The 57,671-nt window shown below is 36.8% G+C and carries 51 protein-coding genes and 1 tRNA gene (1 of these 52 running past the window's edge); 30 read left to right on the top strand and 22 right to left on the bottom strand.

Translation table 11 applies throughout. From position 1 onward, the window contains the following. The 8 genes from AAC601_RS17205 to AAC601_RS17170 all read left to right on the top strand — a co-directional run. Positions 1-666, top strand: partial view of an ABC transporter ATP-binding protein gene (locus AAC601_RS17205; RefSeq protein ID WP_303270279.1) — the 3' portion only. 225 nt of this gene lie to the left of the window's left edge; the window shows 666 of its 891 coding nt (coding positions 226-891); its start codon lies off the left edge, out of view; the stop codon is at positions 664-666. Then, entirely contained in the window at positions 663-3,998 is a 3,336-nt protein-coding gene (locus tag AAC601_RS17200; protein WP_340153933.1) for a hypothetical protein, read from the top strand. The genes AAC601_RS17205 and AAC601_RS17200 overlap by 4 nt, the downstream gene beginning before the upstream one ends. A gap of 5 nt (positions 3,999-4,003) precedes the next feature. Then, complete coding sequence (locus AAC601_RS17195) at positions 4,004-5,506, top strand: TolC family protein (protein ID WP_340153932.1); 1,503 nt, start codon at positions 4,004-4,006, stop codon at positions 5,504-5,506. A gap of 118 nt (positions 5,507-5,624) precedes the next feature. Beyond that, complete coding sequence (locus AAC601_RS17190) at positions 5,625-6,683, top strand: efflux RND transporter periplasmic adaptor subunit (RefSeq protein WP_303270282.1); 1,059 nt, start codon at positions 5,625-5,627, stop codon at positions 6,681-6,683. Positions 6,684-6,735: 52 nt separating this feature from the next. Continuing rightward, positions 6,736-9,906: an efflux RND transporter permease subunit gene (locus AAC601_RS17185; RefSeq protein ID WP_340153931.1), complete on the top strand. Its 3,171-nt coding sequence runs from the start codon at positions 6,736-6,738 to the stop codon at positions 9,904-9,906. Beyond that, a complete protein-coding gene (locus AAC601_RS17180) occupies positions 9,899-14,632 on the top strand; it encodes an efflux RND transporter permease subunit (protein WP_340153930.1) in 4,734 nt (1,577 codons plus the stop codon). The genes AAC601_RS17185 and AAC601_RS17180 overlap by 8 nt, the downstream gene beginning before the upstream one ends. 261 nt (positions 14,633-14,893) lie before the next feature. Next, positions 14,894-15,301 (top strand): endonuclease domain-containing protein, encoded by a 408-nt coding sequence (locus AAC601_RS17175; protein ID WP_303270285.1) that lies wholly within the window; start codon positions 14,894-14,896, stop codon positions 15,299-15,301. Between the two features lie 167 nt (positions 15,302-15,468). After that, entirely contained in the window at positions 15,469-16,170 is a 702-nt protein-coding gene (locus AAC601_RS17170; RefSeq protein WP_303270286.1) for a hypothetical protein, read from the top strand. 10 nt (positions 16,171-16,180) lie between these two features. Here the strand turns inward: AAC601_RS17170 and AAC601_RS17165 are convergent, their stop codons facing one another. The 10 genes from AAC601_RS17165 to AAC601_RS17120 form a co-directional block, all read right to left on the bottom strand. Next, the gene (locus AAC601_RS17165) at positions 16,181-16,540 is read right to left on the bottom strand and encodes a cupin domain-containing protein (RefSeq protein ID WP_303270287.1); all 360 of its coding nucleotides are present in this window, start codon (positions 16,538-16,540) and stop codon (positions 16,181-16,183) included. Between the two features lie 13 nt (positions 16,541-16,553). Beyond that, complete coding sequence (locus AAC601_RS17160; protein ID WP_303270289.1) at positions 16,554-16,967, bottom strand: VOC family protein; 414 nt, start codon at positions 16,965-16,967, stop codon at positions 16,554-16,556. Positions 16,968-17,248: 281 nt separating this feature from the next. Then, a complete protein-coding gene (locus AAC601_RS17155) occupies positions 17,249-18,586 on the bottom strand; it encodes a hypothetical protein (protein WP_340153929.1) in 1,338 nt (445 codons plus the stop codon). Between the two features lie 208 nt (positions 18,587-18,794). Beyond that, on the bottom strand, positions 18,795-19,289 hold the full coding sequence (locus tag AAC601_RS17150) for a MepB family protein (RefSeq protein ID WP_303270291.1): 495 nt from the start codon (positions 19,287-19,289) through the stop codon (positions 18,795-18,797). 234 nt (positions 19,290-19,523) lie between these two features. Further along, the gene (locus AAC601_RS17145; RefSeq protein ID WP_340153928.1) at positions 19,524-20,168 is read right to left on the bottom strand and encodes a hypothetical protein; all 645 of its coding nucleotides are present in this window, start codon (positions 20,166-20,168) and stop codon (positions 19,524-19,526) included. Next, positions 20,152-20,646: a sigma-70 family RNA polymerase sigma factor gene (locus tag AAC601_RS17140; protein WP_303270293.1), complete on the bottom strand. Its 495-nt coding sequence runs from the start codon at positions 20,644-20,646 to the stop codon at positions 20,152-20,154. The genes AAC601_RS17145 and AAC601_RS17140 overlap by 17 nt, the downstream gene beginning before the upstream one ends. Continuing rightward, positions 20,646-22,031: an alpha/beta fold hydrolase gene (locus AAC601_RS17135; RefSeq protein ID WP_303270294.1), complete on the bottom strand. Its 1,386-nt coding sequence runs from the start codon at positions 22,029-22,031 to the stop codon at positions 20,646-20,648. The genes AAC601_RS17140 and AAC601_RS17135 overlap by 1 nt, the downstream gene beginning before the upstream one ends. A 198-nt stretch (positions 22,032-22,229) precedes the next feature. Then, positions 22,230-22,871, bottom strand: coding sequence for a response regulator transcription factor (locus AAC601_RS17130; RefSeq protein WP_303270295.1), 642 nt, complete (start codon positions 22,869-22,871; stop codon positions 22,230-22,232). Between the two features lie 141 nt (positions 22,872-23,012). Continuing rightward, a complete protein-coding gene (locus AAC601_RS17125) occupies positions 23,013-24,842 on the bottom strand; it encodes an ATP-binding protein (protein WP_303270296.1) in 1,830 nt (609 codons plus the stop codon). Positions 24,843-24,980: 138 nt separating this feature from the next. Further along, positions 24,981-26,021: a hypothetical protein gene (locus AAC601_RS17120; RefSeq protein WP_303270297.1), complete on the bottom strand. Its 1,041-nt coding sequence runs from the start codon at positions 26,019-26,021 to the stop codon at positions 24,981-24,983. Positions 26,022-26,329: 308 nt separating this feature from the next. Between AAC601_RS17120 and AAC601_RS17115 the strand changes: the two genes are divergently transcribed. The 4 genes from AAC601_RS17115 to AAC601_RS17100 all read left to right on the top strand — a co-directional run bounded on the left by AAC601_RS17115 (position 26,330) and on the right by AAC601_RS17100 (position 31,209). Continuing rightward, complete coding sequence (locus AAC601_RS17115) at positions 26,330-26,680, top strand: nuclear transport factor 2 family protein (RefSeq protein ID WP_303270298.1); 351 nt, start codon at positions 26,330-26,332, stop codon at positions 26,678-26,680. Between the two features lie 177 nt (positions 26,681-26,857). After that, positions 26,858-28,012 carry an SAM-dependent methyltransferase gene (locus tag AAC601_RS17110; protein ID WP_340153927.1) on the top strand — a complete coding sequence of 385 codons (1,155 nt, stop codon included), beginning with the start codon at positions 26,858-26,860 and terminating at the stop codon, positions 28,010-28,012. Between the two features lie 405 nt (positions 28,013-28,417). Then, a complete protein-coding gene (locus tag AAC601_RS17105) occupies positions 28,418-30,841 on the top strand; it encodes a penicillin acylase family protein (protein ID WP_303270300.1) in 2,424 nt (807 codons plus the stop codon). Further along, positions 30,838-31,209: a hypothetical protein gene (locus tag AAC601_RS17100; RefSeq protein WP_303270301.1), complete on the top strand. Its 372-nt coding sequence runs from the start codon at positions 30,838-30,840 to the stop codon at positions 31,207-31,209. Before AAC601_RS17105 ends, AAC601_RS17100 begins: the two co-directional genes overlap by 4 nt. A gap of 98 nt (positions 31,210-31,307) precedes the next feature. Here AAC601_RS17100 and AAC601_RS17095 read toward each other — a convergent pair whose 3' ends face one another. Beyond that, complete coding sequence (locus AAC601_RS17095; protein ID WP_303270302.1) at positions 31,308-31,820, bottom strand: DUF4920 domain-containing protein; 513 nt, start codon at positions 31,818-31,820, stop codon at positions 31,308-31,310. A gap of 121 nt (positions 31,821-31,941) precedes the next feature. Between AAC601_RS17095 and AAC601_RS17090 the strand changes: the two genes are divergently transcribed. The 3 genes from AAC601_RS17090 (at position 31,942) to AAC601_RS17080 (ending at position 35,388) form a co-directional block, all read left to right on the top strand. Beyond that, positions 31,942-32,121 (top strand): hypothetical protein, encoded by a 180-nt coding sequence (locus AAC601_RS17090; protein ID WP_303270303.1) that lies wholly within the window; start codon positions 31,942-31,944, stop codon positions 32,119-32,121. A 170-nt stretch (positions 32,122-32,291) separates the two neighbouring features. Continuing rightward, positions 32,292-35,024, top strand: coding sequence for a leucine--tRNA ligase (leuS, locus tag AAC601_RS17085; RefSeq protein ID WP_340153926.1), 2,733 nt, complete (start codon positions 32,292-32,294; stop codon positions 35,022-35,024). 127 nt (positions 35,025-35,151) lie between these two features. Continuing rightward, positions 35,152-35,388 (top strand): hypothetical protein, encoded by a 237-nt coding sequence (locus AAC601_RS17080; protein WP_303270305.1) that lies wholly within the window; start codon positions 35,152-35,154, stop codon positions 35,386-35,388. Positions 35,389-35,502: 114 nt separating this feature from the next. Here the strand turns inward: AAC601_RS17080 and AAC601_RS17075 are convergent, their stop codons facing one another. Both AAC601_RS17075 and AAC601_RS17070 read right to left on the bottom strand, forming a co-directional pair. Next, on the bottom strand, positions 35,503-36,096 hold the full coding sequence (locus AAC601_RS17075) for a hypothetical protein (RefSeq protein ID WP_340153925.1): 594 nt from the start codon (positions 36,094-36,096) through the stop codon (positions 35,503-35,505). 69 nt (positions 36,097-36,165) lie between these two features. Continuing rightward, positions 36,166-36,750 (bottom strand): acyl carrier protein phosphodiesterase, encoded by a 585-nt coding sequence (locus tag AAC601_RS17070; protein WP_340153924.1) that lies wholly within the window; start codon positions 36,748-36,750, stop codon positions 36,166-36,168. An 80-nt stretch (positions 36,751-36,830) separates the two neighbouring features. On the opposite strand from AAC601_RS17070, the gene AAC601_RS17065 reads away from it, so the two are divergent. The 6 genes from AAC601_RS17065 (at position 36,831) to AAC601_RS17040 (ending at position 42,513) form a co-directional block, all read left to right on the top strand. Further along, positions 36,831-37,271, top strand: a complete 441-nt coding sequence (locus AAC601_RS17065; protein ID WP_340153923.1) for a hypothetical protein — start codon at positions 36,831-36,833, stop codon at positions 37,269-37,271. Between the two features lie 37 nt (positions 37,272-37,308). Then, complete coding sequence (locus AAC601_RS17060) at positions 37,309-38,589, top strand: amidohydrolase family protein (protein ID WP_340153922.1); 1,281 nt, start codon at positions 37,309-37,311, stop codon at positions 38,587-38,589. A 615-nt stretch (positions 38,590-39,204) separates the two neighbouring features. After that, positions 39,205-40,281 (top strand): M42 family metallopeptidase, encoded by a 1,077-nt coding sequence (locus AAC601_RS17055; RefSeq protein ID WP_303270310.1) that lies wholly within the window; start codon positions 39,205-39,207, stop codon positions 40,279-40,281. 100 nt (positions 40,282-40,381) lie between these two features. After that, positions 40,382-40,900, top strand: a complete 519-nt coding sequence (locus AAC601_RS17050) for a YfiR family protein (protein WP_340153921.1) — start codon at positions 40,382-40,384, stop codon at positions 40,898-40,900. A gap of 214 nt (positions 40,901-41,114) precedes the next feature. Beyond that, on the top strand, positions 41,115-41,639 hold the full coding sequence (locus AAC601_RS17045; RefSeq protein WP_340153920.1) for a YfiR family protein: 525 nt from the start codon (positions 41,115-41,117) through the stop codon (positions 41,637-41,639). Positions 41,640-41,778: 139 nt separating this feature from the next. Further along, entirely contained in the window at positions 41,779-42,513 is a 735-nt protein-coding gene (locus AAC601_RS17040; protein WP_340153919.1) for a helical backbone metal receptor, read from the top strand. Here the strand turns inward: AAC601_RS17040 and AAC601_RS17035 are convergent. Beyond that, a complete protein-coding gene (locus tag AAC601_RS17035) occupies positions 42,484-43,674 on the bottom strand; it encodes a 3-phosphoshikimate 1-carboxyvinyltransferase (RefSeq protein ID WP_340153918.1) in 1,191 nt (396 codons plus the stop codon). The two genes, AAC601_RS17040 and AAC601_RS17035, sit on opposite strands and share 30 nt — an antisense overlap. Positions 43,675-43,808: 134 nt before the next feature. Here AAC601_RS17035 and AAC601_RS17030 point away from each other — a divergent pair, with 134 nt between their 5' ends. Next, a complete protein-coding gene (locus tag AAC601_RS17030) occupies positions 43,809-44,042 on the top strand; it encodes a hypothetical protein (RefSeq protein WP_340153917.1) in 234 nt (77 codons plus the stop codon). Here AAC601_RS17030 and aroB read toward each other — a convergent pair. Continuing rightward, positions 44,037-45,053 carry a 3-dehydroquinate synthase gene (gene aroB, locus AAC601_RS17025; RefSeq protein WP_340153916.1) on the bottom strand — a complete coding sequence of 339 codons (1,017 nt, stop codon included), beginning with the start codon at positions 45,051-45,053 and terminating at the stop codon, positions 44,037-44,039. The two genes, AAC601_RS17030 and aroB, sit on opposite strands and share 6 nt — an antisense overlap. Further along, on the bottom strand, positions 45,050-46,153 hold the full coding sequence (locus AAC601_RS17020; RefSeq protein WP_340153915.1) for a chorismate mutase: 1,104 nt from the start codon (positions 46,151-46,153) through the stop codon (positions 45,050-45,052). The genes aroB and AAC601_RS17020 overlap by 4 nt, the downstream gene beginning before the upstream one ends. A 494-nt stretch (positions 46,154-46,647) precedes the next feature. On the opposite strand from AAC601_RS17020, the gene AAC601_RS17015 reads away from it, so the two are divergent. The 3 genes from AAC601_RS17015 to AAC601_RS17005 all read left to right on the top strand — a co-directional run bounded on the left by AAC601_RS17015 (position 46,648) and on the right by AAC601_RS17005 (position 48,254). Beyond that, positions 46,648-47,187, top strand: coding sequence for an SRPBCC family protein (locus tag AAC601_RS17015; RefSeq protein ID WP_303270317.1), 540 nt, complete (start codon positions 46,648-46,650; stop codon positions 47,185-47,187). Between the two features lie 137 nt (positions 47,188-47,324). Continuing rightward, positions 47,325-47,819: an SRPBCC domain-containing protein gene (locus AAC601_RS17010; protein WP_340153914.1), complete on the top strand. Its 495-nt coding sequence runs from the start codon at positions 47,325-47,327 to the stop codon at positions 47,817-47,819. A gap of 42 nt (positions 47,820-47,861) precedes the next feature. Beyond that, positions 47,862-48,254: a VOC family protein gene (locus tag AAC601_RS17005; protein WP_303270319.1), complete on the top strand. Its 393-nt coding sequence runs from the start codon at positions 47,862-47,864 to the stop codon at positions 48,252-48,254. Positions 48,255-48,317: 63 nt separating this feature from the next. On the opposite strand, the gene AAC601_RS17000 is transcribed toward AAC601_RS17005, so the two are convergent. Continuing rightward, entirely contained in the window at positions 48,318-48,860 is a 543-nt protein-coding gene (locus tag AAC601_RS17000; protein WP_303270320.1) for a prephenate dehydratase domain-containing protein, read from the bottom strand. Continuing rightward, positions 48,850-49,920, bottom strand: a complete 1,071-nt coding sequence (locus AAC601_RS16995; RefSeq protein WP_340153913.1) for a bifunctional 3-deoxy-7-phosphoheptulonate synthase/chorismate mutase type II — start codon at positions 49,918-49,920, stop codon at positions 48,850-48,852. The genes AAC601_RS17000 and AAC601_RS16995 overlap by 11 nt, the downstream gene beginning before the upstream one ends. Before the next feature lie 90 nt (positions 49,921-50,010). Here AAC601_RS16995 and AAC601_RS16990 point away from each other — a divergent pair, with 90 nt between their 5' ends. From AAC601_RS16990 to AAC601_RS16975, 4 genes are all read left to right on the top strand, one after another. Further along, the gene (locus tag AAC601_RS16990) at positions 50,011-51,204 is read left to right on the top strand and encodes a proline dehydrogenase family protein (RefSeq protein ID WP_340153912.1); all 1,194 of its coding nucleotides are present in this window, start codon (positions 50,011-50,013) and stop codon (positions 51,202-51,204) included. A 69-nt stretch (positions 51,205-51,273) separates the two neighbouring features. Continuing rightward, complete coding sequence (locus AAC601_RS16985) at positions 51,274-51,651, top strand: DUF423 domain-containing protein (RefSeq protein WP_303270322.1); 378 nt, start codon at positions 51,274-51,276, stop codon at positions 51,649-51,651. A gap of 22 nt (positions 51,652-51,673) precedes the next feature. Continuing rightward, on the top strand, positions 51,674-51,961 hold the full coding sequence (locus tag AAC601_RS16980; protein ID WP_303270323.1) for a hypothetical protein: 288 nt from the start codon (positions 51,674-51,676) through the stop codon (positions 51,959-51,961). A gap of 2 nt (positions 51,962-51,963) precedes the next feature. Beyond that, on the top strand, positions 51,964-52,362 hold the full coding sequence (locus AAC601_RS16975; RefSeq protein ID WP_340153911.1) for a magnesium citrate secondary transporter: 399 nt from the start codon (positions 51,964-51,966) through the stop codon (positions 52,360-52,362). A 158-nt stretch (positions 52,363-52,520) separates the two neighbouring features. Here the strand turns inward: AAC601_RS16975 and AAC601_RS16970 are convergent, their stop codons facing one another. From AAC601_RS16970 to AAC601_RS16955, 4 genes are all read right to left on the bottom strand, one after another. Continuing rightward, the gene (locus AAC601_RS16970) at positions 52,521-53,861 is read right to left on the bottom strand and encodes a toxin-antitoxin system YwqK family antitoxin (protein WP_340153910.1); all 1,341 of its coding nucleotides are present in this window, start codon (positions 53,859-53,861) and stop codon (positions 52,521-52,523) included. 140 nt (positions 53,862-54,001) lie between these two features. Next, on the bottom strand, positions 54,002-55,180 hold the full coding sequence (locus AAC601_RS16965) for an acetyl-CoA C-acyltransferase (protein ID WP_340153909.1): 1,179 nt from the start codon (positions 55,178-55,180) through the stop codon (positions 54,002-54,004). A 70-nt stretch (positions 55,181-55,250) separates the two neighbouring features. Continuing rightward, the gene (locus tag AAC601_RS16960) at positions 55,251-56,159 is read right to left on the bottom strand and encodes a hypothetical protein (RefSeq protein ID WP_340153908.1); all 909 of its coding nucleotides are present in this window, start codon (positions 56,157-56,159) and stop codon (positions 55,251-55,253) included. Next, positions 56,156-57,124 (bottom strand): VWA domain-containing protein, encoded by a 969-nt coding sequence (locus tag AAC601_RS16955; RefSeq protein ID WP_303270328.1) that lies wholly within the window; start codon positions 57,122-57,124, stop codon positions 56,156-56,158. The genes AAC601_RS16960 and AAC601_RS16955 overlap by 4 nt, the downstream gene beginning before the upstream one ends. 363 nt (positions 57,125-57,487) lie before the next feature. Here AAC601_RS16955 and AAC601_RS16950 point away from each other — a divergent pair. After that, positions 57,488-57,576 (top strand) — tRNA-Ser (locus AAC601_RS16950). Positions 57,577-57,671: the final 95 nt, after the last annotated feature.

Here is a 57,671-nt window from a genome sequence, read left to right as displayed (position 1 = left end):
CTCATTGGCTACCTGCCTCAGGATTTTACTTTTTTCTCAAAATTGAAGACCTGGGAATTTCTGGATTACGCTGCTCAATTATCTACCTCACTCAAAAAAAAGGACCGATTGATTAAAGTGGATCAACTGCTAGATCAGGTGGGCCTATTGGATGTGCGCGAAAGATTGGCTAACAAACTTTCAGGAGGGATGAAACGCAGGCTAGGAATAGCCCAGGCACTAATTGGTGAACCCAAATTATTAGTCATTGATGAACCTACAACGGGACTAGATCCGGAAGAACGAATCCGATTTCGAAATATCCTGTCAGATTTAAGTCAAAAGGATGTCACCATTATTCTTTCCACACATATTGTGGGCGATATCAGTAGTACTTGTCACAATATGGCCATGCTCAATAAGGGTGAAGTCGCTTTCAAAGGATCTCCTGAAGGCATGATCGAACAAGTAAGAGGTCATGTATGGCAAGTCAGTCTGAATGATGAAGAATTCAACAAAATTAAAGCTGAATATTCTGTGGTTTCTACCATTCCAATTGATGGGAAATGGGAGGTGCAAGTAATTGCAATCGATCAACCGCATCCCCGAGCCACTCATGCCAATCCGAATCTGGAGCATGCATATGTATATTTTATGGAAAATGAATTAGGCGTTTCACTGGTATGATTTCAATCAAAAACATACTCACCATCTCCCGTTTTGAAGCAAAAGTGCTGTGGAGAAACTGGTTTTTTAGAATTTTAGCTATAGCTGGTATAGGCTTCTTAACTATTTTCAATATCGCAGTTTTTTCTGAAGCCGATGTACCCAGATGGGCTAATCTTGCCAATAGTTGGATGATGCCTTATGCCAGTTTAGCTTTAATAGCAATCCCACAAGCAGCAGCCGTGATATTTTTAGCTTCTGGCCTAATTAAGAAGGATAAAAAAATTGATACAAACGAGGTCTTTTTTGTTCGCCCGATCAGTAATCTTGATTATGTTTTCGGGAAGGCATTGGCACTTTTTAAGCTCTTCTTTCTACTGAATTTGGTATTTGTATTACTATCACTAGTGTTTAACATTACCAGTCCTTACACCACCTTCGAGCCGCTGGCCTACGTCATTTACCCTTTATTGACCAGTATGCCGACTATTGTTTTTACCACCGGCTTATCCTTTTTATTGGTGACGCTCCTTAAAAACCAGCCGATTACCATTGTGCTGCTATTAGGAATTGCTGGTGTACAGTTAATTTACTATTTTGATCAGTTTTCTAATATTTTGGATTTTACCGCCTTTAGGCTTTCCATGTTTACTTCGGATATATCTGGTTTTGAAGATATGGAATTTGCCATTATGCAAAGGTCTTTTTACTTCATTGCAGGGATTGCCTTATTATTTATTACCGCCTTCTTTTTAGATCGATTGTCCAGCCATAGGACTACTAAGCCACTAACTGGCACTATTGGAATCCTGATCTTGGGCATTTCCGCTTTTGTGATGCTGCAACTATGGAATATCCGTCAGGATCCAATCGACTTGAGAGAAGAAATGATCAGCTTGAACGGTGAATGGGCAGAAGTTCCCAATATCACAATTGTGTCCAATTCCATTGAGATCGAATTGAAGAATCAGCAACTCTATGGCAAATCAGCCATGAAAGTTCAAAACAATAGCGGTCAGCTGCTTGATTCAATCTATTTCACACTTAATCCCGGACTTGCAATCGATCAGGTATCTGTTAATGGCAAAATCGTGGAAGCCCGCAAAAATCTGCAAATAGTATCTATAAATCAAGCTGGCAAGATTGCTCGTGGGGAAGAAATTGAAGTGGAAATTGAATACCATGGAGATATTAAACAATCTGCCGCGCACTTAGAAGTTGATCAGGAACGTTACGAGGCTGCTTACGAGTACTTTGCTTTTTCTCTGCAAAAAAAATACGCCTTTCTAGATGATGATTACGCATTGCTCACCAAAGATGTGCTCTGGTACCCTGACACGCAAATTGGATATAATCAGGAATCCTCTACAAGTGAACGACTGTCATTTATCAACTTTCAATTGAAAGTGAAAACGCAGGATGGCCAAATGGCTATTTCGCAGGGCGAATCAACTATAACTGATAATATTTTTGAATTCCAATCAGACTATGCGCTGCCCCAAATATCACTAGTGATCGGTGATTACGTAAAGAAAGATATTACAGTAGATTCGGTAAATTATGTACTCTATCACTATCGTAACAATGATTTTTTAACAAAACAATTGGACCAACTCTCTGATACTGTCCAATTCCTAATCGCTGATCTTGCCAATGAATATCAAGATGCCCAGAAAATTCAGTATCCTTTTAAACGACTCCAATTTGTAGAGACACCGCTACAGTTTACAGCTTATAATAAAATCTACGAAAGTCATCAGGCGTACCTACAGCCCGAAACTGTCTATTGGCCTGAAAAAGGAGGTGATATCCGTCAATTTGATCTGCGAATGCAATTGCGTGATATGAATAATCAAGCAAAGCGAAACAATCAAACCTTATCGGACAAACAAAAACAAGCGAATGTTTTTAATGACCTCATTAAGCGAGTGTTTACCAAACAAATTGGGGCAAAATACACTTTTGACGGCAATAATATAGATGATGCCGACTATTCCATTTTCCCTAACTACTATACCTACAATGCTGGTTTCGGCAGTGAAGAATGGCCACTGCTCAACAGCAGCATTGCTACCTATTTAAAAAATGAAAAGAAAGCCCAAAGAGATTTCTCGAGAGATAGATATGGAATTTCATTTACCGAGGAATGTAACAAGCTCATGAGAGAGTCTTCTCTTGAAGAGATTTTATCTCAGGCAGAATTCAACAAAATTCAGAAGTCTATCTCCTTAAAAAGCCAATATCTATTTTCATACTTGGGTGAGTTGGTAGGAGAAAGCAATTTTAAAAGCTTTCTTTTCGACTGGGTCAATGCACACAGTCATCAGCTAACAAGCTATCAAGAGTTGCGAAAAGCATTGATAGCTGAATTTCAGCTCGACCTGGATCCCATTATAGAAAAAGTATATTCAGAAACAGCGCAAGCTGCCTTTGTAATACAAGATCTTCAGAAATATGAAGTATTGGATGGAGATAGAAAGCGATTTCAAATTTTAGTTGAAATAAAAAATATTGGGGATAATGATGGGGTCGTTGAAGTGAATTTCGTCACTGGAAATGATGAAGATGATGATGATTTCTGGAGAAATAAGGTAAATGAAGAAACGGAAACTGAAAAAGCCGGGCAACTGTCTGTCATCAGAAAAGGAGAAACGAAGTTACTCGGCTTTGTTCTAGATGAAAAACCTGACAATATCACCATCAACACCATTATATCCAGAAACATCCCTTCAAAAATTAATATGTCCATAGGTCCCTTGAGTAAACGAGAAGGAGCCACCTTATTCGAAGGAGAACGCATAATCAATCAAGAAACAACTACTCATCTGAATGAGCTGATTGTAGATAATGAAGATGCTGGATTTAGCAGTTTTAGTCCAATAAAACCAACTTACCTAAAAGCTTATCTCGATAGTCGAAAAACAACTGAACAGGAATATTATGGGAGCTGGGATCGCCCCTATTCAAAATGGCTGGCCACTACAGGTTCAGATTTTTACGGTGAAGTGATTCGATCTGCTCATTTTGCCCGCTCTGGTAGTGGTGAGAAGGTCGTAACATGGACGTCTGAATTTAAAGAAGAGGGCTTTTATGATATTTATACCTATATGAAGGGAAAGAATCAGAATGAATACAGTGGCAGTGATGGCAATAGTAAACAGTATTTCTATCACTATATCATCAAGCACGCAGATGGTGAGGATAACATCAATTACAATATTTCTAATGCAGAACCAGGTTGGAATTTCCTGGGATCATATTATTTCAATGAAGAAGGAGGAAGCGTTTCGCTAACAGATGAATGCGACCTTCGGACAGTTTATGCAGATGCGATAAAATGGGTTAAGCAATAACAATTATGAACAGAACTAAAGAAATTCAAAGGAAAACATCCGCTGCCGTCAGCAAACTGGCGGTGATGCTGATGATCATGGGCTGCTGTATAGTCTCCCAACAAGTGTTGGCACAAAATACGCTTACGCTGCAGGAAGCAATCGAAATTGCACAACAAAAGAGTCCTACAATAAAAAAATCGAAACTTAACCTATACGGAAATCAAAGAAGTCTGGACGCACAGCGTGCTGCTTTAAAATCCAGATTTTCCTTAGATGTGACGCCTTTTGATTATAATCGAAACCGAAACTTTAACGACTTATTTTCACAGTGGAATACGAATGAAGACTATAACTCTTTCGCTAATTTTTCAGTGTCACAGCCAATCGTAGCTACAGACGGCACAGTTTCTCTAATCAACCAGTTTGGCTACCGTGATAATTACTCTGAATTTCAAGATGTCAGAACAAAAACCTTTAGCAATAATCTGTACCTGCAGGTAGAACAACCCATTTTCACCTACAATAGAACAAAACTTCAGTTAAAAGAATTGGAGCTTAACTTGGAAAATGCCCAAATCAGCAATGGAATACAGCTCTTGAGCCTAGAACAAAATGTGACACAGTCCTTCTACAATTTCTATCAGCGTCAAAATAATTTAGAAATCGCCACTGATGAATACGAAAATCAGAAAGTTAGCTATGATATAACTTTAAATAAAGTAGAAGCCGATCTTTTGGCTAAGGAAGAATTGTATCAGGCTGAACTAAACTTAGCTTCCTCCAAATCAACAATGGAGAACAATGAAGTATTGCTCAACAATGCTTCGGATGATTTTAAACTCCTCTTGGGTATTGATTTAGATGAGGATATTGAAGTCTTGGTGGATATCGATTTCATCACCCGAAAAGTTGATCTCGCTAAAGCCATAACCCACGGACTTGAACACCGCATGGAATTAAGACAGCGCGGGATGGATATAGAGCGATCGAAATTTGAATTAATCCGCACCAGGGCATTAAATGAATTTAAAGGATCCGTTGCTCTCTCATTGGGTGTTTTTGGTGATAACGAACAAGCACCAGAAGTATATGAGCAACCCAATTTAAATCCTCGGGTCGCCATAACCTTCAATATCCCGATTTGGGATTGGGGCGAAAATAAAGCTAGAATGGATGCTGCCAATGCTAATCTTGAAATCAATAAAGTGGATTTACAAGTGGAAGAGAACAACATCATTATCAGCATCAGAAAGATCTACAGAAACCTTCAAAATCTGGAAAATCAGATTTCCATCGCTGAACAAAATGTGGAAAATGCCAAGCTTACTTATGATATCAATCTTGAAAGATACAAAAATGGAGATCTGACCAGTATAGATCTCAACAGATTTCAAAGCCAGCTTTCGGAGAAGAAAAGTGCGCTAGCTGATGCCTTGATTAATTACAAAATGGAATTACTAAATCTTAAGGTTCAGTCACTGTACGATTTCGAGAAGAATGAACCAGTGATGATAAGGAATTATTAGTTATAGGTTATAGGTGATAGGTTTTAAGCTATTCTACATATAGAATAGACACTCTACCTACTACCTAACACCTAATACTTACTACTTAAAACTTACAACACTACTTAAATCTAACAATATGAAAAAGCTATTAACTTGGAGTACTCCCCTTCTATTGATGACTATTTTATGGTCATGCGGTAATGAAGAGTCCAATATTCAAACAGAAATAAAGATTCCCGTTTCGGTGGTCAGTATCAAGCCAGCAAGCATCTCAAGATTTATTGAGACCACAGGAACGGTATATTCTTCCAAAGAAGGCACTATGAAATCGGAAATGAGCGGACTTTACCGTATTCAACGAAATCCAGCTACCGGAAAGCCTTTTGCACTAGGCGATGCTGTAAAAGCCAATCAGATTGTAATAAGGCTTGAAAATGAGGAGTTTGTCAATGGTCTGCAAGTAGAAGGTAAAAGACTTAATTTAGAGTTGGCCGAAAACAATCTTGAAAAACAAAAATCACTTTATGATAAAGGAGGCGTTACCCAAACGGAATTGAAAAATGCCTCTATACAGTACGTGAATGCCAAATATTCCTTTGAAAATGCGGAGATTCAGTTGGCAAAAATGGCTGTAAGAGCACCATTTGACGGGGTAATAGTGGAACTTCCATACCATACCGATGGTGTGAAAATTGATCAGGGAACTGCGCTTTTTAGAGTCATGGAATATGATAAACTCTTAATGGACGTAAAACTACCTGAAAAGCATTTGCCTGAAGTCACTTTAGATCAACTGGTGCAAATTACCAATTACAATATTGGCAATGACACCATTGAAGGAAGGATCAGCCAAATTTCTCCTATCGTCAATCCGGATACGCGAACATTCCAAAGTGTTCTACAAATCAACAATGAAAAACGCTCACTACGGCCGGGTATGTTTATTAAAGCGGCTATTCTTTCTGAGAAACGCGACAGCACCATCGTGATTCCTAAAGAAACGGTAATCTCACGACAAGATGCTAAAGTGGTTTTTATAGTAGAAAATGGTATAGCCACAGAAAAGCAAATCACCACCGGACTCGAAACCATGGATGAGATAGAAGTATTGAGTGGACTGAAAATCAACGACCGATTAGTAGTCACTGGATTTGAGACGCTAAGAAATAAATCTAAGGTAAGTGTATTACAATAAATGCTGATCGTCAGATCACATCTAATGTTTCCATTATTTAACCCCAACTAAATTGAAAAAGATAGTTTCACTGGCCGTATCATACCCTATTTCCATCCTCATGATGGTTTTAGCGGTAATTTTATTAGGTACCATCTCTTTTGGAAAACTACCAATTGAACTGTTTCCTGATTTAAAGAACCCTACGCTATTCGTAGAATTAAAAGCGGGCATTAAACCGCCTTCTGAAATTGAAAAGCAATTTATAGAGTCGATTGAGTCTGTTGCGATCCGACAAAATGGAGCTGTAGAAGTCAGTTCCATTAGTCAAACAGGCTACGGACGCGTTACCGTTCAATATGATTGGGGTAAAGATATGGACGAAGCATTTTTGGATCTTCAGAAATCGCTCTCCAATTTCTCTTTAGATGAGGAGATTGAAGAATTCGTGATCTCCCAATTTGATCCTAATGCCACTCCTATCATGGTATTGGGAATCTATAACCCCAATTCTGCTGATACTGAAGCACTAAGAAAAGTAGCTGAGAATAATTTCAGAAATGAGATCATCCGACTGCCCGGAATTGCTGAAGTTAGACTTTCGGGTGAGCAGGAAAAAGAAGTGGTTTTAGAGACAGACCCAAACTTATTGGCTTCTTATGGACTTACAGTCAATGATATAGTAGCAAAAATAGAGAACTATAACCGGAACGTTTCTGGTGGATTTATTGAAGAGTTGGGTCGTAAATATGTCATTAAGGGACTAGGTATAATTGAAAATCCGGAAGACTTACAAGAGCTGGTAGTGGGTTATACCAGTAGAGAAAACAGCGGTACTAATCCCGCTTCCGCTCAAGTAAGTCCTGAAGCAGCCCAACAAGCTTCTGTACCACAGGCCTCAACAGCTGGCCAAGTTCCTGTGCTCTTGCGAGAAGTAGCTACACTGAAAATATTAGATAAAGAAGCCAACAGCATCGTGCGAGTAAATCAGCAACGAAGCTTGGGGATGTCCATCTTTAAAGAAACGAAATACAATACTGTAAATGCGGTAAATGAATTGACTGCAGCCTTGGATGGTTTAAAAAAATCTGTTCCCGGCTATGAATTTGTCGTGATTCAAAATCAAGGAAGATTTATTCAGGGCGCTATTGATGAAGTGAAAGATTCAGGACTTTATGGTGCACTTTTCGCAGTCATTATCTTATTCGTTTTCCTACGAAGAATAGGCTCTACATTGATCATTAGCATCGCTATTCCGGTTTCGATTATAGCCACCTTCAATTTGATGTATTTCAATGGTCTTACCTTAAATGTAATGACTCTTGGAGGTTTGGCTCTAGGAGCAGGTATGTTAGTAGATAATGCCATTGTAGTGGTAGAAGCCATTTTTCGAAGACGTGAAGAAGGCATGAGCGTAATAGATGCTGCTATCAAAGGAACGAGTGATGTGAGTGGTGCAATTACAGCCTCTACGCTTACTACCATAGTGGTTTTTTTGCCGATTGTCTATTTACAAGGACCATCCGGAGAATTATTTAAAGATCAGGCATGGACGGTGGCTTTTTCACTCATTTCCTCTCTGGCCGTAGCCATTTTGGTTATCCCAATGCTCTTTTCTCAAATTTTCCGCAAGGATAAGACCAAGCAAATGGAGAAGCCGCTTAAGTATAAGGCTTATCGTAGTTTCTTAGATAAAGTATTGCGCTACCGAATTGCATTTATTGTGATTTCATTTCTACTGGTTTTAGGTTCTTACCAACTGATCGAGATTATTGGCAGCGAATATATGCCGCAAGCAGGCACCAAAGCCATATCCGTTGACCTCAAGCTAAGCAATGGCACTCCGCTATCGAGAACATCTTCCACAGTGGATCAAATCGAAGGTCAGTTGCTGGTCCTTTTTGAAGGACAGCTTAAGCACGTGTATTCGCATATTGGCCCTGAGAAAAGCCAGTCTGGCATCGATAACGAAAATGTATATGATGAAAATAAGGCCAACATTAAACTCATATTCAAAGAGGATTTAGAGTTGGATATTACCACAGTAACCTCCACCCTATCGACTTATTTTGAGGGAATTCCCGGCATTACCGCCAGCTTCTCGAATGACGAAAGTGCGTTGAATGCAGTCTTGGGCGAAGAGCAAATGCCTTTGGTAGTGGAAGTGAGTGGAGCGGAATTTAAAACCCTAAGTGTTCTATCAGATTCTGTGATGCTCATCATGAACCGCAATGATAATATTTACGAGGCGGTTTCTAATCTGGAAGAAGGAGTACCACAAATCAAGGTGGATGTAGATAAATATCGAGCGGGATTACTACAGCTGTCGATTGATGATGTTATTAACCAAATCAAAGATCAGCTGGAAGGTAAAAAAGCGGGTACTTTGGAGCGTGGTGGCGAACTACAGGACATCATGGTCAAAGTACCGAAAATCTCGCTTTCAGGACTGGAAAATATGAGAATTAAAAGTAGCGAACGAGAATTCCCTCTCAGTGAGATTGCCGATGTAAGTGTGCAATATGCTGCTAATTCTATTTACAGAAAAAACCAAAGTAGAATGGTAACACTGGGCGCCAGAGTAAATCAGAATAAGCCTTACGATCAGATTGTGAAGTCTATTGATGCTTCCTTTTCAGAAATGACTGTGCCTCCTCAATACAAAATTAATGTAGCCGGTCAGGAAGAAAAACGTAAGGAGTCCATGGCAAACCTCACCTTCTCTCTTATACTTTCTGTGCTACTGGTTTATATGGTTCTGGCTTCTCAGTTTGAATCACTTTTACATCCCTTCACGATTTTGCTCACCATTCCATTGGCTTGTGTGGGAGCGCTCGTTTCTTTCTGGATCTTGGGAATGTCCTTAAATATGATGGCCTTTATTGGGATTATCATGCTCGCAGGAATAGCCGTGAACAATTCCATTATACTGGTGGACAGTATTAATCGAAATAAACGGAGTGGAATGGCTTTGAGGGAATCAATCTTAGATGCAGCGCAGCGCAGATTCAGACCGATCATCATGACAAGTCTAACCACAATTTTAGCTCTTCTTCCATTAACATTTGGTTTCGGAGAGAGTGCAGCGCTTCGTGCCCCAATGGCTATAGCGGTAATTGGTGGTTTAGTATCCTCCACATTGCTAACCCTAATTGTGATCCCGTGCTTCTATGAAAGCATCGAAAATCTAATCAGCAAGATTAGAGGAAGTAAAGGCGTACAAAACGAAGCGGCTCATGAGTAAGAACGGACTTTTACATACGATTATTAAGAGGAAAGTACTAGTTTCCATGCTATTCATTGGCTTTTCGGTGATGGGCTATATTTCCTATAACAAATTGCCAGTTGAGCTTTTCCCAAATGTTGAACTACCGGTATTGATAGTGCAGGTTGGCACAACTTCTGAAGTAGATCCAAAATACATGGAACGGGAAGCCATTGTGCCGCTTGAAAGTGCTATCAGTACGTTGGAAGGAATTGAAGAGATCACCTCTAATGCCGATAGCCAGCAAGGCATGATCTTTATTTCCTTCCGAAAAGGAGTCAACATCAAATACGCCTATCTAAAGTTGGAACAAAAAGTAGGCGCCATCAAATCTGATCTGGGGTCTGAATTTCTGGTCAATATTATTAAAATTGATACGGATCAGTTCACCAATGCTTTTATGGATTTGCAAGTACTGGGCAGCAGTGGCGTAGATCGGGTCAGAAATGTTACGGATCAATACATTACCGACCGACTGAACGATATTGAGGGCATTGGGGGCGTGGAAGTATTTGGTGGTCGTCAGAAAACGGTCGAGATCATCATGAATGATGCGGTCTGTGAAGCAAATGGGATTACACCCAATACCATCAGTAGTGTACTCTCGCAGAACTCTAATAAAAGTGCTTTTGCCGGACAGATTGAAAGAAATGGTGAACAAATTTTTGTCAATGTTACAGCCGAATTAAAGGACATTAAGAACATCCAAAACCTTGTCGTTTCAGAAAAAGGCCCTTTGCTATTGAGCGATGTAGCCGATGTCTTCTTTGGAGTAAAAAAGCAGACCTCTCTAAGTCGGATTAACGGAAAAGATGCCGTTTCCATTCGCTTATCAAAAGCTCCGCAAGCAAATCTAATTGCACTTTCAGAAACAAGTTTAGAAGCAATTGATGCCATAAATGAAGACCTGGAAGCATTGGGCGTGGAGATTGTGGTACAAAGCAATCAGGCTGAGTTGATGAACTCCAATATAGATCAGATTAAAAACCTGGCAGTGACTGGGGGTCTATTGGCCATTTTTGTTCTATGGGTATTTCTACGAAGGTTAAAATTCATTTTGAGCATTGCGCTCGCCATTCCTATTTCGGTCTATACTGCTTTCAATTTTTTCTATGCAGCAGGTATTTCTATCAATAGCCTTACGCTTATTGGTATGGCACTGGCCATAGGGATGCTGTTGGATAATAGTGTCGTGGTATTGGAAAACATCTACCGACATGTAGTCAATAAAAAGAAAAAAGAAGATGCTGTTGTAGACGGTACCAAGGAAGTAATGCGATCAGTCATTGCTGCTACCTTAACTACGGTCACGGTATTCCTGCCCTTTATTTTCTCCTCCAATTTCCTGATCACCATGATCGGAACGCATATTGGAATTTCCATCATTTCAACCTTATTGGTTTCTTTGGTCGTGGCGCTAGTTTTAATTCCGATGCTTGCACATTCTGCCATTAACAAAGAAGATCAGGAAAAGGCACCGCTAATTAAAAATGCTTCCATTCGCCAAAGGATGATCCAGATGTATGTGGTGATTTTGAAGTCCTGTTTTAGGAGGCCACTTTTTACGGTTATCGGTGGACTGGTACTGTTTTTCGTCACCATTGGGCTTAGCTTTTTAGTGAGTATGACGGGACCGACTGAAGTAGAAGATACGCAAATGAATATGTTTGTGACCATGCCACAGGGCGCCACATTAGAGACTACAGATCTGAAGACGAGGAGTATTGAGGAGAAAGTGATGGAAATCCCAGTAGTGGACAAAGTGATCAGTCAGATTTCCGAAGGTGATGCGGTACTTACTGTGATGCTAATAGAAGGATTTAAAGATTTAGACAGCATTTCTATACCAGACGTTCAAAACAAATTAAAGAGTATCAGCTCTAGTTTTGAAGATATGGACATTTCATTGGATGAGCCACCGCCTAGCAGAAGTGGCCAAAGTGGGGTTGGAAGTTCAGCTTCTAGTGATTTTGAAAGAATGTTAGGAATTGGAACTCCTACAGAACGCATTATTATCAAAGGCCAGGACTTTGAATTGATGAAAATCATTGCGAATGATATCAATAACTATGTAAGTGGATTGCAATCCATTAAAAGAAGTACGGTGAATATTAGCCCAGAGCGTCCAGAAGCTCATATTCTCTTTGATCAAAAGCGCATGAGTGCTAATATGATCACGCAGCAAAATGTAGCAATTGGCCTTAATGATTTCCAGCCTTCTTTTTCTTCTGGTTCCAACTTTGTGAGTGGTGGTGAAGAATTTGAAATCACCATCCAAACACAAAATCAAGTGAATCAGGCCGCTAAGGAGATGAAAGACCTACGAGAGATGCCTATTACAAGTACAACGGGTGTATCGCATTCTCTTGCTGATATTGGTTCTGTGATTTATTCTTCTGGAGAAAGCACCATCACCAGATTGAATCAGGAAAAACGAATTGAGATTACCTACAGTTTTATTGATGAAGTTACCAAATCAGAATCTCTCTTGGAATCTTCCCGAGTGGAAATTGACCAGGTTGTGAGTAGCGTCAATATTCCAAAAGGAATGGTGGTAGATGTAATTCACGATGAAGGCATGTATGATGAACTCTACTTCTTTATTTTTGCTGCTATTATGATCATTTTCATGATTTTAGCGGCAGTTTTCGAATCCATCTACTTGCCAATTGTGATCATGTTCTCGATTCCTCTGGCTGGCATAGGCGCTTTCTTAGGACTGACTTTCACCGGAAATTCACTGTTGAATGCGAATACCTTGATAGGATTGATGATCCTGTTAGGTGTTGTGGTCAATAATGGAATTATCCTGATTGACTATTCTCGGATTTTGAGAAGAAGAGGTTATAACAAATACCGATCCTTGATGATGAGTGGGATTTCACGCATCAGGCCTATCCTGATTACTTCCATTACCACTTTTGTGGCCATGTTGCCTTTGGCACTGGGAGATGCAGAATATGTGACCAGCATAGGCCAACCTTTTGCTGTAACAGTTATGGGCGGACTCGCTTTTGCTACAATCCTAACCCTGATCTACATTCCGACTATGAGTGCCGGGTTGGAAAGCGTATTACAGTGGTTCCGAAATCTAAAAATGAGCACTAAGCTCATACAGATTGCCCTCATGATCTTTTTTGCTAGCTTAATTTATCTGCAAATTGAAGGAATGCTTTGGCAGGTAATCTGGTTTCTTTCCGCTATTATTCTGATTCCGGGTGGTACCTATTTCATCATGACCTCGCTACGTCAAGCCAATGCTAAAATGGTAGCGCCAGATGAGGCTATGCATATTGAGATTCAAAACCTGACCAAAGTTTATGGTCGAGACAAACGATGGATTAGAGAATGGAAAGGCAATAAGCGTCTGTTTGATGAGCGTAATGAAGAACCGGTTTCCCGAAAATCAATCCTGCAAAATTCAATATGGCAAGGGGCATTGATTGCATTTCTGGTGTATTTCATCTATTTCTTTTTGGATAAGGCCTTCTGGCAACTGCTTTTTATGATTTCTCTGCATGCTTTATTGCTATCCATCTTCAAGGAAGTAGCACAACTAGCAGGAAAAGGACGGAAACTTATTAGATTTATCTATTCCATATTGTACTGGGGCTTTCCGATCATCAGTGCGGTATATCTCTATAGCGATATACAAGTGAAAGGCGTAGGGGTATTCCTGATCATACTATGGTTCACTGGTCTATTTCTGGTACGCGTAGCTAGAAAGCTTTCAGAAAAACCAGTGGTAGTTGAGCAAATTAAAGGACGTTTTGCTAAAATCAAAAGGTTGTATTATAAGCTATTGTTGGCTATTCCTTATGTAAAACCTAAGAAATCACAATTTAAAGCACTTAAAGGGGTGAGCCTCAATATTGAGCAAGGTATGTTCGGACTTTTAGGACCAAATGGCGCAGGTAAAACAACACTGATGAGGATTCTCTGCGGTATTATGGATCAAAGTTATGGTAAGATCTGGATCAATGGACATGACACTACTCTAAAGCGAGAGGAACTTCAAGGGCTTATTGGATATCTGCCTCAAGCCTTTGGAACTTATGAAAATATGACGCCATATGAGTTTTTAGATTATCAGGCCATTCTGAGAAAAATCAGCCAAAAAGATGTGCGGGAAGAGCGAGTTCAATACGTACTCAAAGCAGTGCATATGGATGAGCACCAGCATAAGAAGATTGGCTCTTTCTCTGGTGGGATGAAACAGCGAATTGGAATCGCACAAATACTGCTTCACTTGCCGAAGATTTTGGTTGTAGATGAGCCTACTGCCGGACTTGATCCATTGGAAAGAATCCGTTTCAGGAATCTATTAGTAGAATTGAGTCGCGAGCGGATTGTAGTTTTCTCTACTCATATCATTGAAGATATTGCAAGTAGTTGTAACAACTTAGCAGTGTTGATTTCTGGAAATATAGAGTATATGGGCAGTCCGACTACTATGGCGGAGCTGGCTGATGATAAAGTATGGGAGTTTCACCTTTCACCAGAGCAATTTGAAGCGAAGAAGGAAAATTATTTGATTGTTCATCACATGCGAGAAGGTGACCAGATTCGGGTAAAATGCCTTGCGGGTGAGCAACCAAGGGAAGATGCGGTGCATGTGCGGGCTAACTTGGAGGATGCGTATTTGTGGTTGATGAAGAGTAAAAATAATAAGGAAAAGAAGTTGGGAGAGGGATCCCCCCCCTAACCCGCCTCAAGGGGGAGCCGCACTGAACATTCTTTTACTTTTTACTTTGATAGTTGGTGGTAGTGGAGAAAATAGTGACAAAATTTAGTATTTACTACCAACAAAAATCCGTGAGTCTATCCCCTTGAGGGGATTATAGGGGGTGTTTTTTGATGAATTACAGCAAAAAAATGGCATAAGCATCTTTATTTTCAAACAGAACACAATTAACAAGACCATTAAAAATTTAGATCTTGTACAACAAACAAAAGACCTAATGTTATGAGCAAAAATAAAATCCTACCATACAAACCCTATCTGAAAAAACTAGCTCGAGAGCTAAGAAAAAACAGTACAATAGCAGAAATAATGCTTTGGGAACAGATAAAAGGTAGGGAATTAGGTTTTCAGTTTCACAGGCAGGTGCCAATTGATCGCTATATCGTAGATTTCTATTGTCATGAATTAATGCTCGCGATTGAAGTAGATGGTTCATCACATGATAATGAAGAAGGGGTAATTCTTGATGAACACAGACAATCAAAGCTTGAAAAGTATGGGGTGAAATTCTTAAGGTTTGATGATACTGATGTTAAGCAAAGCACAGAAAATGTGGTTGAGACCATTAAAGAATTTATTAAGCAATTGGAACACCCCCCTTCACCCCCCTCAAGGGGGGAGCAGCCCTGATCAACTTTAAATAGTAAATAGATAATGTGTAGATTTTAAAACCTAATTGTAAAAAAATAAAAGATAAGAATAAAGCATAATGCATTCTGATGATTTCAATCTGTGAGGCTATCCCCTTGAGGGGATTATAGGGGTGTTATTATTTAAAAATACTAAACAGAGACAAAATGAAAAACTACCTACTACTATTATATAAACTAATCACCTACAATGTGAAGGTGATATTTGCGAACAAATTCGTCTACTTTGTGCTGGCGTCTTTTTTGTTCTTTGCTTTTATTATCACAATTGCAATCTTTGACGATCCTGATTTTAATGAAGCGGTGATCTACGGATTCTTAGTATTTCCTGGCTTGCTACTGATCTTCTATCCTATGGCCTATGGGATCCAGAATGATGATGATTCCAAGATGCTGGAAACCATTTTTGGGATTCCCAACTATCGCTATAAAGTATGGCTAGTACGCTTTATATTGGCTGTTGGTGTTGCATTTGTAATCCTTTTAGTACTGGGCAGCATTGCCAACTTTACGCTTTACCGTTTTAGTCTGTTGCCAATGGTGGGGCAAGTGCTCTTCCCAATAACGTTTCTCTCCTCATTGGCTTTTATGCTTTCTACCTTAATCAAAAATGGAAACGGTACTGCAATTGTGATTGTGATTGTCTCTTTTATCTTTTTTATATTTTCAGAACCGCTTAGCAACAGTGTGTACAACGTTTTTCTTAACCCATTTTCCGAGCCCAGAGAAATGAGCGAATTTATCTGGCACAGTATCATTTTCAAGAATCGCTTGTATCTGATTGTGGCCAGTGCCCTTTGCTTACTTTATGGAATGTTTAACTTGCAGTTTCGGGAGAAGTTTGTTTAGGAATACATACCTAAATTTCATCCAAATATTTTTTGGTTAAGGGACTTTGAGCACTTCCTGTATTGAGAGTTGAAGTGGGCTCAAAAAGCATCACCCAAACTTCTTCTTTCGCCACTGGTTTGTGTTCAACACCTCGGGGCACAATCAAGAATTCGTTTTCATTTACTTCTACTGTTCGATCTCGATATTTCATTTTAAAGCTGCCTTTCACCACAAAAAAGAGTTCGTCCTCCTCATCGTGTTTATGCCACACAAATTCACCTTTCAGTTTGGCAAGTTTTACATGCTGACCATTCAGTTCGCCCACAATTTTAGGTGACCAATGTTCTGAAAATAGAGAGAATTTCTGTTGAAGGTTTACTTTATCCATTTTGTACCATTTATTACGTTGCTCGGTATTCACTTATTTCAAACAAATGACCATCCGGATCTCTAAAAAAGCATCTGGTTTCAGCACCATTTACTACAGGAGGTGTTATAAACTCAGCACCTCTGCCCTTTAAAATTTCATAAGACTTATTGCAATCTTGAACTCTGATTGTAAATGAGTGACTAACTGAGTCTTTATCAACTGGAGAAACAAAATAAGTATTGGGTTTATCTGCTGTGGGTCCAGCGGGAGTGACTAGTAAAATCCAATCCCCTAAGAATTTTAGTACCATTGAGTCTCCTCCGTACTCTCGGAAGATTTCAGCTCCTAGTACATTTACATAAAATGCTTTGGATTTAGCCATATCAGAAACCACTAAAATTGTGGTAAATTCGGAATTTTCGAATGGATTATAATCGTGACTCATGATAACAAATCTTTAGGTCCAAAAATATCGAGCGAAAAGGAATTGACCTTTTTTTAAAGATAAGAAAAATAGTTTAAAAGTACTTTTCGGCTTTTAAAGCTTGAAAGTATTACTATTCGATTTAAGGATTGCTCTAAATTGGTAATCTTTTAAATCCACTGGAGTTTGATTTGATCGCTAACTTTCGGCAAGAGATCATCTCTGTTGCGCTCATAAATGCTATCTGCAAAGAAACAAAAAAGGAGCTACAAGATCATTGCTCCCACTTGAATTAAAAAATCTTATTTAACATCAGCCAAAATCCAGTTTAGAATAGGATCTTTTCCATTCAAGTAATCTTCAAAACTTAACTTTATTTCTTTGTCAAGATGTAAATCTTTTGCTGCCACTCCATAAAATGAGTTGACCCAGAAAGTTTTTCCAAATGTGAAACTATCATCTTGCCAGTCATGTTCTGCATTAGCATCTGCTATCGTAATTTCGGAGTTGGGCATTCTGTACATATCTCTTTCGGCCCAAAACTTTAATCTATCACCCACTTCCTCTCCTACTACTACAATCTTATCTCCTGCGTAATATTTAATTCGAGCAGCCGTTACCAATCCTGCTGAAAATGTCATGTTACTTGTAACGAGATATATGTTTTTATCACTATCAATGATTTTTGGTGGCTCCGTGGCAAGATCAACTGGGATGATATAATTTCCTCCAGTGAAGTATCTTAAATCACAAACCACATCATAATCCGTTTTGGTTTTTAGTTCGTTTATAAACTCTTTTATTTCTCCCTTAAAGTCATCGGCCGTATCCCAGTATCCATTTATGCCAAAATATGCTAGTTTTTCAGTATCATCGAACTCATAGAAAACGCCCTCTTGCATTCTCTCTAGATAAAGAGGTTTGGTACTATTTGCGTTTAAGAGATGTTTCCAATCTGTATCATCATCACTTGGATATAAATCCGCCCAATTCCCGTAATAAATATCTTCAATTTCTTTTGTGTCAAAACTGGCTTTCAATGTGTCAATCCCTTTCAATAAAGTAAGAGTCATTGAATTGGGATCTGACAGCCCAATTCCATTGAGAATTTCCGGACTGTTCAGATAGTCTGTCATTTTAAATTCCTTCCATCTTTCGATTCCAGGTAAATATGGCTTTAGTTTTTGCTCGACCTCCGAAATTTCGATTGAATTGATTTCTAATACTTTAGCACCTAAATATTCTTTTGAAGCACTGTCGCTTTTTATGATATGAAGTCCATTAGAAAACCGATAGAAACGTAAAGGTATCTTGCTCATAAAACCAAGCGGAATTACAGTATGTCCATTATCAGCCATTGCTACGCATTTCGACAATTGTAGGATGATTTGAGGGTCTGAGAGTGAATCAATCTGTGACTTTAGATTGGACAGTATTAATTTGCAACTAGCTAAGGAATCATCAGGGAATGTTTCCGAACCTGTTAAATATTCATTCTGAAAGTAGGTAATGTCTTCAAGCCATTTTTGATTTCGTGATTTTTCTAAGCTGCGGTCTGCAGCATGATTATCAACGCATCCCTGCAGTAAAAGCATAAGTGTAAATATTAATCCTATTTTATTTAATGTGGTTAACTTCATGAGCTTAGGTTTAGTGATGGTTTATTTATTTGATAGGCTAAAAGTCAAACTTTTTTCCGTCATGAAATATTTTTTGTTACTGAAATGTATGTTTATCAGGATGGGATGTCTTCTATTATTGATGGAGTGTCTGAACTTTCTACATTTGACTGGACCATGAGCTACGCAGGAAACTGTGCCTATCAGTTAACTTCCTTACTTTACACAATTAATTAGTTGCATATAATTCCTTCACCTTTTTAAAGTCGGTCGAATCATTTATTTCGTAAAAATAGTACTGTTGCCATTTTTGGGTTCTTTTAGCTTGTATGCTTTTTACAATTTCCCAATTAGGATAAACTCGGAAGGCTCTTTTCCCTTCTTTTTTAGAAGTTGATAATATACCTTTTTCAATAAGCACAGATTTGGGGAAAACAAATTGTCCCAACTGCTTTTCAGTTATTACACTCACCACATAAAAATCGAATCTGTCAGCTTCTTCAAGCGGTGCAATTATTCCCTGACTGTTTCTTTTCCAGTACACTACGAACTGTCCGGCTTTTTTAGGCGTAATTTTAGCTTTCCTGCTTATAATACTCCTTCCATTCAACTCAAATCGGCAAGCTTCATATTCTTTGCTTTCGTCTTCAATTTGAAAGTCTGACATTTTTAGCCCACATTTTTCATAAACTTGAGTATTGATCTGCTTTAAATTATTGTTCATTCTCTTTAGTGTACTAAAAAGAGTAAAACTAGGAAATTTTTAGAATTTTGGCTGCTAGGTGGGGCTAAAAAAGAACCACAGCATTCTAATTAATGCTTCCAGGCGGCTACACAGCATTTCTTTACTATTTGAGCCTGAATCCTTAAAAAATCTCCAGCGATACCAAAAAAAATAGCAATGAGATAATTCCCATCGCTATTAACCTTAAATTGTCGTGCTTAGGATTGGAAGCAGTTAAGCTCTAAGACTTTCCATCTCTTCTATAGTAGCATCTAATTTATCGAAGATGCGCCCATACATAAGCCTCACATCAAAATTGTAAATCTGCTTGGAAAACAGCAGCATCAATAGTGTCACCACAGTAGTGAAGACCCACGCCATAAGCGGAACATCTCCTATAAAGATGACATCCGGAAATTTCGATCCTACTTCATTAACTAAGTCTTCCTGACTAGACCATGATGAAAAAAGCATGCTCATCACGATCAGGAAATAAATAGGATACGTAAAACGGGTCACACTTCCATTTTTCAACAGAATAGTGTCCAACCAGCCCTTAAATGATTTTAAATAATCGTAACTATTTTGGCCAGTTTCTACCGGCTCTATTCGCTCAATTTGTCTTTTACTAAACCAGGCTGTTACCAACATTAGGACCGATATTGCCAACCCTTGCCATACTGCATCGACCAAGAAGTAAAAAAGAGGTATTACAATAGCCATCCCAATAATTAACTTTAGGTTGAACTTCAATCTGCTTTTTATTTTATCCACAATATGTTTTGACTTCTGCTCGTATAATCTATTGATCTTTGGCAAATCCAAGCTACCCTCTTCAAGGAAGCCTTCTTTCCAAATATTTTCAATTGAATTTTTCATCTATAATCTTTTTAAGTCGTTCTTTAATTCTTTTTACTCTTACTCCAATATTATTCGGATTTGTACCCAGAATATCAGCGATCTCTTGTTGTGGTTTCTCCTCCAAATAAAGAAGTATCACAGCTCTATCAACTTCTGATAAGTGTTTTATGGCGGTGTATAATTGATTTAACGCTTCATTTTCAAATGCCTTATTGCTTACCGTAACTGAATCTGGTAGCACATCAGAGGTAAAATGAATAGGCTCATTATTTTTCTTCTTCTTTAGGAGCGTCAAGCATACGTTCAGAGAGATTCTATAAATCCATGTAGTCCATGCGCATTGCTCATTAAAGCTTTCTCTGCTTCTCCAGATTTGTAGACAAACTTCCTGATAGTAATCTTCAAAATCCTCCTGAGAATTGGTATACGCCCTGCAGATCTTGATAATGATGGCTGCATAAGGTACAATTGAAGAGTGATAAAAATCGCTACTCATTAGTTTTGCTTATTGATCCAGCTTGAGACCGTCTCCAGCACTAGGGGTTCCATGGTAGTCTCTATTTGAGCATATTCCTCCATAGAACCTGTCTCACAGATTTGAAATAAGTGGTTCATATTCTCAAATTCTTTTACAGTCACTTTTTTGTTTCCTCCTTCGAGCAATGCTTTTTTGATGACCTCTAGGTTACTCGGACCTACCTGCACATCCTTCGCTCCATTGATTGCCAGAACTGGGCATTCTACTTTTACCAATGTGGCTCTTGGATCATGATTTAAAAAATAAAGCAACCAAGGCCTAGTCAACTGAGCTATTTGCTTCTCTATATATTCTTCGGTGCTCATTCCTTCTATAACTACCTTATTTTTCTCCATCTGATGGCCAATGTAAACTTCAAGCTTATTTTTTAAAGTTTCCATATTCTCCTCATTATTTTTTACTAGCTCAAATATACCTTGCATAACGGCTACTTCATTTTTAATGTCCTGCTCATCAGCACCTTTTAACTTCCCTAAAAGCTCGATTTGCTGTATTGATATTTGCTCTCCAGTGACACCAGGCCCGGCCAATAGAACTATGAAATTCATAGGAATGTCAGCTGCCACCAATGGCGCAATTAAGCCCCCTTCACTGTGGCCTATTAGTCCAATTTTTTCCGGATTAATATCGTTCCGGTTCTTCAAATAACGGACAGCAGCTTTCACATCATTTGCAAAATCGGCACTAGTAGCGGCATTATGGTCGCCAGTAGAGGCTCCAAAACCACGATCGTCATAACGTAAAACTGCGATTCCCTGGCGAGTCAAATAATCTGCCAGCACCAGAAAGGGCTTATGCGTCATAAATTCCTCATCCCTATTTTGTGGACCAGAACCAGAAATCAGAATAGCTGTAGGAAAATTCTCCTTATTCTTTGGCAAACTAAGTGTCCCGGCAAGCGTCACTTCTCCTTCTTCGCTGCTAAAGCTTACTTCTTCAGCATAATACGGATAGGGTTTAGTCGGCTCTTGCGGTCTAACAATCTTCCTTTCGGCTATGGGTTCAGTAGAGAGGTCAAGCTGGAAAGACTGGTTAGCCTGATAAAATTTTCCTTTGATCTTGCTATCCGAAAGTGCTCCTTTGTACTGTGCTCCAATATTGGCGATCTGCAAATCTAATTGACCGTCAATAAATGTTACGGAACTAACCGGCATACCAAAGGCTTTTTGTGCTGGGCTGTCCATTGTTGCAGAATAGTTGCCTTCTGTTTCCGTAATATGGAAAATAAGTGGAAGCTCCATACCCTGGACTTTTAAGAGGCCATACCAATCGCCAGTTACTTGTTGAGCAGACGCTAGAAGCGGAGCCAGGAATACCAGAAATAATAATTTAATCTTTCGCATAATTTTATCTTTTCTTTATTAGTGGCTGAAAAAAAATAATCTTACACGCTGTCAATATTTTTTTACCTCCCATATCATTCATAAGGCAAAGATATTTCTAAAAGGAAATAAAATGTAGTTTATTAAGCTATGGAAATCCATACCTGAAAAATCATACTTATCCTCATAAATAATCTTAAGGAAAGCCGCTATCAGCTTCTAAATCAAATTATTTCGCTGTGCTTTTTGAACTGCTTCTAGCTTTGAATGTACTTGCAACTTAGCGTAAATATTTTCAATATGTTTGCGTATAGTAGAAGGTGACAAAAATAAATTTTCCGCTATAACTGTGTAACTCAACCCTTGGGCCAACTGCTCTAGCACAATGACTTCCCTTGGAGAGAGATTGATTTGCTCTGCATTTTTCTCATCAAAATTAATCGGGTTTCGTAGTAATTTAAGAGTCTTCAAAGCAATGGAGGGATTCATAGCTGCACCCCCATGTAATGTTTCTATTATGCCATTGAACAATAAATGTGGATTAATGTCTTTCAACAAATAACCATCGGCTCCGGCTTTAATAGCATTAAATATGTGCTCGTCATTATCAAAAACCGTGAGCATAATAATTTTGATATGGGGATACTTTTGTTTAACAATCTTAGTTGCTTCTATGCCATTCATTTTAGGCATTTCGATATCCATTAAGATCAATTCCACGCGACTGCTATCGTCTAATTTCTCTAATAAATCCTTTCCGCTACTCGCTGTAAATTTTATTTGAATTTCTTCAAAAAAAGACAATTTCTCCTTTATGGATTGAATCAAAAAACTGTTATCATCTACTATAGCTATTTTCATTGGTAGGTTAGTGCGATTTTATATTCCATGATGATACAAATATTTACTCAGGAACAATTAAGATTTCTAAATTAGAATTATGATTGTGACAGTAATATAAAAATAGCGCGAATTACATAGATCCAAAATAGGGCAATTGCCTTATTCGTTCACTGGCACTACTAATTGTACTTTAGTGCCTGGTTTTTGGTTCAAGATTGACAACTGACCTTCTATTTCCTCTGCTCTTTTTCTCATGTAATTCAATCCGTTGCCGATTTCTCGATTTTCCTTTTCAAAAATATCAAAGCCTTTCCCATCGTCAATAATTTCTACCACAACTTCATGAGAGTTTTGAATGAAATTGACTGTAATTTTTTGAGGATGTGAATGCTTTATGGCATTATTTACTGCTTCCTGTATGATACGATATACGTTAATTCCTTGCAACGAATTAAATGCCACACCTTCCTGTTTATTCCTAAAATTAACCTCGATTTCAATTCCCATTAAAGAAGCTTTGGCCGCCTCCATGAAATTAGTAATACGCGATTTTAGATCTTCAAGGGTTATTTCATCTTTATTCATGGCCCAAATGGTATCACGTAGATCTGTGATGGTACTTCTGGTGAAGGCAGCTATGCTTTCAAATTTAGGATAAATGAAGTCTTTGCTGAACTCATAATACTTCAGGTTGTCCAGTGAAGAGATAATAAATGTTAATTGGGAACCGATATTATCATGTAAGTCCTTTGAAATAGTTAGACGTTGCTCTTGTAAATTATTCTGGTTTTCTATTCGTACCAATGCCTCTTTTAACTGGTTTTCTTTAACGATTTGCTTGTTCCGCTGTTTCTGTTGTTTATACACTGCAAATCCAAAAATTGAGACTAAGAAAGCTAGACCAAAGGCAGAAATAAGCCAGTTAGTTCTATTTTTAATTTCCACCTCCTTTGTAAGGATGTCTGTTTGTATTTCAGCCAAAAGTTTTTCTTTCTTTTCCGTTTCAAACTGGATTTGCAACTCTTCTATTCGGCTGTTCACCTTTAGGCTGTTACTGCTATCTTTCAGGCTTTGAAATCTCTCTTTCCAGCGATAAGCATTTTCGTAATCCGATAAACTGAGGTAGGTGTTAGCGATCTGTTCATAGCAATATTGTTCCAGATGTTGGTATTTAAATTGCTTTGCCAGACTGGCACAACGCTTAAAATTTTCAAGCGCTTCTTTATATTTCTGTTCCAGCACTAAAATTTCAGCCTTTTGCACATAATTTACAGTAATGCCATAATTATCCGCTATTTCATTTCGGATGACCAAAGAAGTATCCAAATAGACCTTTGCATATCTATAGTTTTTCATTTCAGCAAAAGTGTTTGCAATATTGGCGTAGCTGTACCCCAGACCTGTGCTATCCTTCAGGGCCTTTTTGATTCGTAAAGATTTTTTCTGGTAGAGTAAGGCGCTGTCATTTTTTCCAATCATGTTAAGCACCACTCCATAATTATCATAAACGGGGTTAATTCCCACTGAATCGTTGACCTCTTCCAACAACTTTATGCTCATTTGCATGTATTGCTGAGCTTTTCCCAAATTATTCGACTTTAAATTATATCCCAAGCCACCATAGGCAATTCCAGCTTTGCCTATATCACCGATCTCTTCAAAAATTTTTATAGCTCTCAAGGATAGGGCCAGGCTTTCATCGATCTTATTTTGATAGGCTTTTAGTTGGCCCTGCTTAAACACCACATCGCCCAAAGAAATACTATCATTAAGTTCTATAGCGATTTGCTCTGCTTTTTGAAACAGTTTTTCTGCCTTTTCTACCTCTGCTACAAACTGCCCATAAGGAACTTGAGTAATGAGTTCCAGTTGTTTTTCGACAGAAAGCTTTTTAGCTGATTGTGTAAGACTATCTAAATACGTTGCTTCCTTTTGAGAAAAAGCAGGAAATGAAGCTAAGATGAAAAATAATATCCAACAGAATCGCATAGGTTTTATTTAAAGGCTGCGACTAAGATAAAGAAAAAAGCTATTTGATTTTAAAAAAATTCCTGAACCGATAAAATCAATTCAGGAACTTATAAGTGATCATAGCAATATTTGAATTGCTAATATTGCCTAATTTATCTATTCAAAGACTTCATTTAGATGGTATTTAATAAATTCGCTTCCAGCGAGGTACATTCCTTCTGCATACTTTTTACCATCTGGTTCAAGCCATTTAGTAGTTTCGCTGTAATTGTCACCTCTGATCATCACTATAGGATTTTGTAAAGTAGCTGTTGCCTGAGTTTGCTTAGAGTACGCCACTACTTTATCCTTTTCCAAAACCCCTGAAATTTCCAAGTCAGATTTCATAAAACCACTGTATTGAGATTCTGCACTACCTCCTATTTTTAATTTTCCTCTGGTGAAAGAAACATAACTGTTTAAAGCCACAGCCTGCTTATTCTTATCTATCAGGCTCGTAAGTCCTGCAGAAGTGTTTTCATCAGTAACATTATAAAGGTTTGCTAATCTGTAATTAATATACAATTTCACTTTAGCTTGATTACCGACATTCCAATCGTTGCCCACAGCAGAAAACACATACACCAGCGAAACATCGGCTACTAAAGCATCTTGCAGCTCCTGCGAAAGACTTTGAGGAGTTTTGTCGAAACCAGCCAATGTAGAAGACAAAGCATTTCTGTCTTTATAGAAATAAGAATAACCTGTGGGCACGACAGACAAAATGCCTGTCATGTCGGTTTCATACACGCTAGGGCCTGTAGCTTTTTTCCAGCCTTGATAGGTATCAGTATTTCCTGCTTCTTCCGCTGAAATAATTTCATAGCCTCTGGATTTCATATCATCCACAAAATCCTTATAAAGCTGATCGGCTTTTGATTGTATGGCATCTTTTTCCAAAGTAGCCAAGCCTACAGCAGCTTTTGCCTTGGCAGCATTTTTTATACTTCTACCAAAGCCACCTGCTTCCTTTTTATCAACCGCTTCTTTGTAAATTTCAAAGTTGATGTTAAAACTTGAGATATATAATTTTTTAATGCCATCATTGAGTTTTTTACTCTTAAAGGCATCGTCTTTAGGTTGAAATTTACCCAAATCTTGAGCGCTAAGTGTGTAAAATGAAAATAAGGCTAAAACAAGTAAACTAATTTTTTTCATGATTTTTGTGTGAATGGTTATCATACAAAATTGCTTTTAAATAGTAGCTGATTCAATAAGGCATTTGCCCTATTTTCTTGGTTTTTAGAAGAATAATTTTACTTAGGGCCACCGTAGGCAGTTAAGTCATCTAAAAAATACGGAGTAATTTCTACCTTATAAATTAGAAGCGATAGCAGGACTATTTGATATAAAATATTCTAAGGCGGATATTTAGTAGCAATTTTTAATAAAAAATTTATCTTTTTAAAACCTTTTCTATATTTACATGTATATACATATATTGTATCGACATTAAATAAAATATTATGACTCTAAGAGAAAAAACACAAGACATTTACAACCTAATAGGTGAAGGAAAATTATTAGATGCATTCGATAAATACTATGGAGAAAGCGTAGTAATCACCGAACCAAGAGGAACATGGACAGGCAAAGCTGAATGCAGAAAGCACGAAGAGGAATTTTTAGGTATGATAAAAGAATTTCACGGAATGGAAGTAACCGCAATCACTTCTGATGAGGAAGCGGGTATAGTAATGCATGAAACTTCTATGGATGTTACTTTTCAGGATGGTAACCGCGTAAATATGGAGCAAGTTGGCGTGCAAAAATGGAAAGACGGGAAAATCGTTCACGAAAGATTTTATTACCAATAGTAGCAAGCAATTTGGAGAGACACGAAAAGCAGATCGATTGGTCTGCTTTTTTTTTGCTCTTATGAGCATATTAATGGAATTCAATCAGGGCAGCCCATCTGCTGAAAAGAGTAAATCTGTTCTTTAATTAATTTCGATTCGGTTAAGAATGTTAGCTTCCGTAGATTTGCAAATAAGATGAATGAAACGCAACAATTCTTTCAGGAAATTAAACAAGCTAGAACAGCGGATACTTTTGTAAAGCTAACTTTAAGTAAACCAATACGAAAGTCGGCAGATTTAGAAAATGTATACCTTCGTGAAGTAGAGATTCAAAAAGAAAAAATGATCTCTTTCACTTACCGATTCAAGACGAATGATCAGGTAAAAAACTATTCCTTAGATGGAGCCATAGACGAATTGGCAATTCTGTTGAACTCTTCCTTTCGTATTGCTACTTTGTTTACATTGGAGAAAGACGTTGCAATTCGAATTAATAAAAAGGGCAAAACATCGATTGCTACCATCCCACCAACCTTCAGTGACAAGCTTCCTGTACATCATGACAAGCATAAAGTAAAGCGGGTTTCTGACAGTGAGTTCTTGTTTCATTTGGGAATAAAGGATAAGCAAGGAAAACTTATCCCTAAAATGGCCGACAAGTATAAGCAGATTAATAAGTATTTAGAGATCATTGATGATTTGCTTAAATCTACCCCACTGCCCAAGAAAGTAAATATAGTGGATATGGGATCTGGCAAAGGCTATTTAACATTTGCTCTTTATGATTTCTTGCGAAACACCCGCCAGTTGGATATACAAGTAACTGGGATAGAGCTAAGAGAGGACCTAGTAACCTATTGCAATGAGGTCGCCAAAAAATGTGGATACAGTAGCCTATCCTTTATTTCAGAACGAATTGAAAATTACAATGCGGATAGAATAGACGTACTGATAGCCCTTCATGCGTGCGATACAGCCACTGATGATGCGATTTATAAAGGCTTAAGGTCTAAATCATCGCTAATTATTTGTGCCCCCTGTTGCCATAAGCAAGTACGACAAAGTGTTAAAGGGACAACTCAGGAAAACCCTATCCTTAAATACGGTATTTTTCAAGAACGCCAGTTTGAGATGGTAACCGATACCATACGGGCGCTCATTTTAGAGAAAAACCAATACAACACAAAAGTATTCGAATTCATCTCTAATGAACACACAAGAAAAAATGTAATGTTAGTGGCAACAAAGGCAAGTAAATCTCCCAATATTGAAGCAATCGAAGCCAAAATCGAAGGTTTAAAAAAAGAGTATGGAGTTGCAGAACATTACTTGGAGACACGAATAGATTAGAGTGGACAATTAAATATTCCCTATCAAAAGCTCTAGTTTCTAATCTTTTGAGCATTACTATTTTTTCTTTGTATGAACGACTCTAGCTATTTACCCTATAGAGATTAAAGTTCCAAATAGGTGAAAAATCTAAAAGACAGAAAATTATGTTGTACGAATTCGATTGCTACTAAACCTTCAGATAGGCTAGCACATAATTTCAAATATTATTAGTTTAGGAGTGATCTGACAGTTTAAATATTATTCTGTATAAAATTGTCTTATTTAGAGAATATTTTAGCTAATTCCTGAATTCTCAATATTACTATATAGGTTTCAAACCCTCTCATTAAATTTTATAGCCATCCATTATATTATAAATCCAATTTTTTATACATTAGGCATTGATTTAAAGCTTCATTCCCTATGAATTTCATAAAATTTATCTTCCCCTTTCTTATTTCATTGGCTCTGGTTGTGGGCTTAAATAATAAATGGGGACAGGTTCCTCCGTTAGGAAAGTTTCTCGATCCTTATAATGGGTTTTGGGCTAATTCCGAAAACCAAGATATTACATTTAAAGAGAACCCTGTTATCACAGGTTTAAATGAAGAAGTCAGTGTCTATTACGATTCCATTTTAGTTCCTCACGTTTATGCTAACAATGACCATGATTTGTACATGGCCCAAGGATACGTGACGGCACAAAATCGCTTATGGCAGATGGAATTTCAAACACATGCTTCAGGTGGAAGAGTTTCAGAAATTATTGGAAAAGATGCACTGGATTTCGACCGCTATCAAAGAAGAAACGGACTGCTTTATGGAGCTGAGAAAGCTGTAAAACTAATGGCTGAAGATCCGATCATTGGACCAATCTTAAATGCTTATACTGAAGGTATCAATCAGTACATTGCTTCTTTAGAATACAAAGACCTTCCCATTGAATATAAATTATTGGACTATCGGCCTGAACCATGGACCAATTTAAAGTCAGGACTACTACTTAAGTATATGGCAAATGACTTAGCCGGTGGTGATAGTGATGCAGAAAACACTCAATTATTAAAAATGCTAGGAAAAGAAAGATTCGATTTCTTATTCCCTGATAGCTACAAAGATTTCGACCCTGTAATTCCTAAAAGCAGGAAATGGGATTTTGCAGCAGAAACTGTTGAAAGACCTGATTCTATTGAATTCCCTCTGGTTTTTCCCAACAATAAAGCTCCACAACCTGATCCGCAAAACGGAAGTAACAATTGGACTGTTCATGGAAGTAAAACATCTACTGGAAAACCAATCCTTGCTAACGACCCCCATCTTGGGCTTAATCTCCCCTCAATATGGTATGTGATGCATTTGAATTCTCCTTCCGTTAATGTTTATGGATCCACTTTGCCGGGAGCTTTGGGAGTCATAATTGGCTTCAATGATAGTGTTGCTTGGGGCGTTACTAATGCTACCAGAGATGTAAGAGACTGGTATCACATTACTTTCAAAGATAATGATAAGAAAGAATATTATTACAATGGTAAATGGTTAAAAACCCAAAAAGTAATCCAAGAATTCGAAATTCGTGGCGATGAAAACTACTTTGACACCATTTTTTATACTCATCATGGCCCTATTGTTTATGATGAAAACTTCAGATCTGAAAATAATAAGTCAAATTTTGCATTGAGATGGACAGCTCACGACCCATCAAACGAACAATTGACATTTCATCTTCTCAACAGAGCTAAAAATTATGATGACTATAAGAATGCTTTGACTTTTTACGATTGCCCTGCACAAAACTTTGCTTATGCAGATGTTCATGGTGATATAGCTTTATGGATCAACGGAAAATTCCCTTTGAGATGGGAAGAGCAGGGTAAATTTATAATGGATGGCTCTAGAGCAGACATGGATTGGGCTGGTTTTATCCCAAGAGAACACAATGCTCACATGAAAAATCCTAAACAGGCTTATTTAAGTTCTGCCAATCAAATCCCTGTTGATAGCACGTACCCGTACTATCATTATGATAGAGGGTATGAGCATTATCGCAATAGAAGATTAAACCGAAAACTAGAAACACTTGAAAATATCACGGTAGAAGACATGATGCGTTTGCAAAATGACAATTTTTGGCTCATGGCATCTGAAATTTTACCTAACATCTTGGGTAGTCTAAACCGAAATAATATGAATGAGGAGGAAAAAACCGCATTTGATGCACTATCCAATTGGAATTATATGGCGGATCAAGAAATGACAGCCCCAGCCTACTTTGAAATTTTATGGGATAACTTGTATCGTAATTTATGGGATGAATTTTATGGACTAGAGAATGCTGTTAGAAGACCGGAATTACCTGTTACTATTCAGATTTTAAAAGATAGTATTACTGATCCTTATATAGATTATCAAAAAACTGATAAAAAGGAAAGTATCAATGACCTCTTTCACATGAGCTTTACTTCAGCTGTTGATTCCATTGAAAATTGGAAATCAACCAACGATAAAGAACTGACTTGGAGCAATTTCAAAAATACTACGGTCCAACATCTTGCTCGCTTAGCTCCTTTTAGCACCAAGAATATTCAAATCGGAGGAAACAAGCATATTTTAAATGCCACTTCCGGGAGACATGGTCCTTCTTGGAGAATGTTAGTGTCATTGGAAGAACCAATTAAAGCATATGGTGTATATCCGGGAGGCCAATCTGGGAATCCTGGTAGTTACTACTATGATAATTTAATTGAAAAGTGGAGCAACGGTGAATATTACGAATTGGAAAATAAAGCTAATGCTTCCGACCTGCAAAATATTATTTTCACTCAAACATTAACCCCTAAAGCAAAATGAAATTTATCATCAGAACTATAATAATTGTAGTGGCAGCTCATTTTTCATTGCTCTATTTTCCGTGGTGGTCAATGGCTATTTGTGCGTTTTTCGCAGGAGCAATTATAGCAGGGAAGAACTTAAGTACATTTTTCAGCGGATTTATCGGGCTTGGCATTTTATGGTTAATCCAAGCATTCCTTATCCATAATGATTCAAGCGGTATGCTTTCCAATAAAATTGCCGCCTTATTTAATTTAAGCGATGGGATTTATATGGTGATAATTTCAGGCGTTGTCGCTGGATTGATTGGTGGCTTCAGCACCTTATCCGGATTTCGCTTTCGAAAACTTTTTAGTAGGGATAAAAGTAGAGAATTATATAGATGAAATTGATATAATAGTTTTTAAAAAAAGCAGTCAAATTATAGAATCTGACTGCTTTTTCATTTATAGGTATTTGAAAATAGAAATTAAAGAAAGTGAAATTAATCCATTAACTTAACTCCAGAAGCCACAAATTTATAATCCATTCTTGGTTCAGTAATTTCAGCAATCTCTTCTTCAGATTTTCCACCATCTTCAGCAAAATGCTTTAAGGTTTCCACATCAGTTTCTTCTTTCTTAGCAGTCCCTACCATCTTTACTGATTTCCCAGCTAGGTCCTTCGGCATAAAAAAGCCGTAATCCTTGAATGTTACTCTCATTGATTCTCCGTTTGGCAAATCAACTTTCATCCAACATCCCTTTGCTTGGCAAACCTCCGTTACTTTAGCCTCAACAACTGCCATAACAGAATCATTTGAATCCATCTCTCTCACTAAACTAGCTAGTTGAATTTCATTTTCAATACTAAAAGATTCACCCAAAAAGGCATCGGTTTTTTCCATTTCAACCGCCTGTTTTTCTTCCGCTTCAGAAGTCTTTTCAGAGCTATCTTTTTGACTACATGCTGTAAATCCTACAGCAACCACTAGAATTGATACAAATATATTTTTCATAAGTTTTTTGATTATTAATACGAAGGTAATTTTTATCTCGTTAATAAAAAAGAAAAATATCAATGCAACTTTTTAGGGTTTGGCATAATCATTGTAAAAGAAGTTTATAAATAGGAACAAAATGGAAAAGAGTAAAAATTTGAGCCGAAATGTTTTCTTAGCCATTGGAATATTAGTCGGCATTTTGATTTTTCTTTTAGGCTCACAGCTTAATGCTAATTTAGGCCATGCTCAAAAGCAAGAGTTCAAAAACGAACAGCTTGAAGAACCAAATCCTATTGTAAAGAAATTTTTTAGTTAGTTTTAGTTTAGTGATTAGTTGGTTAATGATTAAAGGTGCTCACGGGCACCTTTTTTTATGCCTTTTTTTGAAAAGATTACCGTAATCTATTCCTTCCCAAGTCAAAAGCTTTAATTTTGCACTTTCTATCATTTAATCATAATCAATAATAGATTAATATACGCAGCATTATGTCAGAATATCAGTTCAGAGAAACCGAAAAGAAATGGCAAGCCTACTGGGAGAAAAACCAAGTATTCAAAGCAGAAGACAACTTTAATAAACCAAAGTACTATACACTAGACATGTTTCCCTATCCATCGGGAGCAGGATTGCATGTTGGGCATCCTTTAGGATATATTGCTTCAGATATTGTTGCTCGTTACAAAAAGCAGCAGGGTTTTAATGTATTACATCCTATGGGATTTGATTCCTTCGGACTTCCTGCTGAACAATATGCTATTCAAACTGGGCAGCATCCTGCAATCACTACAGAGCAAAACATTAATCGATACATTGAACAGCTGAAAAATATTGGTTTCGCCTATGATTGGGATAGAGAAGTTCGTACTAGCGATCCCTCTTTTTATAAATGGACACAATGGATATTTATGCTATTATTCAATAGCTGGTATGATAAAGTAGATGATAAGGCAAGACATATTCTAGTGCTAGAAGAGCACTTCGAGAAAACTGGTAACCAATTGGTGAAAGCAGCCTGCGATGAAGAAGTTGAGCCTTTTACAGCAGAAGATTGGTTCAATTACTCTGAAGAGGAAAAACAAAAAACTCTGCTAAAATATAGAATTGCGTACTTATCGGAAGCAGTAGTGAACTGGTGTCCGGCTTTGGGCACAGTACTGTCCAATGATGAAGTCAAAGACGGATATAGCGAAAGAGGAGGACATCCTGTGGAGCGAAAAAAAATGATGCAATGGAGTATGCGAATATCAGCATTTGCTGATCGCCTGCTAAGAGGATTGGAAGAATTGGATTGGCCAGAGCCTGTGAAAGAAATGCAACGCAACTGGATTGGGAAGTCAGTTGGTGCTCAATTAGGTTTTCAACTTTCTAAGAGCGAGGAGAAAATAGAGGTTTTTACCACCAGAATTGATACTATTTATGGAGTGACCTTCATGGTATTGGCTCCAGAACATGAATTAGTAGAGAAAATCACTACTTCAGCACAAAAGGAATCAGTAAAAGATTATGTAAACATTGCTAAAAATCGTTCTGAACGGGAAAGAATGACTGAAGTAAAGCGTGTTTCAGGAGTCTTTACTGGAGCATATGCTATACATCCTTTCACCGAGGAAAAAATACCAGTATGGATTGGCGATTACGTATTAGCGGGCTATGGAACAGGTGCTGTAATGGCCGTTCCTTCCGATGATGATAGAGATAAAGCATTTGCAGAGCATTTTGAGCTACCTATCGTAGAAGTCGTGGAAAATGATAAAATCATCAATTCTGATTTTTTATCAGGCCTGAATATAAAAGATGCTCAAATGAAAGCTATTGACTTTTTGAAAGATAAAGGAATTGGTTATGCTAAAATTAACTATAGAATGCGAGATGCTATTTTCAGTCGTCAGCGTTACTGGGGAGAGCCAGTTCCGGTTTACTTCAAAAATGATATTCCTTATTTATTAGAAGAAGACCAATTACCATTAAAATTACCTGAAGTAGATAAATATTTACCAACGGAGGATGGTGAACCTCCTTTAGCCAGAGCCAAAAACTGGAAGACAGAGGAAGGATATAACTTAGAAAAAAGCACCATGCCAGGTTGGGCAGGTTCTAGTTGGTATATGTTCCGGTATATGGATGCCCAAAATAAGGATGCATTTGTTGATGAAGAAAAGCAAAAGTATTGGGAAAATGTAGATTTATATATCGGAGGTTCAGAACATGCCACTGGACATTTATTGTACTCTCGTTTCTGGACAAAATTCCTCTACGATTTAGGCTATATCAGCGTAGATGAACCATTCCAAAAGATGATTAATCAGGGGATGATTCAGGGAAGAAGTAATTTTGTTTATAGAATTGAAGGTCAGAATAAATTTGTCTCTCATGGACTAAAAGACGAATACAAAACACAAAGTCTTCATGTTGATGTCAATATTGTACATAACGATACCTTGGATTTAGAAGCTTTTAAAAGATGGAGACCCGAGCATGCAGATGCTGAATTCATCCTTGAAGACGGGAAGTACATTTGCGGTGCAGAAGTAGAAAAAATGTCTAAGTCCAAGTACAATGTGGTCAATCCTGATGATGTGATTGAAAAGTACGGAGCAGACACTTTAAGACTTTACGAAATGTTTTTGGGGCCACTTGAGCAGTTTAAACCTTGGAATACTAATGGAATTGACGGAACTGCAAAATTCTTAAAGAAACTATGGCGATTATTTCATGATGCAGATGGTAATTTCAAAGTGGCAGAAGGCGAGCCAGAAAAGCAAGCATTAAAAGCCTTGCACCAAGCCATTCAAAAAGCGGAATATGATATCGAGTATTTCTCCTTCAATACATCAGTTTCTACTTTCATGATTTGCGTGAATACATTAACTGAATTGAAATGCAATAATAAAACAGTATTAAGTGATACAGTGAGGATAATAGCTCCATATGCTCCTCATATCTGTGAGGAACTGTGGTCACTATTGGGTAATGAAGGTAGTATTTCGGAAGCAGGTTGGCCAACTTTTAATCCAGATTTCATTAAAGAAGATGCTCATACTTATCCTGTATCGGTCAATGGAAAGCACAGAGATAATATGACTTTTGCTCTAGATGCAGCAAAAGAAGATATTGAAAAAGCTGTTTTAGAAAATCCTAAAGTGCAAAAATGGATTGAAGATAAGCCAATCAAGAAAATGATTATTGTGCCCAAGAAAATTGTGAACATTGTAGTTTAAGCGGCCCAAGGTAGGCGCTTTGACTATACTTGTACCGCATTATGCAACTTTGGCAGCTGGTGCAAGCGTCTCGCTTGTGCCTTATTACATATAAAGACGTTCTATTTTTAATAATTGAATAAATTCTATGAAAAGCAGTGCAGTAGTCCATGAGTATTTTAAAAGAGTTTTTGATGACTATATAGTCCTAGTACAATTGAATCCTATGGACTTCAGTGGATTGGAATTAATTGTTCATCCTGACAAAAAACTAGAGAAAACCAAAATGCAATTTGATGAGGACATCAAAGAGGATTTGGAAGTTGATGAATTTAAACCGATCTCGGCTTTAGAGTTCAATTTATATTTAAAAGGACTGGCTTGATAAAAGATATTAAAAATGCCTAAGCGGATTATTGAACTTGCAACATACCTTAACTACAAATATAACTTGCGCAAGAATCTCGCTTGTGCCGATGCTAAAAAAAATTAGATAAATTTACAAGCCTAAAACTATTCCTACCTGATTTGGACCTAATTGCACATGTGATAAAAAATCAGAAATCTGACTGCTGTGCTTGCTGTGGATAGTATGCAGAGCAATATCAAAAACGAAAAGAAAGCAACCTTGTAAAATCACCGATTTACCATAGCCTCTTAATCTTTCTGGTCTGTTGGTAGTATTTTTAGCTTTCTCAATCAAATAAAATCCGCCAGCTATATAAGCCAAATCCAAACCCGCATTGAATAACAATGTTTTTTGAAAAGATACTTGATCGTCTAATAATACGGAAGCATTTTCTGGTATTTCGCCAGTAGCTGTGAAATAATAACCTGCACCTGCAATTCCTAGGTTCACTACATTCCAGATCAGGTTCATTTCATGAAAATAAGCAGTCTGCCCGCTGCCTTGACTCCTTCCAATAGCTCCTGAAATCATGTTTCCAACAGCCCATGTGCCTAAAATGGCCATCCCCGTTTTTCTAACTTTTACATCATTTTTGTATGCTTCTAAGAGAGAATCATTTTGAGCAAATCCTTCAATTGTAAAAAATAACATAAAAAAGATGAACAGCAAGCAATACTTTTTCATAGTAAATAACTTTCAATTTGTTTGAATACTTACAACATAAAGCATCTAAACTTACACTTTGTTTACATACTAATTCTTTTTCAAAAAATCATGGCAGAAATTGATCAGCTCACTAAAAAACAATTCAAATTCCACTTCAAAGGCTTTATGATGCTTTTTCAATTCAGCAACCGACTGCTCCATTTTGGAGTTAAACTTTGAGCGATTTGCCATACCATGCATAACCCGTTCAATTCCCTCAAAATATTGATAGTTGTACAACCAATCGTGCTTTATCATGAAAGGAAGCATATAAAGGACCTTTTTGGGCAATATGCTGATATAGCTTTCCAACATTTTATACTGCTGATCAACATATACCCTTAAATCCCGGTCGTGATAATTTCTCCAATTTCTGGCTAAATAATGATCATAATAAATATCTACAATCACACCTGCGTAATGACCATATTTAGGCCTTAACCTATCTTTGCTCTTTTGCACAACAGAATGATGGTCTGTGAATTCATCTATTGCCCAATGCATTTTGATGCCCTTATTAATGGTTTCAGTATAATTCTCCATGTCGGAGGCTTTTACAAAATCACCAATGAAATTGCCAATTTTAACTTCATCCAATTCACCTGATAGATACAAATGCGCCAAAAAATTCATGATTTTCAATATAAGGTAATTCAATCAATAATTCCCTAACATTTTGTATATTGCTCATTGATGTGATGATTTTTTAAACCATGAAATTTGAGTTGGCATTGACTACTGAAAAAATACACTCCCATTTAATCCATTTATATCAGCTAGCCAAAATTGATAATCGCTTCGTAAAAGAAGAAAAAAGATACCTCTATGCTTTAGGTAGAAAGAATGACGTCACTGAAAAAGAGGTTGATGACATCATAGAAGACTCATCAACTCTAGCCTTTCATGAACCGGAAACGATTAAAGAAAAAATCATTTTTCTATATGAATATATTCAAATGATGTTGGTCGATAACAAACTGGATGAGCGCGAGGCTCAAATGTGTGCAATAATTGCAGAAAGAATGGGGTTGGACAGAGGATTAGTTGGCAGCATGACCAACTCTATTGTGACGGCTAAAGACGAAGATGAAAAGCCTGAGTTAAGTGATCAGGAATTATCATTATATATCACTAACCCTGATGATTTACTTTAATATTGGATATAAAAATAATACGTAAAATTAACATTATATGAAAAAGCTATTACAAGTCTTAATATTGGGCTTTTTAAGCACCAGTTTATGTGCACAAACAAGCTATTTGCATTGTGGAAAATTAATAGATGTGGAGAAATCCAAAATCTTAAATGAAATGACCATTATCGTAGAGGGCGATAAAATACAGTCTATTAAAAATGGATATGTAGAAGCACCTGAGGGTGCTCAGGCCATTGATCTAAAATCAAAAACAGTAATGCCAGGATTATTCGATATGCATGTGCACCTAGAGAGCGAAACCTCAAAGGATGGGTATATCAAAAGATTTACTTTAAATGATGCCGATATTGCTTTTCAGTCCACAGTATATGCTAAAAAAACATTGATGGCAGGCTTTACTTCGGTTCGTGATTTGGGTGGAAGTGGAGTTAACAGCAGCTTGAGAGATGCAATAAATAAAGGCTTTGTAGATGGGCCAACCATTTATTCTGCTGGAAAATCAATAGCAACAACAGGAGGTCATGCAGACCCAACTAATGGCTATAAGGATGACCTAATGGGAAATCCAGGGCCTGCAGAAGGTGTTGTGAATAGTCCGGAAGAGGCAAGAAAAGCAGTCAGACAACGCTATAAAAACGGAGCAGATGTTATCAAAATCACCGCGACTGGTGGTGTTTTAAGTATGGCTAAAAGTGGTCAAAATCCTCAATTCTTTGAAGATGAATTAAAGGCTATTGTAGAAACTGCGAATGATTACGGAATGCTAACTGCAGCTCATGCTCATGGGGATGAAGGAATGCAGCGTGCCATAAGGGCTGGAATCAAAACCATTGAACATGGTACTTTAATGTCTGAAGAAACTATGAAATTGATGAAAGAATATGATACATATTATGTCCCGACCATTACAGCAGGCAAAAGTGTAGCGGAGTTAGCAGAAATTGAAGGCTATTACCCAGAAGTCGTAGTTCCTAAAGCAAAAGCAATAGGGCCAAAGATTCAAGATACTTTTAGCAAAGCTTACAAATACGGTGTTAACATCGCTTTCGGAACCGATGCTGGGGTATTTATACATGGTGATAATGGAAAGGAATTTGGCTATATGGTAGAAGCAGGAATGAAACCCATGGAATCCATTATTTCTGCAACTGTAACTCCAGCTAAGCTTCTAAATGTTTATGACCAATATGGATCAATTTCACAAGGCAAAATTGCTGATATAATTGCAGTAAGTGAAGACCCTACGGAAAATATCAGGACGATGGAATCAGTAGATTTTGTAATGAAAAAAGGAAAAATTTATAAAAATCAATAATTTGAGTTAATTGTTCAATACTAGAACGTAGAAAAAGGTCACGGCTTGGATTTGCTTAATTCTAGATGCCAAATTCACATCAATTTTAGCCCATAATTATTTTAAGTACTTATGGGCTTTTTTGTTGAAAACCCAGCACGCTAAAGGCCCCTTTAAATAAGACATTCACTCGTCATTTTCAATTAAATAGGTCATCCCTCGTGTTCAAATACGAACGATCGACTGTCCGTATTTAAGACTGATTCAAGCATCCATGTACATTATAGCTGAGATATAGACATATGAGCTATTGGCACAACAATTGAATTATGCTTTTAAAAACTAACTAAAATCATGATAAAGTTCTTACTTTGGTGTATACTACTAGTAATATGTTGGCCTTTGGCAATTATTGTGCTATTTATTTACCCTATAATTTGGTTGATACTACTTCCTTTTAGATTGCTAGGTTTTGCAGTTGGCTTTTCCTTTAGCATAATCGCAGGGATTTTCTTATTCCCATTTTTAGTTGCAGGCAGAACTTAATCTTTCGATTTTCATAATTTACGGATATCTAGTAACCTTTTACTAGCTCCAACGCTTATCTTAGCAAGATTAAACTTGTAAAATTCAATTATGGATAAGATAGCAGAAGACTTTCTATTTAAATATTTAAATAACGCAGCACCAACGGGATTTGAGACCAGTGGCCAAAAACTTTGGCTAGATTACATCAAACCTTATACAGATGAGTTCATTCAGGACAATTACGGAACTGTAGCGGCAATTATCAATAAAGATGCACCATATAAAGTGGTGATCGAAGCTCATGCTGATGAGATTTCATGGTTTGTTAATTATATTTCCGATGATGGCTATATCTATGTAATCAGGAATGGTGGTTCAGATCACCAAATTGCACCCTCAAAAAGAGTAAATATACATACTGAAAAAGGGGTGGTCAAAGGAATTTTCGGTTGGCCAGCCATACATGTCCGCAATAAAGAAAACGACATCAAACCAGAATTAAAAAATATATTTGTGGACGTTGGAGCCGATAATAAGGAAGAAGTTGAAAAAATGGGAATTCATGTAGGTTGCGTTATTACTTTTGATGACGAGCCCATGTACATGAAAGATAAAGATTACATTGTTGGTCGTGCACTAGATAATCGAATCGGTGGATTTATGATAGCGGAAGTCGCAAGAAAAATCCATGAAAATAAGGACAAAATTCCTTTTGCTTTATATATAGTCAATGCTGTTCAAGAAGAAGTGGGATTAAAAGGAGCCCAAATGATAGCACAACACATCAAACCAGACGTGGCCGTTATAACCGATGTATGTCATGATACTCATTCACCTTTATACAATAAGATTGAAAGCGGTGATCAGAAGTCTGGTGGAGGTCCGGTTTTAACTTACGGACCGGCAGTTCAAAACAATCTTTTAAAGATGTTGATAGAGCTGGCGGAAAAAGGGAATATTCCTTTTCAAAGATCAGCAGCAAGCCGAGCTACTGGCACTGATACTGATGCATTTGCGTACAGTAACGAGGGCGTTCCGTCTGCTTTGGTATCACTTCCACTTAAGTACATGCATACGACTGTAGAAATGGTACATAGCAAGGATGTACAATCAGTTATTAATTTATTACATTCATTCATTGTAAACCTTAAAGACAAGCATAATTTTAGATACGATTTGTCTTAATTTATCAAAATATTACTCCTGAAAGCTATTGAGGCTTTTTCGATTTACTGATAAAAATCATAATCCTACCTTTGTAGAGTAAATTATCAATAAACACAAAATGAAAAGAATCAGTAGAGTATTTATCGTAGTCGCATTAATGGCTTTTGGTTTTTCTTTAAAATCAGGAGAAAGACCAATGCATGAAATCCATTCTATGCTCATGTTTAATTTTATTAAATATGTGGAATGGCCAGCAGATGCCAAATCAGGTAATTTTGTTATTGCAGTAGTAGGTGATGAAGACGTTGCTTCTACCATTCAAAATTTTTACGCAAAGAGAACCGTGAAAGGACAGACTGTTAAAGTGGTAAATGTAGATAATGTTAGTGCCGTTAATAATGCTCATGTTCTTTACTTATCAAGCAACAGAAGCAGAGAATTTGACACAGCAAAAGAAAAATTTACAGGAAAATCTACCTTAATGATTACAGATAAAAATGGTTTGGGTAAGAAAGGAAGCTGTATTAATTTTCAAGAAATAAACGGAAAATTAAAATTTGAAATCAACCAAGAATCCATAAAAGGAAATAACTTGAAGGTTTCAAATCAATTATCCAGCATGGGAATATTGATTTAATAAAATATAGTGATTTAGTTTAGTTTTTTACCCTAGCTGGAGACTCGTTTAGATCTCATTGCTAGGGTTTTTTCATTAAAATTAAAATATTATAATTAAAACTTATAATATTTTAATATCATTTTACAATTTGATGCTTTATTCTTTATAAAAATATAATTTTCTAAAGAATAGTAGTAATTTTGTTATAAATAGGGAGAAAAATATCTAAGATATGAAACGTACATTTAAAATATTTATAATTGCCTTCTGTGTTTCAATTGGCTTTAACTCACTTAATGTCAATGCACAGAGACCAATGCATGAAATTCACACCATGTTGATATTTAATTTTATTAAATACGTAGAGTGGCCTTCTGAAACTAAATCTGGTGATTTCGTAATTGCTGTATATGGGGATGATGATGTATACAATCAATTATTCAAGTTATATGGACAAAGGGAAATAAAAGGTCAAAATACCAATATTGTAAATGTATCAGATGTTGCTCAAATGGGTGCAGCACATGTTCTATACGTAGCATCTAATAAAAGTAAGGACTTTGAAGATATTTTAGGAAAATATGACACAAAGCCAACGTTAATCATTACGGACAAGCCTGGATTAGGTAAAAAAGGATCTTCTATTAATTTTAGAGAAGCCGGTGGGAAATTGAAGTTTGAAATAAATCAAGCCACTTTTGACAATAGCAACTTGAAAGTATCAAGTCAGTTGGTAAACATGGGAATAGCAATTTAAGTAAATTAATAACTATTTTACTCAAAGCTTCGTCCAAAAAGACTAGGCTTTTTTTTTGACAATTCATTCATTAAATAAAAAATATATGGTAAAAATTCAGGACCAAATCGGTAATCACTTAAGCTTAAATTCTAAGCCTATGAGAATAATCAGCTTGGTCCCATCAATAACTGAGTTTCTGTATGATTTAGGCTTAGAAGAAAGAGTTAGCGGCATCACAAAATTTTGCGTTCATCCAATGAGTTGGAGAAATGAAAAACAAATTATTGGCGGTACAAAACAGCAGCACCTTAAAAAAATAAAAGACTTAAATCCTGATTTAATAATTGCCAGCAAAGAAGAGAATGTGAAGAGCTTCGTTGACAAACTTTCAAAAAATTGCCCTGTCTATGTTTCGGATGTCACTGATTTTAGTACTGCAATTCAAATGATGATCGATATAGGGCTTTTAACAGATACTGAAGAAAAAGCAAGGACTATAACGCAACAAATAAAACTGGACTTTGACTCTCTACATATAGCGCATCAAAGAAAGAAAGTCGCTTATTGCATTTGGAAAAACCCTTGGATGTGGGCTGGTCCAGATACATTTATTTCAAAAATGCTTAGCTATTCTGGCTTCACGAATACTATTTCCAAGGAACGCTACCCCGAAATAAATATGGATGAAATCATTAAGGAGAATCCAGACTATATCTTTCTTTCTTCTGAACCCTTCCCTTTCCACACTAAACATATTGAACAATTAACTACCACATATCCTAAAGCAAAGTTTAAAATTGTGGATGGGGAAATGTTTAGCTGGTATGGAAGTCGAATGTTAAAAGCCCCAAAATATTTTAATTCACTTTTGCATGAACTCAAATCCGAATAATTGCAAATCATCCCAAAAAGTAGGATAGGACTTATTGACTACTTCAATATCATTTATTTGCAAAGCATTATTTATTGCTAGTGGAGCAAATCCCATTGCCATTCTATGGTCCTCATATGTTTCGATAATAGGCTCGCTCTTAATCGAGAAATCACTGGTTTTAAGCTTCCAAACCCCTTTCTTTGATTCAATTAATTGGCAATTGAACTTAGCTAGCTCATTTTGAAGAGCCAAAATTCTGTCTGTTTCTTTTATCCTTAAACTTTCCAAACCTGTCATTTCCAAATTGATTTTCAAGGAAGCTGCACAAGGCAAAACGGTTTGGGCTAGATCTGGACATTTTCTGAAGTCCAATTTTAGTTCTTTTTTTAAAGCTAAGCTATGCTTTTCAATTAACAGTCCTTCATTCTTAAATTCAAAATTTACACCAAAATCTCTGGCCATGCTTTTTATTACTTGATCACCTTGAAAACTTTCTGATTTCAGCCCTTCTAAAAGCACTTTTTTACCAATTTTAGATTGAGCAATTATAGAAAACCAATAACTTGAAGCTGACCAGTCTGACTCAACAATTCGCATACTTTTTTGATATCCCTGATGAGCTATTTTGATAAAGTCTCCATTTTGAGAATATCGAATTCCTGATAAATGCATCAGACCCAAAGTCATGTCAATATAGGGTTTACTGAAGGTCGGAGGTTCTATTTCCACTTCCAACCCACTGGGTAGAATAGGTGCCACCATCAGCAAAGCAGAAATATATTGACTACTGATATTACCAGGAATTGATAGTGTTGAGCTAATCTGCTCTTGAAAAGGATTAATTCTCAATGGAGGATAACCATCCTTATTTTCATAACTTATATTTGCTCCAATTGAATGAAGAGCATCCACCAAGGTACCAATTGGACGGTTTTGCATGCGTTCAGTACCTGTTAATATCACCTCCTTTTTAGTAGTAATTGCAAAATAAGCAGTTAAGAACCGCATGGCAGTTCCTGCGTCTAGCACATCAAAAATCTGGCTGTCTAAATCTGCCGTTAATAATTTAATAAGGGTCTGTGTGTCTCTTGCACTTGAAAGGTTCTCAATGGTAATCTTACCCCCTGAAAGAGCATTCATTATCAGCAATCTATTAGATTCGCTTTTCGAGCTGGGCAAATTGATAGAACAAATTTGCTGATTGGTAGAATTTTTATATTGTTTTATAAAATAATTCAAAATAATCTTTATTGGTTTAAACTGTTTTTATAAGTTGAACGTTATAAAGCTGTCAACTTTAAAATTTAAATAAAATGAGTGCCACAAGTAAATCAATTTTTTCATTCTTAGCAGGTGCGGCTGCTGTTGTTGCCGCAGGAGCTTTTTTAAGCAGTAAAAATGGTAAAAAAGTTACAAGAACTGTAACAGATCGATTAAGAAATATCAAAAGACACACTGAAGAAGGATTAGACTCAGATTGGCTTAATGATTTAAGTGATTCTGCTATTCACAGTGCTAAGACTTTTCGTGAAAAAATGAAGTTATAATATCTCGGCTAGGGCTTGATCTATCACTTCCTCTTCAACAGGAATATCATAGACTGCTGTGCCAATATTCTGAAGTAAACTCATATTGAGGTTACCATTTTCATTTTTCTTATCTTGCTTGCAAAGCCTTTTTATATTATTTAAAGAGGCTTTTTCAATTTTAGGACTGCTGTAAATTTTCCTTAATTCCTCTACTATAATCTGAAACTCACTTTCAGCTAGTAATCCTTTATATTTGCTTATATAAGCTTCTGCAATCATACCGATCCCTATTGCCTCTCCATGTAATAATTCACTGCTTGTACCTAATAAATGAGATTCTATTGCATGGCCTATCGTATGTCCAAAATTCAATATTTTTCTTAATCCTTTTTCTGTAGGATCTGCTTTTACAACTTCTTCTTTTATTGCTACTGACTGTTGTATTATTTCGTTCCCGAAACTATTACTACCATTATCAAGACAAGCTTGCCAATGCTTTTGATTTGCTATTAAGCCATGTTTAAGCATTTCAGCATAACCTGAAATCAATTGCTTTTGAGGTAAGGTATCATGAAATACCGAATCTACCAATACAGCCTCTGCTTCACAAAATAATCCGATATGATTCTTATAGCCCTGAAAGTCAATACCGGTTTTAGCTCCCACGCTTGCATCCACTTGTGATAATAAAGTGGTTGGGATGTTTATAAATCTAATTCCTCTCTTATAAGTACCTGCACAAAATCCTCCCATGTCAGTGATTACCCCTCCACCTAAATTGATAAGTAATGTCTTCCGATCCGCTGTGGCATTAGTTAGTGCACTCCAAACCAAATTGCAACTGCTAAGCGTTTTATTTCTCTCTCCAGAAGAAATTTCAATTAATTTATGAGGCTCTAAATACTCCTTAAGTATAGGATAGCAATACTCCTTGCTATTTTCATCTACTAATACAAACACCTGAGAGTATTGACCTGAAGCAAGAAGCTCCGTTATATAGCTAACTTTCTCAAAATATACTTTGCTCATATAATGGTTAAAGGTTCTACGTCTTTGTTAGCAATCTGCTTTTCTTGTCTTTTGATTGATTCATCATGTATGGCGACCAGTAAGCTTTTCATAAATTTTTCACTCATATCTTTTTCAGTACCTAACGCTACCCTGCTAGCTAAAACATCTTTCCATCTGCCTACTTGGTAAACTGATAAGTCATGTGCTTTTTTGTATGCCCCTACTTTGTCAATCAAATGAAATCGATCAGATAGTAAATCTATTAGTTTTTGATCAATATGATCGATAGAATCACGCATTTCTTTCAAATTTTCAGGAATTTGATTTTCAAAATCTATTCTCTCACGAAAAGAAATCTCCTTCAGAAGTGTTAATAATTGCTCAGGGTTTAACTGCTGTCGAGCATCTGACCAGGCCTTTGCAGGATCTGGATGAGTTTCTATCATTAGTCCGTCCATTCCAAAATTTAAAGCTCTTTGAGCTACAGTTTGTACCATTTCCGATTTCCCTGCAATATGGCTTGGGTCATTAATGATTTCTATTTCAGGTAACTCCAATTTTAACTGCATAGCTAAATTCCAATTCGGCTTATTTCTGTAAATTTTGTCATAAGGATCAGCAAATCCTCTATGAATTGCAGCTAATTTATTGATACCAACATCGTACATCCTTTCTAAAGCCCCAACCCATAAGGCTAAATCTGGATTGATTGGATTTTTAACCATTACTGGAATATCAACCCCTCGTAAAGAATCTGCAATCTCTTGTACTGAGAATGGATTCACAGTTGTTCTAGCACCGATCCATAATACATCTATCCCGTGCTTTAAAGCAGATTCTACATGATTGGCATTGGCAACTTCCACACAAACGGGAATATGCAAACGATTCTTGACCTTTTGAAGCCAAGGTAATGCTTCTTCTCCCAAGCCTTCGAAATTACCTGGCCGTGTTCGAGGTTTCCAAACACCACCTCTAAACATTCCAATTTGCGGTTCTCGTTCAAAGCTATTGCAAAGCTCATCTATTTGCTTTTCAGTTTCAACTGAACATGGGCCTGCGATTACCACGTGCTTTCCTAGTCCCAAGCCCCAATCTTTCATTTTTAAAGTATTCATAATTTTCTTGTTTTACTATTCCTGTTTCAATTCGATTAAAATTTGATCCCGTAGCATTTCAATCCTGAACGGGCAAAAAAAAAGCCCGACTCTCTCGAATCGGGCTTGCAGTATGATTTAATTTAGAAATTACATAGCATAACAAGGACCGACTCGCCTGAACGGGCTAAAATAAAAGTAAAAATAAAAACGTCCTTGTGTTTTTCTCATGCTTCAAATGTAAAATGATGATTCTTTAAAACAAAATACAATTCTAAATTATTTTATAAAAATAGCTATAACACCCTTATCTAACGTTCGTTAGCTTTTATTATTTGGTTTATAACACTAATTCAAAATATCATTAAAAAATACCTTATTATTAGCTGTGACATGCTTAATAACTTACTACTAACAATCTAAAAAAAGAAAGATGAGAAGGATCAGGAATAACATATTATCAATCCGTTCAAATTAAATCTTTATTTTCGATTACACTTTTTAAACTATTACATATGAAAATTTTAAAAATTATAGGAATTGCCATTCTAGGTTTCATCATATTGGCTTTAATTGTAGGTGCTTTTACTGAAAAGGACTATGCTGTGGAGCGAGAAATTGTAATAAATAAAAGTCAATCAGAAGTATTTGATTACGTGAAGTATCTAAAAAACCAAGATAACTTCAGCAAGTGGAGTACCATGGATCCACATATGAAAAAAGAATATAAAGGAGTAGATGGGACTGTAGGGTTCATGTCCTCTTGGGAGAGTGACAGCAGCGATGTTGGAGTTGGGGAGCAAGAAATCTTAAGTATTGAAGAAGGGAAAAGAATAGATTATGCTTTGAGGTTTTTCGAACCATTTGAATCTTCCGAAAAAGCATATATAGAAGTAGAATCTGTTGGTGACAATCAAACAAAAGTCATCTGGGGCTTCAAAGGTAGAATGGATTATCCGATGAACTTAATGTTGTTAGCCATGGACTTTGAAGCTATGCTCGGAGCTGATTTTGAATATGGCTTACAGGAATTAAAAAAGATTTTAGAGTCTTGAATGACAGTTACCATCTATTGCAGTCTTTTCACCTTAAATTGCATACTGAAACTGCTCTCGACTGAAGTAAAAACAAGCATTTAGTGAATGGCTCAGTATAATGACTCACAATTTTAATTACATTTAATACCACCGGAATGAATAACTGGAACACATTTTCTAAACGGATAATTATTAGTAAATCTGTTGACCTCGTATATCAATGTTGGGCAACTCAATCGAAAATTGAAAAATGGTTTCTAGAAAGCGCAAGTTTCAACTTCGATGCTGGACAGAGAACCCCTGACGATTTTGTGCAGAAGGGAGATACATTTACATGGAAATGGAATAATTGGGACTTTACTGAAAAAGGTGACATTTTAGAAGCTAATGGAAAAGATTTGATATCCTTCACATTTGGAACCGGTGGAACGGTAACAATACAACTTAATGAAATTGATGGGAAGACAGAGGTGATTTTAACTCAAAACAGCATCCCTACTGATGAAAAAAGTAAAATGGAAATTTATGTAGGATGCAGCACCGGCTGGACATTCTGGCTTACCAATTTAAAGGCGTTTTTGGAGTACGGAATTACTTTACATGCAAAAGGTTTAAAACAAGAAGAAACCAGGGATTTAGTTAACAGTTGATATTATTAATATTTATTCACTTTTTCTTTAAAAAACAAAAAGATGGCAACACAATCAAAGAATCCATTTACTTGGGTAGAAATTTATGTGGAAGATATGAGCAGGGCTCAAAAATTCTATGAAGAAGTATTGCAAATAAAAATGACTCCGATGCAAACACCTGGTGGATTTGGAGACTTAGAAATGGTAAGCTTTCCCTGGAATGAATCAGATGCTAATATTAGTGGGGCCCTCTGTAAAACAAAGGAGATAAAACCTGGTAGTGGTGGTACATTAATTTATTTCACTAGCGAGGACTGTGGAAAAGAGGCAGCAAGAGTTGAAGCTGCTGGTGGACAATTATTGCAGCAAAAAGAGCCTATTGGTGAGCATGGATTTTGTAGCATTTGCATGGATACGGAAGGTAACACTATCGGTTTTCATTCTAATAATTAAAAGGTGAAAGGAAATCTGCCCCGAATTTGAAGTAGACAAATTCCCTGCGCAATGTTTCCGAAATCACCCAGCAAACAATCCAAAACTCGTCAGATTTTTTCTTTTATTCGGAATACTTGAAACAATGCTTAAACCATAAAAGGACGCAGTTTCTGCGTGACAAATCGCTCCAGCCTTTAGCTCATTTTCCTTAGACACTTTATCTGCTGCGTGAGAAGTGCTAGAGCAGGTAATCAAAGTAGCATTTGGGAAATTCTCAGCAATAAATCTTTTGCTTTCTCCAAAGGCTTTTTCGTGGGAATATAGTTTCACTATATCCTTGAGTTTTATTTGCGGTTTTGAACAAACGCACAATTTTACCTCATATTCCATCTCGTCTAGCAAGGTGAAATTCTTGTTAATTTCATTTTCATGGTTTTCAACGACTCCAGCTAAAGTGTTATACAGCGCAATCCAACCGAGATGTCCAGCTTGAACTGCTTCATAAATCCCAGCAAAACTTTCACAAAATTCTATTTCTTGTTGGCCACCTAAATATTCAACACAAGAAAGATGATGAAATGAACCTTTGGGTCCCAGCGTATAAATTTTCTTCTTATTCTTCATTATAGATTTCAGTTTGGATCCTTATGGACTCATCGTGAATACTTTGATAAACAGATTTCACAAATTGAGCATCCAAATACAATTTCTCTCCCCATAAAGGACGGTTTTCTAGAATTTTATTCCAACGTTCCAATTGAAATATAGCCACATTTTTTTCTTTTTTATACTGCCCTACTTTCTTAACTAATTCCAACCTTCTAGATAACACTTCTAACAATTCCTTATCTGTTTCATCAATTTGGTCTCTTATCCCTTCCAACTCATTTCTAAAATCCTTATTTGGAAAGCTCTTCTCTCGGATTTTAAGTTGGTTTAGCATTTCTTTAAGAGCTAATGGAGTCAGCTGCTGAGCAGCATCACTCCATGCCTCATCAGGATTACGGTGTGATTCAATAATTAGACCATCATACTGTAAATCCATTGCCTTCTGTGCGATTTCAAAAAGTAGATCTCTTTTGCCTGCAATATGGCTTGGGTCATTGATCAGAAGGATTTCAGGATAACGTGACTTAAGTTCTATTGGAATTTGCCATAGAGGAATATTCCTATAGATACTTTCTTGATAGGTAGAAAAACCTCTATGAATTGCGCCTAGTTTTTGGATTCCCACAGCATCAAATCTCTCCAATGCTCCAACCCATAAAGCCAAATCCGGATTAATGGGGTTCTTCACTAAAACAGGGATATCATCAACACCTCGCACCGCTTCCGCAATCTCTTGAATATTAAAAGGATTAACAGTAGTTCTTGCTCCTACCCATAAAATATCAATATCGTTTTTTAATGCTAAGTCTACATGTTCAGCAGAAGCTACTTCTATTGCAAATTGCAAATGTGGATATAGCTCTTTAGCCTTTTTAATCCAGGGAAAAGCCATTTCACCTACACCTTCAAAGCTGTTAGGTCTAGTTCTTGGCTTCCAAACCCCTGCTCTAATAGTTGTAATACCACTCTCCACCAATCCATCAACCGTTTGTATCAACTGTTCTTCTGTTTCCGCACTGCAAGGGCCAGCAATTACCCACGGTTTCCCTGTTGAATACCAATTTTTAATCTTCATAAAATTTTTAATAAAAAGATGCAATTTAATCAATTTAACAAAAAGGACGTGACATCGTTTTCCTTATATTTGCGGACTTAAATTAATTGTATGGAAGTAACAACAAACCCAATTTTTGATGATGTATCCATTGCCTTCACCAGCAAGTCAGATCGACAATTAAGAAAAGCATATTGGCTTTTCACTTTAATGGGGAAAGGATGGTTAGTAGCTATTGGTAAATTTTTTGTGAAGCTAGGATTTGCTTTGCATCTACCCATCAGCAAATTGATCTACTGGACGGTTTATGACCAGTTTTGTGGAGGGGTAACTATCAAGGATAGCCAAGGCACTATTGATGAGCTGTCTTCTCACGGAATAGGAAGCATTTTAGATTATTCCGTAGAAGGGGCCAAAAATGAAAAAGGATTTGATAAAACTATGAATGAAATCCTGAGAACGATTGATCGTGCTGCTAATGATGATAATATCCCCTTTTGTGTATTTAAACCATCAGGTATTGCTTTAGGGAAAATCTTCACAAAAATTCAGGCCGGTCAGAAATTGACGGAGAAAGAAGAGGGAATCCATCAAAGGAATATTGAAAGATTTGAGAAAATATGTCAAGCAGCTCATGATCAAAATGTAAGAGTATTAATTGATGCAGAAGAAAGCTGGTTGCAAGATCCAATAGATGAGGTAGTGTATGAAATGATGGAAAAATACAATAAAGAAACTGCCATCATTTATAATACTTACCAAATGTATCGTGCAGATATGTTTGAGAATTTGAAAAAAGCACATAAAAGAGCATCTGAGAAAGGCTACTTCATTGGTGCAAAATTAGTAAGAGGTGCCTATATGGAAAAGGAAGCGGAAAGAGCAGAAGAAATGGGGTATCCTAATCCCATCCAAATTTCGAAGGAAAGAACTGACATAGACTATAATTCTGCCTTGGAGTATTGTGTTGAAAACTTAGATAATTTTTACGTATTTAACGGTACTCATAATCAATATAGCAACTATTTTCTAGCTTATATGATGGATAAGCATGGTATTCAGCCTAGTGACCAGCGAGTACATTTTGCTCAACTCTACGGCATGAGTGACAACATCTCATTTAACCTTGCTGACAAAGGTTATAATGTAGCCAAATACGTCCCATATGGGCCGGTAAAAGCAGTTATGCCCTATTTGTTCAGAAGAGCAGAAGAAAATACAGCAGTTGCAGGTCAAAGCAGTCGAGAGTTTTCATTGATAAAGGAAGAAATTCAGAGACGGAAGGAAGAAAGAAAGAAAAAGTAGTATTGACTGTTGGAGGATAGTACTGGAAGTTTTTCAGAGTATCTCCCACTGAAATTTATAATTGCAAATATGACACATAAATTAATTATCATCTTAGGTAGTATTTCAGGAGCAATAGCAGTCATCTTAGGAGCTTTTGGAGCTCACGCATTAAAAGACAATTTAAGCGCAGCGGGAAGGCTAGAGACATACGAGACTGCTGTCAAATATCAAATGTACCATAGTTTGGCCTTGATTCTATTAGGGATTTTGATGCTTCATTTTCAACACCGACTATTAAGCTACGCTTCATATTCGTTCCTGTTGGGAACAATTATTTTTTCTGGAAGTCTGTTTGCACTTTGCGCCACGGGAATCTCTAAATTAGGAGCAATTACGCCTATTGGAGGCGTCTTCTTAATAGCTGGATGGGTTCTTTTAGCAATCGGGATTTATAAAACTGCCTAGGACTCAAACCGTATAGCTTCATATGGCGAATTCAATTAAGTGTAAAAATTGTGGGGAATGGAACAATATTGAAGGTTCGGAGCAGCAGAAATGTTCAAATTGTGGAGCACCTATACAAGACCCTAAACAAGAAAGACTAGAACAAATCAAAAAATACAAACAAGAACAGCTGGATAAATGGATGTTTACCATCAGAGAAGATGATAATGCGTTTATTAGGTTTTCTAAAAAAGCTGGTAATATCTCATATATCGTAATTATGTCGATAGTTGGATTTTTCGCTTGGTTAGCAGCTGTTCTACCTATATGATTATGACTTTTCAGACCCTAAAAAATCCATTGGTCTACATTACCATGATTTTGTTTTTGACCAATCAGATGATTGAGAATTGGCTTAGTTTTACGGTCCCTGTTATCCATGCCTATCTTGACGACCTTCTTTGCATGCCGGTAATCCTTGGTCTAAGTACACAAATAATTCAATGGATTCATCCCCTGAGGGATCTTTATCACTTAGATAAGAAGGCTATAACTATCGTGGTATTGTTTTATAGTATTCTATTTGAAGGAATTCTACCAATGGTAGAACCCTCCACATATACGGCCGACTGGATTGATGTCATTTTATACTCTCTAGGCGGCTTTACCTATTACAATCTGATTAGTAAAAAAGTAAAAAGGGATTATTTGGCGTTATTGTATAAACTGTAATTCTTATTCATTTATATTTCGCTCACTCAATTATTATCACTTTGCAGGTTTTTTCTGTGAAAAAAGATGCAGTTCGCAACTCTGCATTCTAAGTTCTCCTACAACCCATTTGAATTCATAGGATCTTTCCTAACCAAGTAGAATTAAATACAGCATCCTTAATTCTCTTCTTCGGCAAATTTAGTTTCTTGTAGTTTATCGTTGAAGTAAATTTCAGTTTTCAACCATTTACCAGCTTGATTAAAGTATTTCCATTCCTCCACTTTTTTGTTGCCAGCATATTTTCCGCTTATGGCTACTTTTCCATTTTCATGATATTGAAAGTATTCTCCATGTGCTTTTCCAAATTTATAAATAGTAGTTTCCCTTTTTTGCTTGTCTGGATAGTAAGATATTTCCAATCCAGATTTTTTACCTACTTGATAATTTACTTCATATTTAAGTCCTCCCCCATTATAATATTCTGCATACATCCCATGCAATTGGCCATTACTATAATTTTCGATCTTTATTAAATCTTCATCTTCATTATAAAATGTCCACTCCCCAAACGGCTCATCACTTTTGAAGTATTGAGTCGACTTCAGCTTACCATTTTGCCACAATTCTTCAACTTCTCTATCATTTCCTTCATTGGAATAAACAGTTTTCACTTGTAAGTTTCCATTGCTATCGTACTCTAAAAAATTCCCTGAAAGAAAGCCATTTTTGTAATTGCGCTCAACTTTTACAGTTCCGTCAGAATAATACGAAATGTTTTCACCATCTAAATTACCTTCTTTATAAGAACCAATTAAAAGCAAATTACCTGCTCTGTCAAAGGTTTTAAATTCACCAGACTTTACACCCTTTTGATTTTCAAAAACTGTTTCCAACTGACCATTATTAAAGAAAGTTTTAAATTCACCACTCAATTCCCCATTTACGTAATGCTCCTCGGTTTTCATCTTCCCATTGGGGTAGTAGCGCTGGCTGATACCATTTGGCTCTCCATTTTTATAATTAATTCTCTGGGCTAAGATTCCATCTTTAAAATACTCCAAGACTTCCCCATCAGGCTTCCCATTTTTAAAATCACTTTCGCTTTTGAGTTGTCCTTCTGGATAATACAGCTTGAGTTTACCATTTAAGGTATCATTCTTAAAATTGGCTTCTTGCAAAGTATTACCTTTTTTACCATAAACTATTGTTTTTCCAGTTCGACTTCCTTTTACAAAGTTAGTCGTTCTCATTAAAGTCCCGTCAGGATAGTACATTTCAAAAACACCATCTTCTTTACCATCCTTAAAAATACCCGTGGCCATCAGTTCACCACTTTCGTAATATTTCTTATACTCCCCCTGGATTTGGCTAGTATCTCCATTGGCAATGAAGTAAACCTCTTTGGTTGAGGTACGATCAGTGCTATCATAATAATTGGAAATTTTTTGCAATTCTTGAGCGCACAATAATTGAGTTGTAAACAAAAAGAGAAAAAGGGGGAAGAGGAAAGCTCGCATGAAAAATTATTAATCTGGTTAATGAAAAACAGCTTGCAAAGATAACTTACAAGCTGTTAAAATATTGTAGAATGACTTAATTGTCAGTTAAGTTCCATATTGTGTAGATGAATATAAAATCATCAAACAAGGGAATGCCTTTACAATTTCTCAATTACAATAGCTGAAGCACCGCCACCGCCATTACAAATACCCGCTACACCTATTTTACCATTTTTTTGGCTAAGGACAGAATGCAAAGTCGTCATAATTCTTGCACCTGAAGCTCCTAAAGGATGCCCTAAAGCAACTGCACCACCAAATACATTAACTTTTTCAGGATCTAAACCTAATTCCATATTATTAGCAATGGCTACAGCAGAAAATGCCTCATTAATTTCATAAAAATCGACTTCCTCTTTGCTAAGACCTGCTCTTTTCATAGCAATAGGAATTGCTAGAGAAGGAGCAGTAGTAAACCATAGTGGATCCTGTGCGGCATCACCAAATCCTCTGATTTTAGCAATTGGCTTTATACCTAAAGCATCAGCTTTTTCTTTGCTCATGAGAACCAATGCTGAAGCACCATCATTGATGGTGGAAGCATTTGCAGCAGTGACTGTTCCGTCTTTTGCAAAAACTGGTCTTAGGCCTGGTATTTTTTCAAATCTAACATTTTTGAACTCTTCGTCTTCAGAAATTACCAAGGGATCACCTTTTCTTTGAGGAACCTCAACAGGAACAATTTCTTCCTTAAAGCTTCCGTCTTCAGTAGCTTTTGCAACTCTCTTGTAGGAATTGATCGCATATTCATCTTGCTGTTCACGAGTAATTTTCATCTCTTTGGCAGTATTGTCGGCACAGTTCCCCATTGGAAATTTATTGTAAACTTCCCAAAGACCATCATTCAAAAGACCATCAACTAATTCGCCATTTCCGTACTTATAGCCATATCTAGCTTTTGGGATATAGTAAGGAATGTTAGACATACTCTCCATTCCACCTGCAACGATAGTGTCAGCATGACCTAACATGATACTCTGAGCACCGAACATCACAGATTTCATTCCGGATGAACACACTTTATTTACGGTTGTACACGGAACATTAAAGCCTATTCCAGCACCTATAGCCGCTTGTCTGGCTGGGGCCTGTCCAAGGTTAGCAGACACTACATTTCCCATGAATACTTCATTCACTTCTTTAGCGTCTACATTGGCTTTAGATAAAGCTCCTTTAATAGCCGCAGAACCAAGTTGTACAGCACTTAGGCTAGCTAAACTTCCTCCAAAACTTCCGATTGGTGTCCTTACTGCGGACACAATATATACTTCTTGCATTACAATTTTATTTTAGTCGTTTCAATGTAAAATTAATTAAAATAAGCTTGGGATAAAACCTGAATCAAAATTACCAATCAGGTTTGCCCGAATCTTGTTTTTTGGTCGCTTTCTTCCTCAATTGCTGAAAATATTGAGACTCTTTATTTCTTAAGGCCTCCAATATCATTTGAGCCTTTTCTTCGGAAATATTCATTTCTTCTAGCTTCTGTTTCGCACTTGGTTTCATATCCTGCTCTTCCCCATCTTTTTGTTCCTCTCCCTCTTTTTGTTCCTGTTGCTTTTGCTCTTCCTGCTCTTTTCCTTTTTCCTCCTTATTTTGCTCCCCGTCTTGCTGCTCAGCATCATCTTTCTGTTGCTGCTCCTCCGATTCTTTATCTTCTTGGCTCTTTTCTTGATTCTCGTCTTGCTTCTGATTTTCAGAGTCTTGATTTTCCTTATTTTGTTGGTCCTTATTTTCTTGATCTTGTTCCTCCTGATCTTTATTCTCTTGATTTTGGTCTTGATTCTGATCTTGATTTTGCTTTTCTTGCTCTTGCATTTTCTTTTTGAGCAACTCATAATTATAACGAGCCTTACTATTGCTAGGATCTGCTTTCAAAGCCTCTTTAAAAAAAGACAGGGCACTTTCATATTCCTTTTGCATTTCAGAAAGATTACCCATTTGTAGCATAGATCTAGATTTTAATTTGGCGTTCTCAACATCAGAGACCCTCCTATAAGCATCAAATGCATTGACTGTATCCTTCAACTGAAAATAGGCGTGAGCCCTATTCAATTCAGCCTCAGGACTTTCATATCCCAACGAATCTAAAAGGTAAGTATAGTGTTCTACGACTTTTTCATAATTGCCATTTTTCAAAGCCTGTTGTGCTCTTTCTTTGGCAGCATTTGCCTTGGCTATTTTTCCTACAGGATCAATAGCAGCAAGTTGAAAAGAAGTAAAAAACCCTAGTAAAATCAATACAAAATTCTTCATATTTTAATTATTTTAAGTGTGGTTACTAAATCTAATAACAGCAAAATGATGGCTGCAATCAAAAAATAAAAATATTTATTAGCTGATACATCAACAGTTTTGGCATCTTTTAATTCCCCTTCTATATTATTAATGGTAGCAATTAACCTTCCCACTTCATTTTCACCTTCATTAATCTCAAAATATTCGCCATCTGTTTCATCTGCAAGATTCTTTAAAGATCGAGCATCTAATTTGGTGATTATTTCATTTCCACTTCGATCTTTTCTAAACCCTCTTCGAGTTCTGATTTTACTACCTTCCTCAGTACCCACTCCTAGTGAAAACAATCGAATTCCAGACTCATTGATTTTGGTTACTGCACTTTCCGTGTCATCCCCAAAATCCTCACCATCGCTAATAAGGATGATGATTTTTGATTTTTGCTGATTAGAAGGGCCTTCCTCTGACGTTAATTTTTCATGTGCCATTGTTAAAGCCCCTCCAAAATCTGTACTGCTTCCTGGAACCAAACCTGTATTCAATGTCTCAATAAATAGATTGAGAGCATTTTGATCATATGTTAATGGACATTGAACAAAAGCCTCAGACGAAAAAATTAGCAAACCAATCCGATCAGAATTAAAAGCATCGACTATGTTTTTCAATTCATATTTAATTTTTTCAAGTCTAGTGGGTGCAACATCATAAGCATCCATGGAAGCGGATAAATCTACTGCTATCATAATATCCTTCCCTACTGCCTTAATTTCCTTTTTATCATCGCCAAAGGAAGGTCCTAACAGGGAAATAATAAGCAAAGTAAATACAGCAGACCTTAACAAAAATTTTGGCAAAATATTGGAATAGGCTTGACCAACTCTTTTAGCTACAGAAAAAACCCGAAAGGTATAAGTCAGATAGAGTACTAAAAAAATAATTATAAATATAATCTCTTCCGCCCCGAGGGAGTGAATCCAAGTCATAGATTTAAATTTTTACAAAAATATAAAAGCAAATGTAAAGGGCAACATTGATTTGGTTCTAAGATTTGTAAAACGACAGAAAGAATGTCTTGTTATAATTTTCAGGATTAATATTAAACGGATTTTTATACCTCAGACATTTCAAACCGTCAGGTAGACAATTCATATTATTAATGAGCATTGAAAATGAAAAAGTGATTTAATAAATATTGAAGAATTAATTTACTGGCATACAGCGGGATGAAAACAATATCTAAAAAAAGTTAGATTTATTTTGATTCTGATTTGGTAGAGACGGAAAACTTCCTTTATATTTGCATCACTTTTCGGAAACGAGGAGGGGATTTGAGTTAAACAAAGCCCGGAGAGGTGGGTGAGTGGCTGAAACCACATGTTTGCTAAACATGCGTACGTGTTAAAGCGTACCGGGGGTTCGAATCCCCCTCTCTCCGCAGAAAGTTCTTAGTACAAAAGAGAGATTAACAGTAAAATCTCGGGGTGTAGCGTAGCCCGGTATCGCGCCTCGTTTGGGACGAGGAGGTCGTAG

Source organism: uncultured Marivirga sp., assembly GCF_963974845.1.
Lineage (GTDB): Bacteria > Bacteroidota > Bacteroidia > Cytophagales > Cyclobacteriaceae > Marivirga > Marivirga harenae.
This window is presented reverse-complemented; position numbering and strand designations above follow the sequence as displayed.

Bases quoted from the DNA above. Each gene is read 5' to 3' on its own strand.
- AAC601_RS17200 (WP_340153933.1), top strand. From the start codon at position 663: ATGATTTCAATCAAAAACATACTCACCATCTCCCGTTTTGAAGCAAAA.
- AAC601_RS17195 (WP_340153932.1), top strand. From the start codon at position 4,004: ATGAACAGAACTAAAGAAATTCAAAGGAAAACATCCGCTGCCGTCAGC.
- AAC601_RS17190 (WP_303270282.1), top strand. From the start codon at position 5,625: ATGAAAAAGCTATTAACTTGGAGTACTCCCCTTCTATTGATGACTATT.
- AAC601_RS17180 (WP_340153930.1), top strand. From the start codon at position 9,899: ATGAGTAAGAACGGACTTTTACATACGATTATTAAGAGGAAAGTACTA.
- AAC601_RS17175 (WP_303270285.1), top strand. From the start codon at position 14,894: ATGAGCAAAAATAAAATCCTACCATACAAACCCTATCTGAAAAAACTA.
- AAC601_RS17170 (WP_303270286.1), top strand. From the start codon at position 15,469: ATGAAAAACTACCTACTACTATTATATAAACTAATCACCTACAATGTG.
- AAC601_RS17165 (WP_303270287.1), bottom strand. From the start codon at position 16,540: ATGGATAAAGTAAACCTTCAACAGAAATTCTCTCTATTTTCAGAACAT.
- AAC601_RS17160 (WP_303270289.1), bottom strand. From the start codon at position 16,967: ATGAGTCACGATTATAATCCATTCGAAAATTCCGAATTTACCACAATT.
- AAC601_RS17155 (WP_340153929.1), bottom strand. From the start codon at position 18,586: ATGAAGTTAACCACATTAAATAAAATAGGATTAATATTTACACTTATG.
- AAC601_RS17150 (WP_303270291.1), bottom strand. From the start codon at position 19,289: ATGAACAATAATTTAAAGCAGATCAATACTCAAGTTTATGAAAAATGT.
- AAC601_RS17145 (WP_340153928.1), bottom strand. From the start codon at position 20,168: ATGAAAAATTCAATTGAAAATATTTGGAAAGAAGGCTTCCTTGAAGAG.
- AAC601_RS17140 (WP_303270293.1), bottom strand. From the start codon at position 20,646: ATGAGTAGCGATTTTTATCACTCTTCAATTGTACCTTATGCAGCCATC.
- AAC601_RS17135 (WP_303270294.1), bottom strand. From the start codon at position 22,031: ATGCGAAAGATTAAATTATTATTTCTGGTATTCCTGGCTCCGCTTCTA.
- AAC601_RS17130 (WP_303270295.1), bottom strand. From the start codon at position 22,871: ATGAAAATAGCTATAGTAGATGATAACAGTTTTTTGATTCAATCCATA.
- AAC601_RS17125 (WP_303270296.1), bottom strand. From the start codon at position 24,842: ATGCGATTCTGTTGGATATTATTTTTCATCTTAGCTTCATTTCCTGCT.
- AAC601_RS17120 (WP_303270297.1), bottom strand. From the start codon at position 26,021: ATGAAAAAAATTAGTTTACTTGTTTTAGCCTTATTTTCATTTTACACA.
- AAC601_RS17115 (WP_303270298.1), top strand. From the start codon at position 26,330: ATGACTCTAAGAGAAAAAACACAAGACATTTACAACCTAATAGGTGAA.
- AAC601_RS17110 (WP_340153927.1), top strand. From the start codon at position 26,858: ATGAATGAAACGCAACAATTCTTTCAGGAAATTAAACAAGCTAGAACA.
- AAC601_RS17105 (WP_303270300.1), top strand. From the start codon at position 28,418: ATGAATTTCATAAAATTTATCTTCCCCTTTCTTATTTCATTGGCTCTG.
- AAC601_RS17100 (WP_303270301.1), top strand. From the start codon at position 30,838: ATGAAATTTATCATCAGAACTATAATAATTGTAGTGGCAGCTCATTTT.
- AAC601_RS17095 (WP_303270302.1), bottom strand. From the start codon at position 31,820: ATGAAAAATATATTTGTATCAATTCTAGTGGTTGCTGTAGGATTTACA.
- AAC601_RS17090 (WP_303270303.1), top strand. From the start codon at position 31,942: ATGGAAAAGAGTAAAAATTTGAGCCGAAATGTTTTCTTAGCCATTGGA.
- leuS (WP_340153926.1), top strand. From the start codon at position 32,292: ATGTCAGAATATCAGTTCAGAGAAACCGAAAAGAAATGGCAAGCCTAC.
- AAC601_RS17080 (WP_303270305.1), top strand. From the start codon at position 35,152: ATGAAAAGCAGTGCAGTAGTCCATGAGTATTTTAAAAGAGTTTTTGAT.
- AAC601_RS17075 (WP_340153925.1), bottom strand. From the start codon at position 36,096: ATGAAAAAGTATTGCTTGCTGTTCATCTTTTTTATGTTATTTTTTACA.
- AAC601_RS17070 (WP_340153924.1), bottom strand. From the start codon at position 36,750: ATGAATTTTTTGGCGCATTTGTATCTATCAGGTGAATTGGATGAAGTT.
- AAC601_RS17065 (WP_340153923.1), top strand. From the start codon at position 36,831: ATGAAATTTGAGTTGGCATTGACTACTGAAAAAATACACTCCCATTTA.
- AAC601_RS17060 (WP_340153922.1), top strand. From the start codon at position 37,309: ATGAAAAAGCTATTACAAGTCTTAATATTGGGCTTTTTAAGCACCAGT.
- AAC601_RS17055 (WP_303270310.1), top strand. From the start codon at position 39,205: ATGGATAAGATAGCAGAAGACTTTCTATTTAAATATTTAAATAACGCA.
- AAC601_RS17050 (WP_340153921.1), top strand. From the start codon at position 40,382: ATGAAAAGAATCAGTAGAGTATTTATCGTAGTCGCATTAATGGCTTTT.
- AAC601_RS17045 (WP_340153920.1), top strand. From the start codon at position 41,115: ATGAAACGTACATTTAAAATATTTATAATTGCCTTCTGTGTTTCAATT.
- AAC601_RS17040 (WP_340153919.1), top strand. From the start codon at position 41,779: ATGAGAATAATCAGCTTGGTCCCATCAATAACTGAGTTTCTGTATGAT.
- AAC601_RS17030 (WP_340153917.1), top strand. From the start codon at position 43,809: ATGAGTGCCACAAGTAAATCAATTTTTTCATTCTTAGCAGGTGCGGCT.
- aroB (WP_340153916.1), bottom strand. From the start codon at position 45,053: ATGAGCAAAGTATATTTTGAGAAAGTTAGCTATATAACGGAGCTTCTT.
- AAC601_RS17020 (WP_340153915.1), bottom strand. From the start codon at position 46,153: ATGAATACTTTAAAAATGAAAGATTGGGGCTTGGGACTAGGAAAGCAC.
- AAC601_RS17015 (WP_303270317.1), top strand. From the start codon at position 46,648: ATGAAAATTTTAAAAATTATAGGAATTGCCATTCTAGGTTTCATCATA.
- AAC601_RS17010 (WP_340153914.1), top strand. From the start codon at position 47,325: ATGAATAACTGGAACACATTTTCTAAACGGATAATTATTAGTAAATCT.
- AAC601_RS17005 (WP_303270319.1), top strand. From the start codon at position 47,862: ATGGCAACACAATCAAAGAATCCATTTACTTGGGTAGAAATTTATGTG.
- AAC601_RS17000 (WP_303270320.1), bottom strand. From the start codon at position 48,860: ATGAAGAATAAGAAGAAAATTTATACGCTGGGACCCAAAGGTTCATTT.
- AAC601_RS16995 (WP_340153913.1), bottom strand. From the start codon at position 49,920: ATGAAGATTAAAAATTGGTATTCAACAGGGAAACCGTGGGTAATTGCT.
- AAC601_RS16990 (WP_340153912.1), top strand. From the start codon at position 50,011: ATGGAAGTAACAACAAACCCAATTTTTGATGATGTATCCATTGCCTTC.
- AAC601_RS16985 (WP_303270322.1), top strand. From the start codon at position 51,274: ATGACACATAAATTAATTATCATCTTAGGTAGTATTTCAGGAGCAATA.
- AAC601_RS16980 (WP_303270323.1), top strand. From the start codon at position 51,674: ATGGCGAATTCAATTAAGTGTAAAAATTGTGGGGAATGGAACAATATT.
- AAC601_RS16975 (WP_340153911.1), top strand. From the start codon at position 51,964: ATGACTTTTCAGACCCTAAAAAATCCATTGGTCTACATTACCATGATT.
- AAC601_RS16970 (WP_340153910.1), bottom strand. From the start codon at position 53,861: ATGCGAGCTTTCCTCTTCCCCCTTTTTCTCTTTTTGTTTACAACTCAA.
- AAC601_RS16965 (WP_340153909.1), bottom strand. From the start codon at position 55,180: ATGCAAGAAGTATATATTGTGTCCGCAGTAAGGACACCAATCGGAAGT.
- AAC601_RS16960 (WP_340153908.1), bottom strand. From the start codon at position 56,159: ATGAAGAATTTTGTATTGATTTTACTAGGGTTTTTTACTTCTTTTCAA.
- AAC601_RS16955 (WP_303270328.1), bottom strand. From the start codon at position 57,124: ATGACTTGGATTCACTCCCTCGGGGCGGAAGAGATTATATTTATAATT.